Here is a 40,810-nt window from a genome sequence, read left to right on the forward strand (position 1 = left end):
CCGCAACGCCAAGCGCTGTCCGGCCAATAGGAGGGTCGCCGCAACGCCAAGCGCTGTCCGGCCAATAGGAGGGTCGGCCGCTAAATGCGTGCAGGATCACGAGCCGCGCCCCAGCGYGGCATATCAATACTTGTTAGGAATTGAGCCGAGAAGCTGGATTACCGCCGGTACTGCTGCGCTTCCAGGTATGCGTCACGGGATGGGAGAAGGTGGCCAGCACAAAGAGTGACGAGCGTGTCGATATCGCCCTCCTTAAGCGCTTCTATCATCAGCCAGTGTTCTTTGCGGGCCCGTTCTCTGTACTCAGCCGAAACAAGCGAGGCAAAGCGGATGGGGTGTGTCTGCCGCGCGAACTCAGAGATCGCCTTCTGCAGTGTGTTGTTGCTGCACAGGGCAAAGAGTTCGCGGTGGAAGGCAAGGTTCACTCGGAAGACGGTGCGCGCGTCGCCAGCTGCGACAGCCGCGTCGTGTTGCCGCTGAATGGCAATGAGGTGGTCGATGCGTGACGGAACGATTTCCAGATCAATTCGCCTGGCTGCCTCAGTCTCGAGCATGGTTCGGACTTCGTACAGTTCCTTCACTTCCTGAACTGAGAACGACCGAACCAGGGCGCCAATATTCTTGCGGCGTTCAATCAAGCCCATGCGGTCCAAGGCAGCGAGGGCGTCCCGGACAACGTGACGCTTGACGGCAAATCTCTCCATCAGCTCGTCTTCGACCAATCTCTCTCGAGGATGCAGCCGGCCGAAGACGATGTCTTCTTCAAGCGTCGCGACCATGTCGCTCAAAGAATCTGGCTGGGCGAAATCGGATTTGGCGCTATCGTCAAAAGCGGCGGAGAGCATCTCGGAGCTGGGCATCGGGCTAGCCGCACCGGCGGGCGAGCCCGGTGCGGTTGTACGATTCGGAATGAAAGCTGTCATTGTGAACTATTTTCCCGAGCCCTTGGCTCCTGAGCCCTATTCGCCCTTGCCAGGCACCTTGCCGCGATTCTCCACAGCGCGCAGGAAGTCGAAGTCGACCCYCTGGTCTGCCTGGTTGACCGTCGTGAGGAAGAGCTTGCGGTAACCGCGGTCCGCCGTCGGTACGACCACAGGCTTTTCCTCGGCCCGACGCTTCAGTTCCTCATCACTGACATGAAGCTTCAGTTCACGGCGCGAGACTGACAGGCTGATGCGGTCGCCATTCCGAACATGCGCTAGCGGCCCGCCGACTGCAGCCTCCGGCGTTACGTGCAGAACAATGGTGCCGAAGGCTGTTCCACTCATGCGGCCGTCCGAGATGCGGACGATGTCCTTTACACCTGCGCGAGCAAGCTTGCGCGGGATTGGAATGTAGCCGGCCTCAGGCATGCCGGGCGCGCCCTTCGGGCCGATGTTCTTCAGCACCAGGATGTCGTCGGCCGTGACATCGAGGTCGTCACTGTCGATACGGTTAACCAGATCTTCGGCGTTCTCAAACACCACAGCGCGCCCTTCGTGCTCCATAAGCTTCGGATGGGCCGCGGACTGCTTAATAATGGAGCCACCCGGGGCAAGGTTGCCGTTCAGTACGGCGATACCGCCCTGCGGGTAGATGGGATTTTCGCGAGAGCGGACGACGTTCTGGGCGAAGCCGGGGCCGGAGCGCTCGATTTCCTCTCCCAGAGTACGGCCGGTGACCGTCATGGCGTCCAGGTTCAGAAGAGGCTTCAGTTCGCGCAGCAGGGTTGCCATACCGCCAGCGTGATGGAAGTCCTCCATGTAGTGGTMACCCGACGGCTTCAGGTCCAGCAGCACCGGGGTGTCACGGCCCATGCGATCCAGACCAGCGAGGTCGATGTCATAGCCCAGACGACCCGCAATTGCGGCCAAGTGAACGATACCGTTGGTCGAGCCGCCAATTGCCAGCAAGACGCGCATGGCATTTTCGAAGGCGGCGGGAGTGAGAATCTTGTCGATGGTGAGGCGTTCCTTCGCAATGCGAACAGCCTCGGCGCCGGTCTGCTCCGCCACGCGGATGCGGTCAGCAGTCACTGCGGGGGGTGAGGCACCGCCAGGCACCGTCATACCCAGCGCTTCGGCGATACAAGCCATTGTGCTGGCCGTACCCATCACCGAGCACGTGCCCACGCTGGCCACCAGTTGGTTGTTCACGTCCGCGATTTCTTCCGAATCGATTTCTTCTGCGCGGAACTTGCCCCAATAGCGGCGGCAGTCCGTGCAGGCACCGACGCGCTCGCTACGGTGCGAGCCGGTCAGCATGGAGCCAGTAATCAGCTGGATAGCCGGAATTCCCGCGGACGCGGCGCCCATAAGCTGGGCCGGAACCGTCTTGTCGCAACCTCCGATGAGCACCACGGCGTCCATCGGCTGCGCGCGAATMATCTCCTCAGTGTCCATCGACATGAGGTTGCGCAGATACATGCTTGTCGGCGCCGAAAAGCTCTCGTGGATCGAGATCGTCGGGAAATCCATGGGCAGACCGCCCGCCAGCATGATGCCGCGCTTCACGGCCTCGATGAGCTGGGGTGCATTGCCGTGGCACGGGTTGTAAGCGCTCCCGGTGTTGACGATGCCAATGACCGGGCGATCCAGCGCCGAATCCGTGTAACCCGCCCCCTTGATAAACGCCTTGCGCAGGAACAGCGAAAACCCGCGGTCCCCGTAGTTGGTAAGGCCCTTTGAGATGCCCGTGGCCGCGGCTTCGGGTGCGATGTCATGGCGCGGAGTAGCGCCTTTGGGGGTTTGGTCTTCGTTGGACATGAGTTTCCTGCTGAGTACTGGGACAGAAACGTCGCACCTTGCTGCTACGTAGGTCGTAAGGATAGCCCAGCCCCTCGAAAATTGTTGCTAGTGATATCACCTATATTATTAATAATCTGATTGTCTAGAGTTCGGACCTAGTTCCTGGCGGGCGGCCAGGCACAACTAATCACACGACCCACATGGAAGGAGACACTCCGTGAATCTGTCATTCGGTTACCTTGGCGCGCGGCGCCGACGCCTACTCATAGCAGCCGTTGTCATTGGTGGAAATATGCTGTTTCCTGCTCTTGCAAGAGCGGATTACCCGGACAAGCCTATCAAGCTCGTCGTGCCGTACACGCCTGGCGGCGCGACCGACGTGATTGCGCGGGTCATAGGTCAAAAGCTCTCGATGTCCTTAGGCCGGCCAGTCGTCGTCGAAAATCGGGTTGGCGCGGCGGGCAACCTTGGTGCGGCTTACGTCGCCAAGGAAAGGCCGGACGGCTACACGCTGCTGCTCGGCGCCCTGACGAGTCACTCCATCAACAGCGTCTTGCTGCCATCTACAGCAGGGTTCACGATGGATAAGAGCTTTGCGCCTATCGCAGTGCTTGGACGCGTGCCACTCGTGGTCACTGTGGGGCCGGCATTCAAGGGGAAGACTCTTGCCGAGTTCATCGCCGCGGCGAAAGCCAAGCCTGGCGGCATGAACTATGGATCTTCGGGTAACGGGTCGCCGCAGCATCTTGCAGCCGAGCTATTCAAGCGCCAGGCTGGTGTCGATCTCACTCATGTTCCGTACAAGGGAAGCAGCCCGGCACTGAACGATTTGATGGGCGGCCAGGTGGACGTCGTCTTCGACACATTGCCCGCCACCCAGTCGTTTATCAAGGGCGGCCGTCTGCGTGCCTTGGCTTCGGCTACGCCTCAACGGGTCTTGCCGGACGTGCCCACGGCAAGTGAAGCTGGCCTGTCAGGGTTTGAAGTCAGCTCCATGTTTGGCCTGCTGGCGCCAGCAGGCCTGCCTGCCCCGATTGCCAACAAACTGAGCGCGGCGCTAAAGGACATCCTGGCGCAGGCAGAGGTGAAGAACGCGCTCACCGAGCAGGGAGTCATTCCCGTCTACACCACTCCGGATGAAGCCCGCTCGCAGATCACCGCGGAAGTAGCGCGATGGTCCAAGGTTATCAAGGAGGCGAACATCAAGGCCGACTGAACAATCGATTTCCGCAATCAATGTCGTTCGGATTGCTACTTCGCTTTGGTTGCGGTCCGCGTTATCTTCGTGCCGACAGAGTCGATCTTTGATGGGTGCAGCCCGGACCGCTTCCAAGGATCGCTCGAATTCTAGACGTCTTCGCACAGCGTGCGATGTCCGAAGAGAGGCGAAATGCCCCGTCGTCATGCGGTGGCATGAACCGACGTAGACCGATGGCTTCGCGCTGCCTGTGCTGCTCGAACCGAGTGCACGACTACGTCAGCGCGCATGCTTCTGGTAGGTCCCGATGAGTTCGGCATGGGCCAGTATGTGCCCCCGCATCGCCTGTTCCAGCGCCGCCTTGTCCGGCTTGCCGAGATCTGGCAGCACGACGTCCAGGGCGTATAGCTTGTGGAAATACCGGTGCCGGCCAGTTGGAGGACACGGCCCGCCGTAATCGGCACGGTGCCAGTCGTTGACACCTTCGCGAGCGCCGGGCGGCAAGCTATGCCGGCTCATACCTTGTGCAAGCGAGCCGGGCCGCGGAGGTAGGTTGTACACGAGCCAATGGACCMATGTCATTTGCGGTGACGCCGGGTCTGGCGCATCCGGATCATCGACAATCAAGGCCAGGCTGGCAGTGGAGGGCGGCAACCCTGACCACGCCAGGGGCGGTGACACATCGGCGCCTTCGCACGTGTGCACATTGGGAATCTCCCCGCCTTGGGCAAACGCGGGGGATGTCAGTATGAGCGGCATCGATGGCCTCTGCTGGGCAAGCAGCGCTGGTCCGAACAGCATGGCCGCAAAGGCCAGCAACCTCGGTAGAAGTGCAAATCGCACCATATCTGCCCCCGCCGGCGCATGACGGCTGTTCCAACCTAGCCCGGATTCAACCCCTGTGCAAGGGACCGTGCAGTTTTCCGAAGCCGACCCACTGCGGCCCTTCGACGCGCGTTGAGCKAACGGGCACTTCCGAGGTCGAGCGGTCCGTGGATGGCCGGATACCGCCGTTGCGTATCCCGTCCACTCGAATAAGCACGGGGTCCCTTAGCGAGCGGCGCTCGGATAATCGTAACGCAGCAACGCAGGAGGAGGCGGTAAGGCACGATAGCCGTTGCCTTATTGGCGGAGTGGGTGCTGCCAGGAATCCAGCCCCGCGCGACTTGGGAAGCCTTGTCGCAGGTGCTTTAAATTACACTTCTTGCTTTGTAATTTGATAACTATTATGCAGACCAAAATCTCTCGATGGCGGAATTGGTCGGTCGCTGCTGCGATGAAGTTCGCATCAGAACCTCTAAGGCTCACTTGTCGCCATAGTGAAGCCGACAAGCGATAATGGTCAGTTCATCGTCGTTGGCGAAATACACTAGGCGGTTGCTGTCGTCGATGCGCCGCGACCAGTAGCCCGACAGGTTGCCTTTCAGCGGCTCGGGCTTGCCGAGCCCGTCGAACGGTTCGCGTTGGGCGTCTTGGATTAGGGCGTTGATGCGCTTGAGCCTTTTCTTGTCTTGGCCCTGCCAATAGACATAGTCTTCCCAAGCGTCGGGCATAAAGGTCAGCTGGCGCGTCATTCACTGGCCGGGTCGATCAGGTCGTGCTTCTCGGCCATGCCAGCGCGGTGCTGCTGAATCGAACGCAGCAGGCGCGCGGCGTTAGCCGGCGAGCTGAGCAAGTGCATCGTTTCCATCCAGCTGTCGTACTGCTCTTGCGACATGATGACCACGTTCGGCGCGTCCCGGCGCGTGATGAGGACAGCGTCGTGGTCGTMGATGGCCTGGTCCATGACTGCCTTCAGGTTGCTGCGGGCGTCGGAGAAATGGATGGTGCGCATACCGCCCTCCTTGGATAACTCGTACTGGAACTTGTACAAGTATAGCAAGTCTGCGTGAAGGAGGGTAGTTTGCGGACGCCAGTGAGTGTGCCGCCGCGCTTGGTCAGCGGTTCGTCTTAACGCACGGCGTGGCGTAATGCGCCGGCTTAGCCGCAAAATATGCAGACCGAAGTCAAGCCGGCATGAAGATGACCATGKATCACATATCTGTTACATAGCCGCGCCGCTCGATTGGAACGCTCGGATCAATCCCCAGCATCCCGAATTCAGGTCTCAGCGCCTGTGCCTGTGGGATGCCAGGCTCTTCCCGAGCCAAGAGGGATGGCCCTTTGGGCAGAGATAGTCTCCGCTGCGGACAATCCAGCCGAGCTGTTTGCTTGTCGTTTTCATGTTTGCCTAGACGTGGAGCATTGAAAGGACAGCGAGCACACCGCCAACCGCGCCTATCCCGTACGATGCCACCTGCAACCACCGGCGCCGCGTGAGCAGCGTGATCGCCGCCAAGGCAATAGAAACCTGAATGGCAACCACGGCCTGGGCCCAGCGGTGATGATGATGCACGGCTGTCTCACTGGCCTCGTCCGCGTCCTTGGCGGCCCGCTCTTGCGCCTCTGCTTTCTGCCGGACTTGCTCTTTCTCCGACGCGTAGCGCAGCGCTTCCCGTTTGGCGGCGGCTTGATCCACGCCGGGCAGCTGTGCGGTCAGTTCAGCAATGGCCTGCTTCTGTCCTTTCGCCTGGTAGTAGGCCCATTGATTGGCGGCTTCGGTCTTGTGAATGGCGGCTTCGTTCTTCAGAAGAAGCGCTTCGTTCTGGGTCGCTCCGCCCTGATAGCCGAAAACTGCCCCGGCCGTCGACAAGATCGCTGTCATCACAGCGATACGACCTGAAAAACCGTCGGTGTGACCGACTTCCGCCGCGTGCTCAAGCACGTGGTCGTGGGCACCGTGTACATGGAATCCGTCTGACATTGCTCTTCCGTTCTTTTATCTTCTGTCCGTTGCGGTCTGCGATTTTGCCGCTCCGCCAACGGCGTTCAGTTTTGCTTCGACTACGGCGAACTCACGCCTCCGGGCGTCCCGCAACGCGAGACTGACGGCGGTCGGACTGCCAACCAGCTTTCTGTMGATGTTCGCGATCTCGGAATGAAGGCTTAGCTCTTCGTGCCTCAGATCCGGGATGCGCCGCTCATGGTCGCTGGCATCTACCCACTGTTGCATCCCTCCCTCTTGTTCTACTTAACCCGTTAGCTGTCCAACAGTGTTCTATCGGCCGGATCACCCGTTTTCTTGACCACCGGCATCTCATGGACCAGGCGAAAGGGCGCGTCGTATGTATTTCGTTCAAAAGGTTGGATCGAGGCTAKAGGCTCCKGAAAAATCCACCCGTGATCATAACGGTTGTACCCGGGCGCCAAGCAGAAATTGCGACCGTTGGTCTCCAGCCCGCCCGGCATTGGCGACAGATCCACCACGCGCTGTGCCACCAGGTGCGCACCTTGCCCTCACACTGCCATTGCCCATGCCAACGGTAACGATAGTCATGGACTTCCCCGTCTCTGGTTGTGTTGCAGCCATCATGGCACTTCGGTGCCAACTGGTGGCTTCCGCCGCGACCTCGGGACGGGGAAGTCCCTTCCATTCGATTCCGCGGCCTGCAAAGGTAGTACGCGCCCGCGCGTGCTCAACGAAGCAAACCGGATATGCGTAGACGATAAAGTTCGTTGGGCGCGCGCGGTGACCGCCTTAGTCTGTCAGATTTGCATTCCTCCCCAGACAGCCCCTCATGAGCCTCTCCTGCCTCCCCGTGGAAACCGCGGGTAACGATATTGCCGGCGCTCAAATGCGCGCCATCGACGCTTTTCTCCGCGTTGTCGCCCTAACCACGGTTGCCCCGCACCCGTCTTTGGTCACAGGCGCCCAAGATGCGCTGACCTGCGATGACGACCACTGCCGCAGCCTACGCGCGAACACCGACCTGACCAGGCGCGATGCCGGCTACCAGCAATACCTGGACTGGGGCATCGGCCTGGTGGCACAAGTCGAACGCAAAGGCGAAGGCGACTTGGGCATCCGCCTTGTCAGGCCGACCGAGGCGGCGGCGTCATGAACCTGCGCAATGCGGGTCGCACGCTGGTGCGCACGGCATGGCAGGCCGTGCCGACCGTCATCGGTGTGATCCTTGTCAATTTCATCCTGATGCAATGGATTCCTGGTGACGCCGCCGATGTTGTGGCGGCAGAGTCGGGCTCGGCCACGGCGGAGAGCATGGCGCAGCTGCGCGCGCACTTCGGGCTCGACCTGCCCGTGGCCMAGCAACTGGTCGCCTATCTGAACAACCTGGCGCACCTCAGCCTCGGCGTTTCGCCACGCTACAACATGCCGGTGTTGTCGCTGATCGGCGCGCGGCTTGGCAACACGCTGCTGCTGATGGTCTCGGCGCTGGGGTTTGCCCTGGCCATCGGTATTACCGCGGGCACGGTGATGTCCACGCGCGTGGGCCGCTGGCAGGACCGCACGCTTTCCGTGCTGGCGCTGCTGCTGTATTCCACGCCGGGCTTCTGGCTGGGCCTGATGGCCATCGTGCTGTTCTCGGTGCACCTGGGCTGGCTGCCGACAGGCGGCAGCGAGAGCATCGGCGCGGGCTACACGGGCTGGACCCATGTGGTCGACGTGGCGCGGCACCTGGTGCTGCCGGCGCTGGCCATKGCGGGCTTCTATATCGCAATCTTCTCCCGGCTCACGCGCGCCGCGATGCTCGAGGTAGCGCGTCAGGACTTCGTGCGCACYGCACAGGCCAAGGGGCTGCACCCGTGGACCGTCAACCTGCGCCACATCCTGCGCAACGCGCTGATTCCGGTCACCACGGTGGCCGGGATGCACTTCGGCACGCTGCTGGGCGGCGCGGTGGTGGTCGAGACCGTGTTCAGCTGGCCCGGACTGGGGCGGCTGGCCTTCCACTCGGTGGCGGGGCGCGACTACACGGTGCTGCTTGGCGTGTTGCTGATGTCGTCGCTGCTGGTCATCGTGTCCAACATGCTGGTCGACCTGTTGCAGGCATGGCTGGACCCGCGCATTCAGGTGCGCTGAGAGGTCCCGTCAGCCCCTTCTTTCTTTCCGAAATTCCAGGCTTTCAAAGCTCTCGATGTCCACACCTTTCCCATCCGATTCCGCGATCGCCCATCCGCCGGCACTTCCGCCGGCACTTCCGCCGGTGCCCGTGGCGGCCCGTGGTCCTGAACCCGCTGCCGCCCCAGTCGCCAGGGCCGCGGCCGATGCCAGACCTGTCTCCAGCCGCCATGCCGCGCTGCGCGCTTTTCTGCGCAACCCCGCCGCCGTGGCGGGCGTGGTGCTGCTCCTGTTCATGCTCGTACTGGCGCTGGTCGCGCCGCTGCTCTACCCGGGCGACCCGCTCGACATGGTCGCGCCACCGCTGCTGTGGCCGGGCCGGGACGCGGCATATCCGCTCGGCAGCGATTCGCTGGGCCGCGACGTCATCGCGGGCATTGCGCACGGTGCGCGCGTGTCGCTCGCGGTGGGCGTGGTGGCCGCGGTGCTGAGCGTKGTGATCGGCGTGCTCCTGGGCGCCACCGCCGGCTATTTCGGTGGCCGCATCGACGACGTGCTGGTGCGCATCACGGAGCTGTTCCAGACCATGCCGTCGTTCCTGTTCGTGATCGTGGTGGTGGCTATCGGCCAGCCCTCGGTCCCGATGATCGTGTTCGCCATCGGCCTGGCTTCGTGGCCGGTGATCGCGAGGCTGGTGCGTGCCGAGTTCMGTGCGTTGCGCGAAACAGAGTTCGTGCTCGCCGCCCGCAGCCAGGGTTTCAGCCATGCCCGCATCATTTTCCAGGAGATGCTGCCCAATGCGTTGCCACCGGTGATCGTGACGACGTCGGTGCTGGTGGCGAGCGCCATCCTCATCGAGTCGGCGCTGTCCTTCCTCGGCATGGGCGACCCGAATGCGGTGTCGTGGGGCAGCATGATCGGGCAGGGCCGGCAGCTGCTGCGCACGGCGTGGTATCTCACGGCGTTGCCGGGTGCGGCCATCGTGTTGACGGTGCTGGCGCTCAACCTCGTGGGCGACGGGCTCAACGATGCGTTCAATCCTCGGTTGAGGGGGCGCCACTGAAATGGTACTAGATCAAGCCACCGCCAAGCCGCCGCTGCTCGACGTGCGCGGCCTCGATGTTTTCTTCCACGGATCGGACGGTCCCATCCGGGCCGTTCGTGGTCTCGACCTGACGTTGCAGCGTGGCGAGAGGCTTGCGCTGGTGGGCGAGTCCGGTTGCGGAAAGTCAACCACCGCGCTCGCGCTACTTCGCCTGCTCGCGCCCGGTACGGTGCTCCGCGGCAACATCCACTTCGACGGGCGCGACATCCTTGCGCTGTCTGCGGCCCAGTTGCGCGAAGTGCGCGGCCGGGAGATCGCGATGATCTTCCAGGAGCCGATGACATCGCTGAATCCGGTGCACACCATCGGCGCGCAGATCGAGGAGACCTTGCGCAGGCATGAAAAGCTCTCGGCCCTGGCCGCCCGCAAGCGCGCGATCGAACTGCTCGACCTCGTGCGCATTCCCGAGCCGCACCAGCGCATCGACGACCATCCGCACAACCTGTCGGGCGGACAGCGACAGCGCGTCATGATCGCCATGGCCGTGGCCTGCAAGCCGCGCCTGCTGGTGGCCGACGAGCCGACMACCGCGCTGGACGTGACCATCCAGGCACAGATCCTCGAACTGCTCGCCGGCCTGCGCCGCGAACTCGACATGGCGCTGCTACTCATCACGCACGACCTGGGCCTGGTCGCGCAATGGGCCGATCGCGTGGCTGTGATGTACGGCGGCGAGAAGGTCGAGGACGCGCCGACCTCCACATTGTTCGACGCACCGTCGCACGCCTACACCAGGGGCCTGCTTGGCGCCTCGCTGCACGCGGGCAGTGCGTTGCATTACGCCGATGCGCGCCTGCCGGAGATCCACACACGCCTCGACCCGGTCACTGGCGTGCGCGACTTCGCGCTGCACGTACCTGCTCCCAGGGCCTCAGAGCCTGCACGTACAGCAGCCGCGGCCGGCGAGCCCCTGCTGTCCGTGCGGGAGTTGCGCACCGATTACCCGAAGCGCGGCGGCGGCGTGCTACATGCGGTGGACGGCGTGTCCTTCGACATCCGTGCGGGCGAGACCGTGGGGCTCGTGGGTGAGTCGGGCTGCGGCAAGTCGACACTCTCGCGCACGCTGCTGCGCCTCGTGAACCCGACGTCGGGCCGCATCGTGTTCGACGGCACCGACATCGCGTCGCTGTCGGAGAAGGCGCTCAAACCCTGGCGTCGCCGGGTGCAGATGGTGTTCCAGGATCCGTATGCCTCGCTGAATCCGCGGCGCAGCGTGTTCGATATCCTCGAAGCGGTGCTCAAGGTGCACGGCGTGGCCGACCGCGCCGAGCGCCGCAACCKCATCGCGGCCATCCTGGAGCGCGTGGGCCTGCCGGCCGACGCGGGGCGCCGCTTCCCCAACGAGTTCTCGGGCGGGCAGCGCCAGCGCATCGGCATCGCGCGCGCCCTGGTGCTGCGGCCATCGCTGGTGGTGCTCGACGAGCCCGTGTCGGCACTCGACGTGTCGGTGCAGGCGCAGATCCTGAACCTGCTGGTGGAGCTGAAGGAAGACTTCGGGCTCTCGTACCTGTTCATCTCGCACGACCTCTMGGTGGTACGCTACATCGCCGATCGCGTGATGGTGATGAACAAGGGCCAGATCGTGGAGACCGGCAGCCACCGCGACATCTGGGACCAGCCGCGGCACCCGTACACGCGCAGCCTGATCGCGGCCGTGCCGGGGGCGGAGCAGCGCAAGGCCGCCTGAGCTTCTCGGTGCGGCGGGCGATGCACCCCGATCCCGGACGGATGCCGGGTGCCCTGGCTTAGCCGGCCAGCGCACCCACGGCGCTCCCGCCTACTTCTTCGGCTCGTCCACCCACACATCCGCCAGGTTCGACTCCACGCCATCCGCCGTCAGCGAATGGTCATGCACGCGCTGGTTGGCGATGGTGATGAACAGCGGCTGGTAGAGGTTCAGGTCGGGCACGTCGCGCGCCACGGTGTCCTGGAACGCCTTGAAGAGCTTCACGCGCTTGGCCGGGTCGTTTTCCACGGCCGCATTCTCCAGCAGCTTGTCCACCACCGGGTTCTGGTAGTGCGTGCCGTTGGAGAAGGGCACGCCCTTGATGAAGTTCTTCGACCAGTACAGCCGCTGCACGCCCACGGTCGGATCGAACAGGTTGCTCGCGCCATTGGTGGTGAAGACGAAGTCGCGGTCCGTGTAGATGCGCTTGATGAAAGCGCTCGGGTCTTGCGCGCGCACCGTCACCGCGATGCCCACGCGCKCCAGCGCCGCGCGCAGGTAGTCCGCCAGGCGCTGGCCATMGGCGCTGATGGGGTTGAAGTCCAGCGGCACGCTGAACCGCACGCCCGCCTTCTTCGGGTAGCCCGCTTCGTCAAGCAATGCATTGGCCTTGTTCACGTCGAGGGGGTAGGGCGAGCGCGCCGGGTCGTGGAAGGCCTTGAGGCCGGGCGCGATCGGCGAGTAGCTCACCTGGCCGTAGCCGTAGTTGACGACCTTCACGATCACGTTGCGGTCCACCGCGTGGGCGACGGCCTGGCGCACCTTCTCGTTCTTGAAGTATTCGTTGTCGAGGTTGAACTCCAGCCGCGTCACGTTCGACGAGTAGCTGTTGCCCTTGGTCTCGAAGCGCAGCGAGGGCACCTTCTTCAGGCGATCCAGGTCGGCCAGCGGCACGGGCGTGCGGTAGCCCAGGTCGACCGTGCCCGTCTCGAAGGCCACGGCAGCGGCGGCAGGGTCGGTGATGAAACGCACGATCAGCTGGTCGACGAAGGGCTTTGGCTTGTCCCAGTAGTCCGGGTTGCGCTCGTACACGATATGGCTGCCGCGCACCCATTCCTTGAACTTGAACGGGCCCGTGCCGATGGGCGCGTTGTTGTTCCGGTTGCTGGCCGGGTCGGATCCCTCGTAGATGTGCTTGGGCACGATGGGCGTCTCGGTCGCGACGAGCGCACGGATCAGGTACGGCGCGGGCTTCGACAGCCGCAGGATGGCGGTGTACTTGTCGGGCGTGTCGATGGCCGTGAGGTTGGCGAAGGTGTTGCGCCCGCGCGGGTGGATCTTCTTCAGCAGTTCGATGGAATAGGCGACGTCGGCCGAGGTGAAGTCCTTGCCGTCATGCCATTTCACGCCGTGGCGCAGCGTGAACGTGTAGTTCAGGCCGTCGGGGCTGATCGCCCACTTCGTGGCCAGCTGCGGCTGCGGGTTGACGTCGTAGTCGTACTTCAGCAGGCCTTCGGTGACCTTGGCGCTCACGCTCAGGATKGGCGTGGCGACATTGCCGATGGTGACGAGCGCGGTCGGCTCGCTGGTCGATAGCAGCGTGAGGGTGCCGCTGTGGTTGGGCGGAGCGGCGTGGGCGGCAACGCCCACGGCAAGCAGCGCGGCGAGGAGGGTGCCGCGAAGAGGGAATGATGGGTTCGAGAGGAACATGGTGTGGAAAACAGGGTCAGGGAAAGGGTAAGGTCACGGGTTGACGGGGTCGGCCGGCGCGCCATCGGCATGCGCCGCCGAGACATCGGGCGATACCAACCGTTCACGAAGGTCGCGTGCCACCAGCGCGGGGTCGCGCTTTGCAGGATCACCAAGGCCGCCGCCGCCGGGCGTCTCGACGATCAGGCGGTCGCCCGCCGGCACAATCTGCCGGCCCTTGGCGCGCAGCGTGGCGCCCGAGGCCAGGCGCAGCCGGCCCGGTGCGCCGTCGCCACCGCCGAGCGCGCCACGCGCGGGGTTGGCCACGCGGTCGAAGGCTGCCGCGATCAGCATGGCGGCGTCTTCCTGCGCATGCCGCACCTCGATCACCTGGCCCAGGCCGCCGCGCGCAGCGCCGGTACCGCCGGAGTCGGCGCGGAATTCCTTGCGCTCGAAGACGATCGGAGCCTGCGTCTCCAGGATCTCAAGCGAGACGTTGCGCACGCCGCTTGGGTAGGCGGTGACGGATAGCCCGTCCTTKCCGGGCCGTGCGCCGGTGCCGCCGGTGGAAAAGCTGATGACGTTGAAGCGCGCGCCGCGGCGCACGGCCTCGGCGTCGGCCTGGCTGGTGCCCGCCAGCACTTCACCGCCGACCAGTTGCAGGTTCCATAGCGACGAGGCGCCTTCGGCCGGCACGCGGTCGGGCCGGGCCTGGCGCAGCGCGCCGAACACGGCGTCGGGCAGCAACTGCCCGACCACATGGCGCGCCGTCACGGCGGCGGGATGCAGCGCGTTCAGGATGCAGCCCGCGGGCGCTTCCACGCGAATGGGTGCGAGGGAGCCGGCATTGTTCGGCACGTCCGCACCCACCAGGCAGCGGATCCCGAAGGAGGTATAGGCGTCGGTGTAGGCCTTGGGCACGTTGATGCCGGGCGCCACGCTGCCCGAGGTGCCGGCGTAGTCGACCGTGATGCCGTCGTCGGCAATGGTCACCGACACCTGCAGCGTGATTGGCGCGTCGTAGCCGTCGGCCACCAGGGTGTGGTGCCAGGTGCCGCGCGGCCAGTCGCGCAGTGCTTCGCGCATGGCGTGGGCCGAGCGCGCGATGACGAAGTCGCCCAGCGTCTCGAGATCGGCCAGCTTGAACTCGCGCAGCAGCGTGCGCAGCCGCCGGCCGCCGACCTCGTTGCATGCGACCAGCGCGAACAGGTCGCCTTCGACCTGCTCCGGGTCGCGCACGTTTGCGCGGATGATGGCGCGTACGGCCGGGTCCACCGTGCCCTGGCGCACGAAGCGCAGGATGGGCAGGAACAGGCCCTCGTGGTAGATTTCCAACCCGTCGGGGCTGGATCCGATGCCGCCGATGTCGACCACGTGCAACGTGGAGGCGAACAGCGCMACGGGACGCTTCCTGTCGCCCTCGCCATGGAAGATGGGCGTGACCATCGTCATGTCGAACAGGTGACCGGTGCCTTTCCAGGGATCGTTGGTGAGGAACACGTCGCCATCTGCCATCGTGTCGATGGGAAAGCGCTGCAGGAAGTGCTTGACCGATTCGGCCATCGAGTTGACGTGGCCCGGCGTGCCGGTMACGGCCTGCGCGATCATCCGGCCGTCGGGCAGGAATACACCCGCCGACAGGTCGCCGGCCTCGCGCGTGGAGGTGCCGAAGGCGGTGTGGATCAGCACCTGCGCCTGTTCCTYGACCACGGAGAGCAGCCGGTTCCAGGCAAGCTGGTTGCGGATGAGCTGGTTACCGGCCAGCGCCTTGGGAGTGGGAGTCTTGCTCATGCAACGGTTCCTGCTGGATCTTTGGTAGGAGTGGCCACGGTCTTCGTGACAAGACCGGCCGTCAGGTCTCGTGCGACCAGTGCCGGGTCGCGCGCTTCAGGGTCGCCCAGCCCCGCGCCGCCGGGGGTCTCGACCACCAGCACTTCGCCGGCGGGAATGACCTGCCGGCCCTTGCCGCGCAGCGCAGTCCCCGAAAGCTTGAGCCGCGCGGCGCCGGGCGCACCGTCGCCGCCGCCGAGCGCGCCGCGCGCGGGAAAGCGCACGCGGTCCCAGGTGGCGGACAACACCATCGGGTCGCCGTCGGCGTTCTCGATCTCGATGACCTGGCCTAGGCCGCCGCGCGACGCGCCGACGCCGCCCGAGTCGGGCCGGTACTCCTTGCGGCGGAACAGCAGCGGCGCCTGCGTCTCGAGGATTTCCAGCGACACGTTGCGCACGCCGCTCGGGTAGGCCGTGGCCGAAAGACCGTCCTTGCCCGGCCGTGCCCCGGTGCCGCCGGTGGAAAAGCTCACGATGTTGAAACGCTGTGCGCGCCGCAACGCCTCGTTCGGCCCGCCCTCGATTGGCTGCCCGCCGAACAGGCGGATGTTCCAGAGCKACGATGCGCCTTCGGCCGGCACGCGGTCGGGTCGCGCCTGTCGCAGCGCGCCGAATACCAGGTCGGGCAGCATCTGGCCGATGGCCGCCCGCGCGGCGACAGCGGCGGGCGGCAGCGCATTCACGATGGAGCCTTCTGGCGCCACCACGCGAATGGGCGCGAGCGAGCCCGAGTTGTTGGGCACGTCGGCGCCCACCAGGCAGCGGATGCCAAAGGAGGTATACGCATCGGTATAAGCCTTGGGCACGTTGATGCCGCGGGCAATGCTGGCCGAGGTGCCTGCGAAGTCGACCAGGATGCCGTCGTCCGATATGGTGACGGCCGCATGCAGCTCCAGCGGCATGTCGTAGCCGTCTACCGTCATGTGGTTGCGCMACGTGCCCCTGGGCCATTCGCGCAATGCCTCGCGCATGGCCAGCCGCGAGCGCTCGATGATGTAGTCGCCCTGCACCTGGAGGTCGGCCAGCCCGAACTCTTGCAGCATTTGCCGCAGCCGTACCGCGCCCACCGCATTGCAGGCCACCAGCGCATGGAAGTCGCCCTCTACCTGGCCGGGCTCGCGCACGTTGGCGCGCACGATGTCCAGCACCGCTTCCTCGACCACACCCTGGCTCACGAAGCGCAGCGGCGGCAGGAACAGGCCCTCGTGGAAGATCTCCAGCGCATCCGGCCCGGCGTTGACGCCGCCGATGTCGACCACGTGCACGGTGGAGGCGAAGAGCGCCACGGGGCGCTTCGTGTCGCCTTCGCCATGGAACACCGGCGTCACCATGACCACGTCGAAGAGGTGGCCCGTTCCTTTCCACGGGTCGTTGGTGACGAAGACATCGCCTTCGCGCATGGTGTCGACCGGAAAGGCGCGCAAAAAGTGCAGCACCGAGTCGGCCATGGAGTTGACGTGGCCCGGCGTGCCGGTCACGGCCTGCGCGATCATGCGTCCGTCGGGCAGGAACACGCCCGCCGACAGATCGCCGGCCTCGCGCGTCGGCGTGCCGAAGGCGGTGCGGATCAGTGCTTGCGCCTGTTCCTCGACCACGGCGAGCAGGCGGCTCCAGACCAGTTGGTGGCGCAATGCCTGACGGCCTGCAGTGGTGGTCATACGACCTCCGCTTCGGCGGGCTGCGCGTGGTGCCGCTGCGCGACGGTGATGTCGTCTAGCACCAGCGCGCCCAGTTTGCTGACGCGGGCCTCGAAACCGGCAATGACGTGCGTCGTCGTCTCGTCTTCCACCACCAGCGCTGGGCCTTCGATCCACTTGCCCGGGCCGAGCGCGGCGCGGTCGTAGACGGGCACGTCGGTCCACTGGCCCGCGTCGGCGTCGTACAGGCGGCGCGAGCCTGAAGGTTCGGCGCGGCGCGTGTCGGCGACCACCTCGTCGGCCTCCGGCGCCGCGCGGTCACCGGCCTCCACGGCGACCGACCAGCTCACCACCTCGGCCGCAATATGTGGCAGGCTCCGGCCGTAGAGCGCGGCATAGCGTGCTTCGAAGCGCCGGTGCAGCGCCTTGCTGCTGGCCGCATCGAACGGGCCATCGGGCAGCTCGACGGGAATCTCGTGGCCTTGGCCCGCATAACGCATGAACGCCTGCCGATGGCGCACCAGCGCGGCACCGGGCGCGGCGCGCAGCACCACGTCGTCGGCGGTGGCCGTGAGTTCGCCGAGCAGCTTTTCCACGGCCCCTTGGTCGATACGATCGAGCCGCTGTGCGAGGCTGCGCACGGTCTGGTAGGCCACCGGCGCCCACAGGAAGCCGAGTGCCGATCCCACGCCGGCCGACCTGGGAATAATCAGCCGCGCCACGCCCAGCTTGCGCGCCAGCAACGCGGCATGCAGCGGCGCGGCACCGCCGAAGGCGATGAGCGTGCTGTCTTCCGCCACCTTGCCGAGCTCGCTCGCATGCACGCGCGCGGCGTTGGCCATGTTCTCGGTGACGATGTCGACCACGGCCTGCGCGGCGGACTCGACGCTGAGGCCGGTCTGCGCGGTCAGGCCCTCCAGCAGCGCGTCGCGCGCACGCTGCGGGTCGAGTTCCACCTTGCCCACGGGGAAGCGTGCCGGGTCGATGGTGCCGAGTACGGCGTGCGCGTCAGTCACGGTGGGCAACTGGCCGCCCAGGCCATAGGCGGCCGGGCCGGGCGAGGAGCCCGCGCTGTCGGGGCCGACCTGGACCACGCCGAGGTGGTTGACGCGGGCAATGGAGCCGCCGCCCGCGCCGATCTCCACCATCTCGATCACCGGAATGCGAATGGGCAGGCCCGAGCCTTTCAGGTGCCGGTGCACGCGGCCGAACTCGAAGCTGCGGCTGATCTGCGGCTGGTAGTCGTCGATAAAGCAGATCTTGGCCGTGGTGCCGCCCATATCGAACGAGAGCGCGCGCGAGGCACCGATCTGCTCGGCCACCTGGCGTGCGAGCACCGCGCCGCCCGCGGGGCCGGATTCGACCAGCCGCACCGGCTCGTCGATACCCGCCTGCAGCGTGGTGATGGCACCGCCCGAGGTCATCAGGAAAGGCTCGGCACGCAGGCCGCGCGCGGTGGCCCCTTGCTGGAGGCGGCGCAGGTAGCCAGCCACCTGCGGCTGCACGTAGGCGTTGGCGCTGATGGTCGACAGGCGTTCGTACTCGCGGATTTCGGGGCACACGTCGGAGGCCAGCGACACCCACAGGCCCGGCGCATGTTCGMGCAGCAGTTCGCGCACGCGGCGCTCGTGCGCGGGATTKGCATAGCCGTGCAGGAAGCACACGGCCACGCTCTCGATGCCGTCGGCCAGGAGCTGCCTGGCCAGTTCGACGACCTGCGCTTCATCGAGCGGCGTGATCACKCGACCGGCCGCATCCGTGCGCTCGACCACGCCATGGCGCCAGTGGCGCGGCACCAGCGGCGCGGGCTTGTCCAGAAACACGTCGTACTGCGCGAAGCGGTCTTCGAGACCGATTTCCACCAGGTCGCGGAAACCGTGGGTGGTGAGCAGCGCGGTGGGCGCACCCTTGCGCTCGATCAGCGCGTTGGTGGCCAGCGTGGTGCCGAKGATCAGCAGGTCGACGTCGGCCCAGCCAGCGTTCGCCAGTTGCAGTACTTCTTCGACGCCGCCGAGCACGGCTTGCTCAGGGGCCGTCGGCGTGGTGAGCACCTTGAGCGTGTGCTTCTCGGCACCGCGTAGCAGCACCACGTCGGTGAAGGTGCCGCCGACGTCGACAGCGACACGCAGGCGCGGGTCGTGCGCCACGGAAGAGGAATTGGAGTTCGAAGACATGAAGGAGGGAGGTGTCTCTCTTGTTGAAAGAAGTCAATGCCGGTGTCAATGCCGGAGTCAATGCGGCAGTCAGCGCGATGCGGCTCTGGGATACAGGGGGATGCCGCGCCGGAGGCGTCCGCTGAAGTCGGACAAAGCGTGGCGAGAGCGCGAGATCATCGAATGGGAAGGCCGGAAAGGCGTAGCAAGGCAGTCGGCAATCTTCCGAGGTCGCGCCTGCCCGAGCAACGAACGGCTTCAACTATCGTTATGCGTTACGCCGCGCGAATCGGGGGAAGGGGGGCGCACCCGCTGGAACGCATGGGCTGGCCGGCCCGTGATTGCGTTCGGCGCCGGGCCATGGGTCGATGACGACCACCCGGAAACCACGCAGTCGCGCGTGGCGCGCGGGCGGCAGGTGGCCTCCCATGCGTTGGCGGCCAGAAGCTCGAGTTTGGGCGGCAGGACCCGCGCACTGGTGCCGAGCGCACGCCTGAATGCCGATCCGTCCCGCCATCACCGACAAGGGCGCGCGCGGCCAGGTGGCGGTGGCGTAAACGGCTGCAGGGGCCGGCCGGCCCGCCCGGTCTGCCGCTAGACTGCCGACGCCGCTGGCTGGGGTGCGTCTCGCCCAGGTGCGGCGATGCGGAACACACCAAGCTCATCCGGCGCGCACTGCGCGATCAACCCGGTTTCCCACGCCAGGTAGGCGCKGGCCGCGTCCCGGTTGCCTTCGTGGCGGTCGTGCACGAAGAACAGGTAATCGATGCGCGCCTGCGCCGGCAGCGGCTGCGGCGCAAGCGCTTCCGGGAGTCCGGCMGACTGCCAGGTGCGATAGCCATCGTCGGTGCGGTACACGTGGCGATAGCCGGCCTCCAGCAGGTCTTTTCCCGCAAGTGCCGCTACGCCTGGCTCGCTGGCGATCAGGACCACCGGTTCGGCATGCGCCACGCCAAGCTCCTGCAGTTGTTGCAGTAGCCTCGGCCGGATCGACCAGGCCGCGCCAGAGGCATGGCCTCGCTCGAATGCCGCGCTCTCGCGCAGGTCGATGACTGCCAGCCGCTGGGCTTCGATGCTCAGTGCTTTCAGCAGGTTGGCATCGAGCACGGGCAGGGCGGATGTTGTCTCCGCCTTCGGCCACGCGCGCACCTGCAGCGCGGCGTCCACGCCATCGGCAAGCACGGCCGTCTCAAAGCCCAGCTGGTGCAACCAGCTGGCGACCACCGGCGCGCGCACACCGTCATCGTCGAACACGATGACGCGGCTGCCGCGCACACCGATATAGTGATCCGTTGCCTGCACCAACTGCCCGCCGGGCGCATGCACCGCACCTTTGATCGTGCGCAGGGCAAATTCGTCCGCGGAACGGATGTCGAGCAGGTAGGCGGTGCGTTGCGCATCGTCCAGCCATTGCTGCGCTTGCGCAGTCGACAGCGAAGGCAGGCCAAGGCGCTGCAGCAGCTTGGCGGAGCGCTCGCGCGCCGCGGCGAGTACCGGGCCAGACGGAACCTCCACAGCGAAGCGATCGCTGCCATGTTCCAGCGCGTGGCCCGCCAGGTACCAACCTTGCGTGCCATTCTCCAGCGCTAGTACCGCATTGGGCAAGCCCAGGTTCAGCAGCGTCTGCGCGCCCACGATGCTGCGCGTGCGCCCAGCGCAATGCACCACCACCGGCATGTTCGGATTCGGCACAAGCGCGGGCAGCCGCAGCGCCAGCTCGCCGTTGGGGCAGCTCACAGCGCCGGKGATGGTCATCTTGCGGTGTTCTTCCTCGGTGCGGCCATCCACCAGCAAGAAGTTCTCGCCGGCAGCCCGGCGCGCGGCGAGGTCGTCGGCGCTCAGGCGGGGCGTGTGCTGGATCTGCTCGACCAGCTCGCCAAACGTCTTCGAGGGGACATTGACTCCCTTKAACAAGGTGTAACCGGCGGCAGCCCAGGCGGGCGCGCCGCCGTCGAGTACCGTCACGTTCAGGTAACCAAGACCGGCAAGGCGCCGCGCCGCGCGCGATGCCACGGCATTCGCCTCGTCACCGTCGTCGAACAGCACGATGCGTTCCGCACGGCGCGGTGCCAGCTGGCCGACCTCCAGCTCAAGGCGGCTATAGGGCAGGGGCACCGCGAAGAAGGGATGGCCTTCGCCGTATTGGCCATGCTCGCGTACATCGAACAGGGCGAACGGCTGGCCATCGTTCAGCCAGTTGCGAAGGGTGGGGGCGTCGATGGTTTGGGTCATGTCAGTCATTGTTTGGTTGTGCGGGTCAGCGCAAGGCGATGCCGGATGCGGCGATCACCGAGGCGTACCGGGGCAGGTCGCGCGACAGCGTTGCACGGGCTCCTGCGCCGACGAGGCGACCACGACATAGCCCGCATCTTCCAGCTGGCTGTGTCTCGCTGGTGCGTGCAGCACCGCGGGCACATCGCGGCTCATACGGTCGACCACGAGGGCCGGGCCGCTGCGGGCGCGAGCAGTCCTTGCCAGCTCTCCACGGCAAAGTCCGGCGCGCCGGATTCGTCCAGCGTGGGAACCAGCAGCGAGGGGAGCTTGCAGGGGGTCCTTTGCGCGAAAGCACCGGAGCCTGATCAGGCGACCAAGCATACGAAGCCGGCCGCCGTCTACCAACGAATGTTTGAGCGTATGCATATGCGGCCCGCGCCGGGCCACGGGCGGCCCCGATTGAAGCCGCCCTCATGTCGATACTCGAAAGCCTTCTTTCTCGCCGCGCGGTGGCGGCGTTACATTCGGCGCATGACCAGACAAGATCTCTCCTTATCAGCAGTGTCAGGCAACGACGTTGCCAGCCTGCGCCACGCGGCCGTGGCCGCTTTCATCGCCGAAGCACGACAGTTGCCGGAGCGTGTTGCACAGCACGAGCGGGAAGCCGACATCGGCGTCCGGTTGTTGGCGGACTGAGCGATGGGCGCTGACCGCCAACCCCCGATCGCCTCTCCGATCCATTGCGAAATCGACTTCGAGCGCCCCGGCAAGCAGGTCGGCTGCCTGCGCCTGCCGCACTCGGTGCATCGCTCGGCCTACGGCTGGCTGCCCATTCCGATTGCCTCGATCGGCAACGGCGACGGACCGGCCGTGCTGGTCATGGCCGGCAATCACGGCGACGAGTACGAGGGCCAGATCCTCGTCTCCCGCCTGGTCCGAGAAATTGCACCCGAGCAGGTGCGGGGCCGGCTGATCCTGCTGCCGATGGCGAACTACCCGGCCGCGCAAGCCGGCCTGCGGACCTCACCGCTGGATGGCGGCAACCTGAACCGCAGCTTTCCCGGCGATCCGCGCGGCACGCCGACGCAGGTGATTGCGGACTATATCGAGCGCAGCCTGTTGTCGCGTGTGGACGTGGTGGTCGACCTGCATTCCGGTGGCAGCTCGCTCCAGTACCATGGCGCGACGCTGTTTGMTCAGGCCGAGCCTGATCCGGCACGCCAGCAGCGCCTGCTGGCCGCGGTGTCCGCATTCGGCCTGCCGTACAGCCTGGTCAACGAGAGCGCCAATCCGGTCGGCCTGCTTGCCGCGGCACGTCGCAACGGCGTGCTGGGATTGTTGACCGAGCTGGGCGGTGCGGGCACTGTGGACGCCGCCGTGCTCGGCAGCGCCTGGCAAGGTCTGCTGCATCTGCTCGGGCACATCGGAGCGCTGGAAGGACCGCTGGTGCCGTCCGGGCCGCCGCATGACACGCGGCTGCTGCGGGTGGATCGCACGCGGCACTACGTTTACGCGTACGACGACGGCATCTTCGAGCCGCTCGTGCAACTCGGCGAGCGCGTCGAAGCGGGGCAACCTGCGGCACGGCTGCACACGCCCGAGCGGCCCGAGCGCGAGCCGGTGACCGTGTATTTTCCGGCGGCGGGGCTGGCCATCTGCAAGCGCGTACCGGCGCTGACCCAACGCGGCGACTGCCTGTACCAGCTCGCCGACGATCCCACGCCTCATCGTTCCTGAACCGGCTTCCTGATGAAACACACTCCCCGATTTGGGCGCCGCATGGCGCTTGCCGTGCTGCCGCTCGCACTCTGCGGTGCGATGCCGGCCGCCAAGGCAGACGCCACACTCGATCGGATCCGCGAGCGCGGCAAGATCACCATCGGCGTGATCATCAACGGCAACAGCGCCTTTGGCTCCATCGATCCGGGCACCGGCAAGCCCTTCGGCTTCAACCCGGAACTGGCACGCAAGATCGCCAGTGAACTGGCGGTACAGGCCGAGCTGGTGCCGGTGCTGCCCACCAACCGCGTGCAGTTCCTCCAGCAGGGCAAAGTGGACCTGCTCGTTGCCAGCATGCTGCTGACGCCGGAACGCGCCACGCTGCTGGACTATGCGCCGACCCCTTACTACCGCAACGGCGGCACCGCCATCTTCCTGAAGCGCAGCGGTATTCGCCGCTGGGAAGACCTGCGCGGCAAATCCGTGTGCCTGTCGCAGGGCAGCAGCTATGCCAAGCCGCTGGCGGCCACCTACGGCGCCGAGCTCAAGGGCTTCAAAGGCATGCCGGAATCGCTGCTGGCGCTGCGCGGCGGTGCGTCCTGCGTGGCCGCGGTCCATGAGAGCCTGACCCTGGGCCAGTTGGTGGCCAAGGATCCGGAGTGGCGCGACTACGCCGTGCTGCCCGACGAGGTCGATCCGGCGCCGCAGGTGGCATGGGTGCGCAAGGGCGACAAGGACACGGCAGCGGCGGTCGATCGTGTGCTGCAGCGCCTGCACGGCTCGGGCTGGYTGGTCGGGCTTGAAGCCCGGCTCGACCTGGTTCCGCGCTMGCCGCTGCTGGCGCAGCTGCAGAAACAGTATGGCGGCAAGCCGTAACGCTTAGCCGCCGGGCCGGGATATCGCGCCGCATGCTTGGCGCATCGCCCAGCGGCGTGCCGACGGTGGCATATCCCGCGGGGTTGTACACATGGTGGCGCGGCCAGGCTCGGGGCGCTGCCGGTGTCGCCCACCACGCATGCGTTCCTGCGTGAACGGGGCTTGACGGGCCGTCAACGCGGGCCGCCGGCGCTAGCTGCCCGCGGCGCAACTGCTGGCCGCAGTTGCCAAGGTGTACGCAGGCAGCGGATCGGTCGCGCGGCAACCGTTCGCGGTGATCTCTCGCGGCCCAGGCGCGCACCTCTTCCCGAAAATCCTGTTTTCTCTCGGCAAGAGTGGAAAATCCGGATATGTATATCCTCAATACTTAGTTCCTGTTGGCTCCGGTGGAACATAGGATTGGGGCCGTCACAATTCTAGGTTACGCCCATGTTGGACTCCCTCAAAGCTGTAATAGCCGCTAGCCTTGCCGCTGGCATGTTTGGCGCTCACGCGCAATCGGCAATTCCGCAGGAGGTGCGCGTCGCCTACAGCGGTGGGGCACAGTTGATCGTGAATGCCAAGGTTGACCATTCACTGGAAAAGGCGTTTGGGACAAAGGTGAAGTGGATCCAATTCGCGACGGGTGCTGACGTATTAAATCTGTTCGCCACAAAGAGCATCGATATCGCAAATTTCGGATCCAGCCCTACAGTTTCCGCCGTGATACGCAAGTTGCCCATCGAGATCGTGGGTGTTTCTGCAGAAATTGCGACCTACGAACGATTGGTGGGTCGAGACTMCATCAAGACGCTTAAGGATCTGGAAGGCAAGACGGTCGGATATCMGCCGAATTCCACGGCTCAATATGCGCTGGATACCGCCGTCAAAGTCCATGGGATCKATCGGACCAAAATCAAGTTTGTTCCGCTGCGTCCGGATGAACTCGTGGCGGCGTGGCGCCGTGGCGATATCGATGCAGGGTATGTATGGGCACCCTTCAATTCTGCGCTGGAAGATGCAGGTGGCCATGCGGTCTTTGCCACGAAGGACCTCAAGAAAGACGGCTACCTGATCTATAACAACTATGCGGTGAGCAAGGATTTTGCGTCGAAGTATCCGGAATTGGTGGCAAAGCTCTTGACTGTCCACGAGCAGCAGATTGCTATCTATCGGAAGACACCAGAAGTGGTTGCGGAGGCAATTTCGAAGGAGTTGGGTGCTTCGGTGCCAGCTGTTCGCAACTCTCTCGCAGGCAACCAGTATCCCTCCATCACGGAGCAGTTGACCCCGGCGTGGTTTGGCGACGGGTCAAATACAGACAGTGCCGGGCTTTCCCTTGCGGTGCGAAGGACGGCAGAATTTCTGGCCGATATCGAGCAAGTAAAGCGGCAGGATATCCCGTCATCGTTCGCTAGCAGCATCAAGCCAACCTATCTCAGGCTCGCCCAGCAGCAAGTTCGCTGAGTCTGGACGAATCATGAAATCAAATGTAAGCGCACTGATTAGTATCGCGGCGGTGCTTGGCGTCGCCACCGCCTGGCAGTGCGCAGGTACTTTCGGATGGGCTGACTCGCTCTTCTTGCCGGCGCCAAGCGAAATCATCGGCACGGCAAGGGGTCTCTGGGAGCACGGCTACGGACAGGTGCCGCTATGGCAGCACATAGCAATCAGCCTCGGGCGCGCACTAGTTGCCTTCGTAACTGCGGTGGCGCTGGGCGTACCAATTGGCCTCGCGATGGGACAAAGCCGGGTGCTGGCTGCAATGCTCGATCCCTTCGTTCAATTCCTCAGGCCACTGCCCAAGATTGCCCTGGTACCTCTTGCCATTGTCTGGCTAGGCATCGGCGAATCGTCGAAGTTCGCCTTGATCTTCGTTGCCACCGTCTTGAACGTCGTGGTGGGCTCGGCAGCCTCGGTGGCGAACATACCTGGGTCCCGCGTTCGGGTGGCTCGGTCGCTAGGGTTGAGCAAGCGAAAGGTATTCMTTCACGTCATCCTGCCAAACAGTCTGCCAGATATTTTCACMAGTATCCGAATCGCCGTGGGAATCGGTTGGACGTCGCTTATCGCAGCAGAGATGGTGGCTTCCACGACCGGTGTGGGCTGGATGATTGTCAACGCAAGTTCATACTTGCGAACCGATGTCGTGATACTTGGGATTCTGATCCTTGGCGGTCTGGGGTACGCCTTGGATTGGATGCTTGTGCGAGCACAGCAACGCTATGTTCCTTGGGCTGGGAAGGAGTAGTCTGCGATGAACGCGATTCAACTGCTGAATGTGAATTTTCACTACGCTGCGGGGAAGTCAGGTGACGCGCCCAACATACTGGATAACGTATCCCTAACGCTGAATCAAGGTGAGTTTGGCGTACTGCTTGGTCCTTCCGGTTGCGGGAAGTCAAGCATCCTGAACCTGGTTGCGGGTTTCGAATCTCCGATCACGGGCGAAGTGCTCTGCGATGGTGCTCGTGTGGTCGGACCTGGACCGGCGCGTGGCATGGTATTTCAGCAACCGTGTCTGTACCCTTGGCTATCGGTGATTGACAACGTGACCTTTGGCCCTCGCATGGCAGGCGTCCGAAGGGAGCAGTACCTGCCTGAGGCGAAGGAGTTCCTGCGGCTTGTTGGGCTTGGCGCGTATGAGAACGCCAAGCCCTGGGAGCTATCAGGCGGCATGCGCCAGCGGGCAGCCCTGGCGCGCGCGTGGATCATGAAGCCGCGGGTCTTGCTCATGGACGAGCCATTCGGTGCGCTCGATGCTCAGACGCGAACGGTGATGCAGGAGCTGCTGGTCGAGATCTGGTCGCGCACCGGGACAACAGTCTTGTTTGTCACGCACGATGTTGATGAAGCACTGATCCTGGGAAGTCGGGTGCTCCTGATGTCCGCTTGCCCAGGAACAATTCGTGAGGAAGTGCGCCTGTCTTTCKAGAGGCAAAGAGATATAGAGGATCTGCTTGCGGATGAGGAATACAACGCTATAAAACGCCATGTGTTGCACGTAGTGCGGGAGGAAGCCAACCGACACCTGCAACTAGGCTGAGTCCTCGCGACAGTCAGTTGTTCGAGCAAGCGATGACGATCGTTCGGGCCACTCGGGACCGAGCAGGTCCGGAATACATCGTTTTGAGAAGTACTATTTATATGTTAATGGAGAAGTAGGTGGCAGAAATAGAACCGCGACGAGTTGCACTCGTAACAGGTGCCTCGGCTGGATTCGGCGCCGCAATTTGCCGGGACCTTGTCCGCGCCGGGTACCACGTAATAGCGGCGGCCAGGCGTGCTGACCGTCTTGCCGCCCTCGGTGCGGAACTGGGGTCGCGACTGTTGCCCGTCGCAATGGATGTTTGCAAAATAGACGAGGTGGAATCCGCCGCTGCATCACTTCCGGAAGTGTTCTCGGAAATCGATCTTTTGGTCAATAACGCGGGTCTCGCCTTAGGGCTGGAGCTAGCCCCATCAGCAAGTCTCCCGGACTGGGGAAGGATGGTGGATACCAACATCAGCGGCCTGATGAATGTCACTCATCGGTTCCTGCCAGGAATGGTCGAACGAAAGCGCGGGCATATCGTCAACATCGGCTCGACGGCAGGAACCTATCCGTATCCCGGAGGCAATGTGTATGGCGCGACGAAGGCTTTTGTGCACCAGTTCAGTTTGAATCTACGCGCCGACCTTCTCGGTACGGGCGTCCGTGTCACCTGCGTCGAGCCCGGCCTTTGTGGCGGTACTGAATTTTCCCGTGTCAGATTCAGAGGGGACAATGATCGGGCGGAGTCAGTMTATCAAGGGCTCGACCCACTCAAGGCTGAGGACATTGCGCGTACTGTCACCTGGATCGCGAGCCAGCCGGAACACGTCAACGTTAACTTGATAGAAATGATGCCGGTCGCGCAGGCGTTTGGGCCGCTCAGTCTGGCTCGCCGATAGCCACGATCAACCACATGGTCGGACCAGTTCCATGGGGATGGCGGCTCGGCGCTATGCCGATGCCGACGCCGATGCCGACGCCGCGCAGGCGGCATCTCTTCGATAGTGTTCACGTGTCCACCAAGAATTTAGGTGGACACGATGCTCMTTGCTCTCTTGCGTTGCTTCAAGTCGGGGTCACTGGGCGCTTACGTCCGACCGTCGGACGTAGCCGCATATGGCCCGCCGCGTACCATAGCGTGGCCCGCCTTGACTCCCGTACCGAAGCCKGTGACSAGGATACGCTCGACTTTTCGTTCCAGCATGGGAAGAAATTTCAGTGCCGCTTCGTAATCGCCTTCGTCAATATGCAGTGCCGCCGTCAGTTGAATCTGCAGCAGGAGCGGATCGTGTTGACGGCTCGCTGCAATCAGCCCGGCGCGCGGGACGACAAGAGGCACCATTTTCGTCATCAATCGATGCTATGGTTTGTGCTCATGCCTAGCGGAGATTCCCATGCGTACGACTATTGCGCTTGATGACGACTTGATCGCCAAGGCTCAAGCCTATACGGGTCTGGAGGAGAAAACGGCACTCGTGCGCGAAGCGCTAAAGGCCTTGATCCAGCGTGAAGCCGCGAAACGACTCGCGAATCTTGGCGGTAGCCAACCGGGCATCAAGGGGGCGCCGCGTCCCAGAACAAGCGCTGCGGGCTGAAATCGAGCTCGCAATGACGCCGTTTGCGGTTGCTCGATGGCCCAAGAGAAATCCTCTATTAATCAACAGATTACGAGGAACCGTCCACGCTGCTGCTATCGCGACTGACATGGCTGTACCTCTAAAATGCGGTTGCCGCCTCGTTTTCAGATGCGCCGCCCTCGCGCGCTGAACGCTCCTCGTCGATCGCCTTGCGATATCGCCCTGGTGCTGTCCCAGTCACGCGCTTGAATGCGTGACTGAACGCGCTTTCCGACGTGTATCCGATTKCTTCGGCGAMTTCCGCGACGGATGCGCCTGCGCGCAGTTCTCGCTCCGCKAGATGCATGCGCCAGTTCGTCAGGTATGTGAGCGGGGGCACGCCCATCACTTCGCGAAAGTGCACGACGAAGGAGGTGCGTGACATGCCGGCTTCCTGTGCAAGATCTTCCAGACTCCAGGCGCGCCTGGGGTCCGCGTGCATCGCCGCGAGGGTGGGCGCCAGCCGTCTGTCACCCAAGGCCCTGAGCCAGCCGCCGTCGTTTTTCGGTGACTGCATGACATAGGCCCTGAGCGTCTGCACAAAAAGAAGCTGAGCCAGTTCTGCAAGCACGATGGGCCATCCGGGACGCGGCGGAGGCTTCATTTCACGGACGATCTGTTCGAGCAGCCAGCCAAGGCTTGCCGCTTCGCGGTGAGCGCCGCTGACGTGAATGAGTGGCGGGAGGCCGCCAAGTAGCAGAGGCTGATGCCGATCGTCGATCTCCACCATGCCGCCCAGCATCACGAAATCTTCACCTTGCCCCAGGCGGTAATCGCCATTGTCGTCCTGAGCAAGCGATGTCGTGACCGCGTCTGGAATGAGGTGCGGTGCGCTGGCCAGAACCAGCGCGCGGGAGCCATTCGTGACCAGAATGTCTCCGCGCTCGAACTGTGCAGGGGCCGCCATMCCGTCCATGAAAAACCAGCAAGCGCCSTCGACAGCCGCGCAGAATTTCACCGCATCGAGATTGGCAAAGCATCGCCCCCAGCTTCCACCGGCGACGAGCCGCCCGGAGAGACGGCATCGGGCGCGCACGAGATTGAGCAGTTCCGAGAGAAGGTCTGTGGTCATTTCTCGAACTATCGCGCATAAAACACGGCCTATCAAGCATTCTAAGTACGGGCTGGGCGGGCTAAAGTGCCTCCATCCTTCAAATGGAGAGATTCCATGCCCACTTTGCAAGCACCCATCGGTTMGGGATTCGGCCCAGCATCCACTGCTGCGGAAGTCATCACAGGCATCGACCTCACCGGCAGGAAAGTCGTCGTTACCGGCGGGTATTCCGGAATCGGCGTTGAAACCGTCCGGGCTTTCCGCTGGGCAGGTGCAACGGTTATCGTGCCCGTTCGCGACATGGCCAAGGCCCAGGAAGCGCTTCGCGACATTCCCGGCGTGGTCCTGGAGAATATGGACCTCCTCGATCCGGCGTCGATCGACAGGCTTGCAGAACGTGTGCTCGCAGCCACAGATTCGATCGACATCCTGGTCAACAATGCGGGCGTAATGGCTCCGCCGCTCGCGCGCGATGCGCGTGGTTACGAATCGCAATTCGCCGCCAACCATCTTGGCCATTTTCAGCTCACCTGCCGGCTTTGGCCTGCCTTGCGCCGTGCCAACGGGGCCCGCGTCATTGCACTCAGCTCCTACGGGCACCGGCGCGCGGGGATCGACTTCCATGATCCCAATTTCGAGGCTCGCGAGTACGACCCGTGGATTGCCTACGGCCAATCAAAGACCGCAAATGCCCTGTTCGCTGTCGCGCTGGATTCGATCGGGCAACGTCACGGCGTGCGAGCTTTCTCCGTGCACCCGGGAGGCATCGTGACGGCACTCGTCCGGCATATGTCGCAAGCGCAGATCGATGCAAGCGAGATMCTCGACAAGGAGGGCAGGCCGATCATTGATCCGGAGAACAACAAGAAGAYGGCGCAACAAGGTGCTGCTACGACCGTATGGTGCGCGACGAGCCCGAAGCTTGACGGCATGGGTGGCGTTTACTGCGCCGACTGCGAGATCGCCCGCGCACTGCCTTCTGACACCTCAACGGAGATGCACGGCGTACGGCCGCGAGCGACGGACCCGGTCGCCGCCGGGCGACTTTGGCAACTCAGCGAGCAACTGACAGGGGCACGCATCGATCAGGTCCGCGGCCTCGAGTGAGATTCTCGGCGGAGTACGAAGGCCCCAGATCGGGCTGTCACCCCTTACTTAAAAAGGCMGCTGTGCTGCTCCACTAAAAGCTTGCGGCGATTCCCAAGGAAATACCCGACACATTGTTGCCGAACACATAGCGCACCACGGCCCGAATCCTCGTGACAAAGACTTCATGCGCCGACGTGTCGAGTTCGAGGCCAGTGCCGAGCGTGGTAAGGTCGTTAAACCCCAGCGTGCTGGCATCACGCCCCAGGTAGCGCGAGTGCGATAACTCAAGTACGTAGCGTACCGGCCGATCCAGGGCCCACATGCCAGTGGGGGCGCGATAACGCGCATACAGGCTGGCGGTTTKGGCTGACCCCGTCCCCGTCACTGCGGAACTCGTGCCGCCAAAGCTCTGCAGGTGGATGTTCGTGTAGCGCAACTCGACGTCAGCGTCGTAAGTCGGCGCATGGCGCTCCCAATCGAGCATCACCGAGCCGCCTAACCCATAGGCGTTGAGGTGGCCATTTTCGATGAAGTTGATATCCTTGCCAGTCTTCTGACCTAGCAGGAACTGCGCCACCGACGCGTCCGTGGTGACACGGGCCAATGAGACGTTGAAGATGGGGCGGAACACCAACTCCTTATTTGCGGTGAGCGGGAAATCCCACCCCACGCCCATCGTTCCGGCTACGGTGTTCCACTTGGTTGGTATCAGGCGAGAGTCGACCCCGTTGGAAGCAACGTAGGTCGGATCGTAGCGGTTGTAGCCGATCGAACCTTCGAGATACAACGGCAGCGTCTTGCTCCAGGTGAACCCTCCGCCGAGTTGCCAGAGGGTGACATTCGGATTGCCCGTCGCCCCGTTATTGATCGCCAGGGAGCTGGATGCAAGGTCTGGAACCACCGCGAAGGACATCAGCGAGATCACCGCATTGGCACTCTTCTGAAGATTGGCTCCAGGCAGCTGAAATTCCGAGATGCCTTGAGCGACCGCCAGGACAGGCGTCAAGCAGAGCGGCCACAGGATGGCCAGCCATTTGAGACGTGGTTGAGTGACGCGATTCATTTCARCCCTTGGGTCTATGAAATCAATAAGCACACGCGAACACGAGAGATAGGCCGCCCTTTTCAATGGCGCAGTAGAACACATGCGTGATGTTCTCTCATCGAAATGGTATCCCGCAAGAGGCCCACAGAATTTCGGCGCGGAGCCTCMCGCCCATTCCCTCCCACCCATTCCCTCCCACCACCCGGAGCGCCTCATGCGGCACTAACCAAGCGATGGGGAGATCACGGGAGTTGCCGCCTGAAGCGAGGCTTCCGGGTGCCTTTGCGTGGCAGTCATGCTGCTGACACCTGGCATCGTGGCTCCTGGCAGGTCATGCAGATGTGGTTTGYCGTGGGCGCACAGTTCTCAAGGGCACGGACACCCAACGTGTCTGTTCGACAGCGTACGGACGCGGGGGCGACGCAGGCACAGATTGACGCTTCGTATAGCGTCCAGCGGGATCCTGATGCGCTCCTACCTTTTTCTCCCATTATTTCTCTTGCCATTCCTGTTGGTCGGCTGCAATACGGCGCCGATTCCCCCGGGCAAGCCAGTCGATATTCCCACGGCACTCGAACAAGTGGCCCAGGGCCTGTGCACTTTCAAAAAGAATCTGGAGGGAAGGAAGCAGGATTGGGGCATTGCTTTTGACTCCATTACCGTGGAGCTTGACCTGACCGTCGACGGCACAAAGAACCCTCCGCTGGCAGTCGCACCGGATATTCAGTTMATGCCGACGGTTAGTTATGGGCAGACCATCACGGCGGCGAAAGGAAGCAGGCTTACCCTTACACTGAAGAATGCCGGCGGCGGCACGTCCGCTGGCGTCKACTGCAACGTCACCAAGTCGGCAAATTAGGGGGGAGGGGGTGCCAGCGGACATTGCTCAGGTATCGGCCGCCTGGTCGCCGGCCGTCCGACGTTGCGCTTGCTCGCTTGACGGCGCACCTGGGCGGGACCCTTCGATTAACTGCGCCGACAGAGCAACCGCTTCGGCGTGCGCGGTGTCACGCTCGGCCTCGGCGTGATTGCCATGATAGTTTTCCAGGACCAAATAATCACATTCAGATTCCACCGGAAAGCCTCGCGGCGCGGGACGAGTGAAACATCCCGCGCCGCGACTAAAGGCGACTCGATAGTCTACGCAGGCAGTGCCAATTCAAGCGCCTGAGCAGACAAGGTCTCTGATGGCGTGAGAACTAGCGCCCACCTGTATTCTGCACTTCGTCCAGTAACGCGCGCGCAGCCAGCTTGCCAAGATTGTTGCCCGCGAAGGGACTGTCACCCGTGAGGAGCTTCCGGTCTCGAAACGTGCTTCCATCAATTTTAGTGTTTACGATCTCGACTCCCATAGCAGCAAGTTTTTCACCGAAGAACCAGCGCAATGGACCGGGCATATAGCCAATATCCGGCGTCTGCTTGTCCATAGCATCTGGGAATGCGCAGATGCGGTAGCCGCGGAAAAGATCTCCGCCGTTGGGTTCGTCGACGCTGGCCGAAAGTAAGGCGGCGGGCCCGTGACACAGCGTGATGATGTACCTATCGTTTTGCATAGCCCACTGCAGGGTGGCCTTCATGTCCGCGCTGAACGGTAGCCCCATCAGGGCACCATGTCCCCCAGGGACGAAAACGGCAATGTAGTTTGCATCCTTGTCCAAGGAATTTACTACGTCAGCAAGCTTGAGCGGCTGCTGGAATTTTTGCTMGTACTTCGCGTAGAGGGCCTTTATCTCGGCGTCTTCAGAAGGGAACGCCCACCATTCGAACTTGGTCGGATTGCCTGATAAGGTGGCAATGTCGAACTCGAAGCCTGCGCGGTCCAGGTGATACATGGGCAGGAGGGTCTCGACGGGATGGTTGCCAGTCGAAAAGAAGGTACCGTTTCCGGTCAGCAGATAGCGCTCATCYGCGGCGACTAGCAGTACTTTCCAGCGGCCGCCCTGATAAGCGTCCGGATAGTCGGCATCGGAGAGATCAGACTTTGGCGATGTGAATTGTGCGAGTGAGTAAGGGGAGGGAAAGAACGCCTTGCGCTCGGCTGGATCAGGCGTCGGCTGCTTGCTGTCGGTCTGGGACGTCATGATGGGCTTCCTTCTGAAAGAATAACGGGTTTTGGAGCTTGGTTTTTACCGGCTTTTGCACCGGCAGCCACCGTTCGGAGGCAGGTCGATCGCTTAATCGGCGGGCGGCAGCTTCGCGGAGAGTTCGGGGAAGTGGAGTTCGCCTTCGTAGGTCTCGGCGCCGGCTTTTAGTATCGCCTTCACGCGCGCCTGTATCGCTTCGTTGGCTACGCAAAGATCGGCCTCGTGCGCTTCTACCAACAACCCTTCGGAGAAGGAGGTGTCCGACCCCATGTCCACGGCCTTTTTCAGGTGGGCGATCGTGGTCGGGKGGAAGGTCGCAATGCGGCGTGCGAGCTTGTCCACGAATGGCCCCAGTTCCCCGGCCGGCAGTGCACGATTGATATAGCCGTAGTGGTCGGCCAGTTCCGCCGAGAAGTCTCCGCCGACCAGCAGCACCTCGAGGGCGCGTGCGCGCCCCATGCGCCGCGGCAGGCGCTGTGTATTGCCGCCGCCAGGGACKAGTCCGCAGACGACTTCCGGTTGGCCGAACACAGCCTTGCCGGTCGCGGCGAAACACATGTCCGCGGCTAGCGCGATCTCGCAGCCGCCGCCACGGGCGATGCCTTCGACCTTGGCGATCACAGCCTTGGGCATGTTGCGCAGGCGCTCGCCAAGCATCTGGGTCAGGCGGAAGGTGCGTGTATTCGAAGTCGTCTTCGGCGCCGAGCCGACACGGTGCAGGCCTGAGTGCGCGATAAAGAACTTCGGCACGGCGCTCTGCAGGATGACGACGCGTACGCTCGCATCCTGTTCCAGTTGTCGGGTCAGCCCGTCGAACTCCTCCGACAGGACCTCGTCGAGCAGGTTGAACGGCGGGTAGTTCAACGTAACGGTGGCGACGCCGCGGTCCTGGGTGACCTGGATATGCTTGTAATCGGCGTAGTTCGCACCGCCCCCCTGGGGCGGTGCGGCGCTTTCGGCCGCAGCCTCAGCCTCGGACGAGGCGAGCAATACGCCCGGCGCGAGTGTTGCTGCACCGATGGACTGGACGAAGGAACGTCTTGAGATTGTCGACATGGCAGGCTCCTTGGTTGAATTCATCTCGCGCCTGCCGGGCCAGTCTCGGCCCGCAGTTCGCGGCGGAGTCGAGTAACGCGATTGCCCTCCACCTGCGCGCCGCGGTTTCCCCAGGCGCTCCGGATGAAGGTGGCTAGGTCAGCGATTTCGGCATCACTGAGACGGAAATCGAGGGCAGGCACGAATGCTTGGAACTACACGTGTCACTCTCAGGCCTGCGATTCCCTTCGCGAGTCGTTGCTTGTGGGAAGGCGAGATTCGTCGTCAGCTTGAAGAAACAAGCATCGCCAACGCAATGATCCGCGTATCGTTGCGGCGTTGGCAAGGATCCTCCCTAAGTGGGGGGGGTAGTCCAGTCCAGGTCTTCGGCAATGTAGGCGCAAGAAGCTGGCGCCGCCGCGAACGCGAGCCATGCCCTTCCTGCAGGGTGTCCAAGCGGAGTTGCGTGCGGCGGGTATGCAGTACCTGTCCGTCCAGATTCCAGTGATGCTGGCGCTCGCCCTGCATAGCGCGGGGCAGCATGCGGAGGCCGTGCAGGCCATGCGCGCCGCGCTCGCGTATGGCCAGAAGGGGCTGGGTAACCAGAATATGACCGGCGTGGTGTAGTTGTTCACGGGGCCCTGAGTGGCGCTACGCGCCAGCTCGTGCATGACCCCGAGTATCGGCGCTGGTCTCGAACAGCAGGTCTCGCAGCCAACGATGCGCAGCGTCGCGATGCGTGCGTTCGTGCCAGGCGGCGGTTCTGGGTAAAGCCGGGGATTTCGATCGGCGGTTCGAACACAGTCAATCCCGCCATGCCTGCAACTCGTAGCCCAGCTCCAACCCCGTCAGCTATGCCCGGAATGATCTCGAGAACTGATCCAGGTGCCGTTCCGAATCCCCGCCCTCGGTGTCGCGGAAACAAGGGGCGCGCCTTKACTTGGAACTTCTGCTTGATTCCCTCTCCTAATGTACAATTGAAATGTACACATCAAGCAAGGAGCACCTTTCCATGCAGACTATCCCGTTCTCTGAGGCAAGAGCGCATCTCGCCGATGCGCTCCGCGGAGTGGAAGTGGCACAAGAGCCCCTGGTGATCTCCCGGCGCGGGCAGGCTGCCGGCGTCTTGATGTCGTGGTCACAATATCGGCAGCTGGTTGGGTCTTCCTCTGGCTTTTCTGCGCGTTTGACCGAGTGGCGCCAAAGACATGTGACAGGGGAGGATGAGACCGATCCCTTCGCGCAATTACGTCAACCCGATGGGGGAAGAGAATTCTCATGGTGAGCGCCGTGAGCTGGTTGCTGGACATCAACATTGTTTCAGAGGCCATGCGGCCGAGACCAGACGTCGCGGTAATGGAAAATTTGGCCCGCTACGAGGGGGAGCTAGCCATTTCAGCCCCGGTCTGGCACGAGCTCCGTTTTGGTTGGTTGCGCATGCCGGATGACCAACGGAAGGACGCTATTGGCCGTTTTGTGCAAGATGTCGTGGGCACTTTGCCAGTCTTGCCTTATGACGCTGCCGCAGCGCGGATCCACGCAGAGCTGCGCCAGTCGCGCGAGCGGGCTGGATTCACATTGCCATTCGTGGATGGGCAGATTGCATCGGTTGCGATAGCGCACGGGCTAACCCTGGTGACGCGTAATACGAAGGATTTTGCGGAGTTGGCTGGTTTGCGGCTGGCGAACTGGTTCGGCCTCTGAATGCCGCTACGCGTCGATTTGCATCCCGTCGGCTAACGGGAGCGTCACCGATCGGCCTGTTTACTCCAAGCTGCCTTACAGAACACAGATCGCACGCGCCACTTAAAGTGTTCCCTTCGGTCTGTACAAATTTGCTCCCGCTGGTCGCCCGCCGGCTATGCGATGCAGGGCGACGGTAACAATTTTCCTTAAAGAGCAGCGCTCCTTTAAAAGCGCCATGCAAGGCACTTCCGCGCAAGCTAACGTATCTTCTACGGCGCAAACGAAGATGTCGTGCAGGAACTGCTGACGGCGAATCCGGATATCGAGGTGCGGCATCTGTCCAGCATGGGGGCGAGCGTTCATTCAGTTCAAGGTTGGTGATCGCTGCTTCCTCTGCCATGGCGAACGTTGCCCACACGAAACAATTGTAATTGTTTGTCAGTTCCGCGTGCCGCACCCCGCTTTGACKACAGAAGCGTCCTTGCGCTTTGGTACGATCCCGCTCTTTCCGCCAGCGCCCCCCCACCGTGAATCGCCGATATGCATCGTTGTTTCGTGAGCATTGCGCACGGTGGCTCGCCCGCGTCCAACCGCTGGCAGCCGCCGGCAGCACGAGAACCAGACKCGTTTTCAACAGCGCGCTGCGCCGCCTTCGCCACCCCACGCGACGCGGCATCGCGCTGATGCTCGCCGCATTGCCGGCGCTCTTCGTGCTGTATGGGCTTGCGCTCGTGCCGTTTACGCCCAGCATCAAMGACATCCGCAAAGCCCGGGTCGATCGGCCAGCGTTGATCGTGTCGGCCGACGGCAAACTGCTCGACGAGTTCAAGCCGGTCAACCGCAAGTGGGTGCCGCTCAAGCAGATCTCGCCGTACATGGTAGACGCGTTGATCGCGACCGAAGACCGCCGCTTCTACGAKCATCCTGGCATCGACTGGAAGCGCACCGCGTCGGCCGCGCTGCATACGTTCTCCGGCGACCGGCAAGGTGGCTCGACGATTACGCAGCAGCTGGCGCGCAACCTGTATCCCGACGAGATCGGCCGCGCACCAACCCTCACGCGCAAGCTCAGGGAAGCCATCACGGCCTTCAAGATCGAAGCCGTGTACAGCAAGGATCAGATCCTCGAGACGTACCTGAACACGGTGCCGTTCCTGTACAACGCCTACGGCGTGGAAATGGCCGCACGCACCTACTTCGGCAAATCGGCCAGCCAGCTCAACGTTCTTGAAAGCGCAACGCTCGTCGGCATGCTCAAGGCCAACAGCACTTACAACCCTGTGCTCAATCCCGAGCGTGCATTGCAGCGGCGGAACACGGTGCTCGGGCAGATGAACAAGTACGGGAAGCTCAAGCCCGATGCCTACACTTGGTTGAAGCGACAACCGCTCAACGTCAATTTCGAGTTGCAGACTGCGCCGCCGGGCGCCGCGCCGCATTTTTCGGCGCAATTGCGCAAGTGGCTGAGCGCCTGGGCCGATCGCAACGGCTACAACATCTATGCCGACGGGCTGGTCGTGCGCACGACGATCGATTCGCGTCTGCAGACCATGGCAGCGCAGGCGATGGACTGGCAGACGAACCAGTTGCAATGGATCGCGAACGGCGCATGGAACGAACGCACGGGCTGCCGGCCGGGCAGCGACCTGTTCCGGGCATTCATCCGGCAGACGCCCGACTACCGCGCCGCGCGCGATGCTGGTCAATCGGATCAGACCGCGCTCGCGAAGCTTGKAACGAACCCCACGTTCGTCCGTGCGCTCTGCCGGAGCAAGACGCAGATCCAGGCGGGTTTTGTCGCGATCGATCCGCGCAACGGCGATATCAAGGCATGGGTCGGCAGCCGCGACTTCAGTGACGAACTGTTCGATCACGTGCAGCAGGCCCGGCGTCAGCCGGGTTCCACGTTCAAGCCGTTCGTCTACGGCGCGGCCTTCGCGGACGGCGCGCGGCCGAGCGATACGATCGTAGACCGGGACGTCGCCATTGCGCTGACCGGCGATGCGATCTGGCGGCCTACCGACGCGGAACCGCCCACCGGCCGGCCGATGACGCTGCGCGACGCGCTTGTGTATTCGCGCAACCGCGTCACCGCTCAGCTCATGCAAAAGGAACGGCCCGAGAAGGTCGCACGGCTAGCGCACGCGATGGGTGTGCGCACAAGTCCGCTCGAAGCGGTGCCGTCGCTCGCGCTCGGCACGAGCCCGGTCACGCTCAAGGAAATGGTGTCGGCGTACAGCACGATCGCGAACCGCGGTGCCTATATCGAACCGCGCATGGTCACGCGCATCGAGGATCACGACCACAAAGTGCTCGCCACATTCGCGAGCACATCGCCGGAACAGGCGCTGCCAGCCGGTTCAGCGCAAACGCTAGTCGACGTGATGCGCGATGTCGTTAGCCGGGGCACCGGCGCGGACATCCGGACGCGCTTCAGGATTCGCGCCGACGTKGCCGGCAAGACGGGCACGACGCAGGACAACGCKGATAGCTGGTTCATCCTGATGCATCCGCAACTGGTCGCGGGCGCGTGGGTGGGTTTCGACGATGGACGTGTGACGCTCGGAAACTATTGGGGCGAKGGCGCGCACAGCGCCCTGCCGATGGTGGGCGCGTTCTACGACATGGCGCTGCGCGCGCGAGTGATCGATCCGGATGCGCAGCTCGGCCCCGAGACCCGGCCTCCTCGCACGGTTCATAAGCCACGGCATCGACAGTTCCTCTTCTGGAGGTTCTGATGCTATCGCCGGCGGACGAGACATTCGCATTCGCCAGATCCGCCGACGTCGCATCGCAATCGAGCCGGCCGACAGTAGAGCACTGACAACTGCCAAACCTTACTCTGGCTTCGGTCTCGGCATGCTGGAGAACCCGACGCGCTTGTGCGAACCGTCGCAAAACGGTTTGTTCTCGGAATGCCCGCAGCGGCACAGCCAAACCTGCTCGCCCTCGAAGACGAATGGCTCGCCTGTCGGAGTCACGATCTTGACAGGGCCCTTGATACGCAAGGGCCCATTATCCTGCACGGTAACGGTAACGACTGTGTCCTCACTCATGACGCACTCCACTTTTGGCAACCTTGGCACCTGAAGTTCATGGTAGGAAGCCGCCGGCCCCTTGCGCAAGGCGTGGCATGAGCCTGACGGTGCAAAATTCGAGGAATTCCCTGTGGCGTTGTCCGTTGTCTATGTGGGGTAGCMGTACTATTGGAGCGAAATCAGGCGGTAGCCGGCCGGAGAGTCACTTGCAGCGAGGCTTCGTGGCCTGTCTTCCACGGCAGAGCGGGTGTGCCTCGACTATCGGCGAGGGTGGCGACGTGCTGGCGGTAGATCGTTTCGGTGCGTCGACGCCCGGTGAGGTGATGCTGCGCGAATACGGCTTTACCGCCGAGAACGTCTGCCGGCACGCTCTCACGCTACTTCATCGATAGGAAGCGCGTCGGGCGTCGCAATCGGGAGGGCGGCGTTTGCCAGGCCGGAAAGTGCCAAGCGCGCTCCGCTTGGCCTTCGGCACAAGCTGACGGACGCATTACCGAATGCGGCGCACGGCTTCAAGCATGTAATGCCCCTGACTTGTCAGGCGGGGGTAGGCATCGCCGCTATCATGACCACGCTCCAACGTGACCAGCTTGTGAGCCAATAAGGTGTCCAATTGCTCGGGCTCGAGGTCGTCGATCTCCTGCGTGTCGCCAAGCAGCAGCAGCGCGGCGATTTCATGCGGGCTTAGCATATCGGCCTCCTTTGTMGTGGCTGGAAAAACGAACTACGACTGCTGCCCCGAGCTCGATTCCACAGTGGATGGTGGCGACGGCAGTGGGTGCGTATCGGTGCGAGGAGCGTTCGGTGCGCTGGGAGCGCGCGCCGAACGGACACAATAAACGTCTTCGTCGCCGGCATCAAGTCAGATATATGCGGCACTGCCGCAGAGTGAAGCAGCGCCAAAGTATCGAAAGGTGGTTGATGCGAGCACGCGGTTTGACATCCCCCCCCTCCCTCAGCCTAGAACGTGACCCATTTGCCGTCGCTCACACAGCGGGCCCCAGGGAAGACCCCATCATGTCCATTCGGACCGTCTAGTGGAAAGGGTGCGCGGGGCGTGGCCCAGAAATGGCCGCTCGTTAGAGGCTCAATCGCCTTTGGGGACATTTTCACAAGTTGCCGGGCGAAATGACGGCGAGATGCCGGCCATCATCGGAATCGCCCCTTTCGGGAAAGAACGCCTCGATACCGGAGTGTGGGGCCTGCATCTTACCGAAGCGAAATATCCGGTGGACGAACGATCGTGCCAATCCATTGTTTCAGAGGCCGCGATTCGAGGGCGACGTAAAAGCTAGGGCTGCAGAACAATTCATGCCGCCGATGGGACCTAGTACAACATCCCGTAAATAGCTTGAATAAATAATCGCCTCGGATATCATGGCGGGATGAGTCGAGGCCGCCATGCAACGCCAGTGAAGTTGGCGAAGAAAGAAAGAC

36 protein-coding genes and 1 pseudogene are annotated in these 40,810 nt (G+C 63.4%); 19 read left to right on the forward strand and 18 right to left on the reverse strand.

The annotated features are described in order from the left end of the window. Positions 1-158 precede the first annotated feature (158 nt). On the reverse strand, positions 159-845 hold the full coding sequence (locus AC1DKV_RS30695; RefSeq protein WP_441622790.1) for a GntR family transcriptional regulator: 687 nt from the start codon (positions 843-845) through the stop codon (positions 159-161). Between the two features lie 114 nt (positions 846-959). Then, positions 960-2,744 carry an IlvD/Edd family dehydratase gene (locus AC1DKV_RS30700; RefSeq protein WP_477138729.1) on the reverse strand — a complete coding sequence of 595 codons (1,785 nt, stop codon included), beginning with the start codon at positions 2,742-2,744 and terminating at the stop codon, positions 960-962. Positions 2,745-2,949: 205 nt separating this feature from the next. On the opposite strand from AC1DKV_RS30700, the gene AC1DKV_RS30705 reads away from it, so the two are divergent. Then, positions 2,950-3,942: a Bug family tripartite tricarboxylate transporter substrate binding protein gene (locus AC1DKV_RS30705; RefSeq protein WP_441622792.1), complete on the forward strand. Its 993-nt coding sequence runs from the start codon at positions 2,950-2,952 to the stop codon at positions 3,940-3,942. A 261-nt stretch (positions 3,943-4,203) separates the two neighbouring features. Here the strand turns inward: AC1DKV_RS30705 and AC1DKV_RS30710 are convergent, their stop codons facing one another. From AC1DKV_RS30710 to AC1DKV_RS30725, 4 genes are all read right to left on the reverse strand, one after another. Beyond that, positions 4,204-4,683: a YbhB/YbcL family Raf kinase inhibitor-like protein gene (locus AC1DKV_RS30710; RefSeq protein ID WP_477138730.1), complete on the reverse strand. Its 480-nt coding sequence runs from the start codon at positions 4,681-4,683 to the stop codon at positions 4,204-4,206. Positions 4,684-5,228: 545 nt separating this feature from the next. Then, a complete protein-coding gene (locus tag AC1DKV_RS30715; RefSeq protein WP_441622734.1) occupies positions 5,229-5,498 on the reverse strand; it encodes a Txe/YoeB family addiction module toxin in 270 nt (89 codons plus the stop codon). Beyond that, on the reverse strand, positions 5,495-5,758 hold the full coding sequence (locus AC1DKV_RS30720) for a type II toxin-antitoxin system Phd/YefM family antitoxin (protein WP_477138731.1): 264 nt from the start codon (positions 5,756-5,758) through the stop codon (positions 5,495-5,497). Before AC1DKV_RS30720 ends, AC1DKV_RS30715 begins: the two co-directional genes overlap by 4 nt. Before the next feature lie 396 nt (positions 5,759-6,154). Then, on the reverse strand, positions 6,155-6,727 hold the full coding sequence (locus AC1DKV_RS30725; protein WP_441622738.1) for a DUF4337 domain-containing protein: 573 nt from the start codon (positions 6,725-6,727) through the stop codon (positions 6,155-6,157). Between the two features lie 814 nt (positions 6,728-7,541). On the opposite strand from AC1DKV_RS30725, the gene AC1DKV_RS30730 reads away from it, so the two are divergent. The 4 genes from AC1DKV_RS30730 (at position 7,542) to AC1DKV_RS30745 (ending at position 11,616) form a co-directional block, all read left to right on the forward strand. Continuing rightward, positions 7,542-7,865, forward strand: coding sequence for a hypothetical protein (locus AC1DKV_RS30730; protein WP_441622740.1), 324 nt, complete (start codon positions 7,542-7,544; stop codon positions 7,863-7,865). Beyond that, positions 7,862-8,845, forward strand: coding sequence for an ABC transporter permease (locus AC1DKV_RS30735; protein ID WP_477138732.1), 984 nt, complete (start codon positions 7,862-7,864; stop codon positions 8,843-8,845). Before AC1DKV_RS30730 ends, AC1DKV_RS30735 begins: the two co-directional genes overlap by 4 nt. Before the next feature lie 130 nt (positions 8,846-8,975). Further along, the gene (locus tag AC1DKV_RS30740; protein ID WP_477138733.1) at positions 8,976-9,887 is read left to right on the forward strand and encodes an ABC transporter permease; all 912 of its coding nucleotides are present in this window, start codon (positions 8,976-8,978) and stop codon (positions 9,885-9,887) included. 1 nt (position 9,888) lies between these two features. Next, positions 9,889-11,616 carry an ABC transporter ATP-binding protein gene (locus AC1DKV_RS30745; protein WP_477138734.1) on the forward strand — a complete coding sequence of 576 codons (1,728 nt, stop codon included), beginning with the start codon at positions 9,889-9,891 and terminating at the stop codon, positions 11,614-11,616. Positions 11,617-11,706: 90 nt separating this feature from the next. Here AC1DKV_RS30745 and AC1DKV_RS30750 read toward each other — a convergent pair whose 3' ends face one another. The 5 genes from AC1DKV_RS30750 to AC1DKV_RS30770 all read right to left on the reverse strand — a co-directional run bounded on the left by AC1DKV_RS30750 (position 11,707) and on the right by AC1DKV_RS30770 (position 21,145). After that, entirely contained in the window at positions 11,707-13,305 is a 1,599-nt protein-coding gene (locus tag AC1DKV_RS30750; RefSeq protein WP_477138735.1) for an ABC transporter substrate-binding protein, read from the reverse strand. Between the two features lie 33 nt (positions 13,306-13,338). Continuing rightward, positions 13,339-15,075: a hydantoinase B/oxoprolinase family protein gene (locus AC1DKV_RS30755; RefSeq protein ID WP_477138736.1), complete on the reverse strand. Its 1,737-nt coding sequence runs from the start codon at positions 15,073-15,075 to the stop codon at positions 13,339-13,341. After that, entirely contained in the window at positions 15,072-16,772 is a 1,701-nt protein-coding gene (locus AC1DKV_RS30760; RefSeq protein WP_477138737.1) for a hydantoinase B/oxoprolinase family protein, read from the reverse strand. Before AC1DKV_RS30760 ends, AC1DKV_RS30755 begins: the two co-directional genes overlap by 4 nt. Continuing rightward, complete coding sequence (locus tag AC1DKV_RS30765) at positions 16,769-18,925, reverse strand: hydantoinase/oxoprolinase family protein (protein ID WP_477138738.1); 2,157 nt, start codon at positions 18,923-18,925, stop codon at positions 16,769-16,771. The genes AC1DKV_RS30760 and AC1DKV_RS30765 overlap by 4 nt, the downstream gene beginning before the upstream one ends. Positions 18,926-19,498: 573 nt before the next feature. Continuing rightward, a complete protein-coding gene (locus AC1DKV_RS30770; protein ID WP_477138739.1) occupies positions 19,499-21,145 on the reverse strand; it encodes a rhodanese-like domain-containing protein in 1,647 nt (548 codons plus the stop codon). A gap of 504 nt (positions 21,146-21,649) precedes the next feature. On the opposite strand from AC1DKV_RS30770, the gene AC1DKV_RS30775 reads away from it, so the two are divergent. The 7 genes from AC1DKV_RS30775 (at position 21,650) to AC1DKV_RS30805 (ending at position 27,625) form a co-directional block, all read left to right on the forward strand. Beyond that, complete coding sequence (locus tag AC1DKV_RS30775; protein ID WP_441622755.1) at positions 21,650-21,814, forward strand: hypothetical protein; 165 nt, start codon at positions 21,650-21,652, stop codon at positions 21,812-21,814. Positions 21,815-21,817: 3 nt separating this feature from the next. Then, a complete protein-coding gene (locus AC1DKV_RS30780) occupies positions 21,818-22,855 on the forward strand; it encodes a succinylglutamate desuccinylase/aspartoacylase family protein (protein ID WP_477138740.1) in 1,038 nt (345 codons plus the stop codon). Between the two features lie 12 nt (positions 22,856-22,867). After that, entirely contained in the window at positions 22,868-23,713 is an 846-nt protein-coding gene (locus AC1DKV_RS30785; RefSeq protein WP_477138741.1) for a transporter substrate-binding domain-containing protein, read from the forward strand. 429 nt (positions 23,714-24,142) lie between these two features. After that, positions 24,143-25,159: a taurine ABC transporter substrate-binding protein gene (locus AC1DKV_RS30790; protein ID WP_477138742.1), complete on the forward strand. Its 1,017-nt coding sequence runs from the start codon at positions 24,143-24,145 to the stop codon at positions 25,157-25,159. A gap of 13 nt (positions 25,160-25,172) precedes the next feature. After that, positions 25,173-25,943, forward strand: a complete 771-nt coding sequence (locus tag AC1DKV_RS30795) for an ABC transporter permease (protein WP_477138743.1) — start codon at positions 25,173-25,175, stop codon at positions 25,941-25,943. A gap of 6 nt (positions 25,944-25,949) precedes the next feature. Beyond that, positions 25,950-26,738, forward strand: a complete 789-nt coding sequence (locus AC1DKV_RS30800; protein WP_477138744.1) for an ABC transporter ATP-binding protein — start codon at positions 25,950-25,952, stop codon at positions 26,736-26,738. Between the two features lie 128 nt (positions 26,739-26,866). Further along, the gene (locus AC1DKV_RS30805; RefSeq protein ID WP_441622794.1) at positions 26,867-27,625 is read left to right on the forward strand and encodes an SDR family NAD(P)-dependent oxidoreductase; all 759 of its coding nucleotides are present in this window, start codon (positions 26,867-26,869) and stop codon (positions 27,623-27,625) included. A 191-nt stretch (positions 27,626-27,816) separates the two neighbouring features. Here the strand turns inward: AC1DKV_RS30805 and AC1DKV_RS30810 are convergent. Continuing rightward, positions 27,817-28,002 (reverse strand): annotated as a pseudogene (locus tag AC1DKV_RS30810) (aldehyde dehydrogenase (NADP(+))); the annotation flags it as partial. A 118-nt stretch (positions 28,003-28,120) separates the two neighbouring features. Here AC1DKV_RS30810 and AC1DKV_RS30815 point away from each other — a divergent pair. Beyond that, the gene (locus tag AC1DKV_RS30815) at positions 28,121-28,321 is read left to right on the forward strand and encodes a type II toxin-antitoxin system VapB family antitoxin (RefSeq protein ID WP_441622766.1); all 201 of its coding nucleotides are present in this window, start codon (positions 28,121-28,123) and stop codon (positions 28,319-28,321) included. A 121-nt stretch (positions 28,322-28,442) separates the two neighbouring features. On the opposite strand, the gene AC1DKV_RS30820 is transcribed toward AC1DKV_RS30815, so the two are convergent. Continuing rightward, complete coding sequence (locus AC1DKV_RS30820) at positions 28,443-29,414, reverse strand: AraC family transcriptional regulator (protein WP_477138745.1); 972 nt, start codon at positions 29,412-29,414, stop codon at positions 28,443-28,445. Positions 29,415-29,510: 96 nt separating this feature from the next. Between AC1DKV_RS30820 and AC1DKV_RS30825 the strand changes: the two genes are divergently transcribed. Further along, complete coding sequence (locus AC1DKV_RS30825) at positions 29,511-30,503, forward strand: oxidoreductase (RefSeq protein WP_477138746.1); 993 nt, start codon at positions 29,511-29,513, stop codon at positions 30,501-30,503. A gap of 73 nt (positions 30,504-30,576) precedes the next feature. Here AC1DKV_RS30825 and AC1DKV_RS30830 read toward each other — a convergent pair whose 3' ends face one another. After that, the gene (locus AC1DKV_RS30830; protein WP_477138747.1) at positions 30,577-31,548 is read right to left on the reverse strand and encodes a hypothetical protein; all 972 of its coding nucleotides are present in this window, start codon (positions 31,546-31,548) and stop codon (positions 30,577-30,579) included. Between the two features lie 448 nt (positions 31,549-31,996). Here AC1DKV_RS30830 and AC1DKV_RS30835 point away from each other — a divergent pair, with 448 nt between their 5' ends. Then, the gene (locus AC1DKV_RS30835; RefSeq protein WP_477138748.1) at positions 31,997-32,389 is read left to right on the forward strand and encodes a hypothetical protein; all 393 of its coding nucleotides are present in this window, start codon (positions 31,997-31,999) and stop codon (positions 32,387-32,389) included. Between the two features lie 340 nt (positions 32,390-32,729). Here AC1DKV_RS30835 and hchA read toward each other — a convergent pair whose 3' ends face one another. Together hchA and AC1DKV_RS30845 are read right to left on the reverse strand one after the other, a co-directional pair. Then, positions 32,730-33,611, reverse strand: a complete 882-nt coding sequence (gene hchA, locus AC1DKV_RS30840) for a glyoxalase III HchA (RefSeq protein WP_477138749.1) — start codon at positions 33,609-33,611, stop codon at positions 32,730-32,732. A 93-nt stretch (positions 33,612-33,704) separates the two neighbouring features. Beyond that, complete coding sequence (locus AC1DKV_RS30845; RefSeq protein ID WP_477138750.1) at positions 33,705-34,694, reverse strand: enoyl-CoA hydratase/isomerase family protein; 990 nt, start codon at positions 34,692-34,694, stop codon at positions 33,705-33,707. Positions 34,695-35,081: 387 nt separating this feature from the next. Between AC1DKV_RS30845 and AC1DKV_RS30850 the strand changes: the two genes are divergently transcribed. From AC1DKV_RS30850 to AC1DKV_RS30865, 4 genes are all read left to right on the forward strand, one after another. After that, positions 35,082-35,276, forward strand: a complete 195-nt coding sequence (locus AC1DKV_RS30850; protein ID WP_441622778.1) for a hypothetical protein — start codon at positions 35,082-35,084, stop codon at positions 35,274-35,276. 385 nt (positions 35,277-35,661) lie between these two features. Next, positions 35,662-35,934 carry a type II toxin-antitoxin system Phd/YefM family antitoxin gene (locus tag AC1DKV_RS30855; protein WP_441622780.1) on the forward strand — a complete coding sequence of 91 codons (273 nt, stop codon included), beginning with the start codon at positions 35,662-35,664 and terminating at the stop codon, positions 35,932-35,934. Beyond that, positions 35,928-36,353 carry a type II toxin-antitoxin system VapC family toxin gene (locus AC1DKV_RS30860; protein WP_441622782.1) on the forward strand — a complete coding sequence of 142 codons (426 nt, stop codon included), beginning with the start codon at positions 35,928-35,930 and terminating at the stop codon, positions 36,351-36,353. Before AC1DKV_RS30855 ends, AC1DKV_RS30860 begins: the two co-directional genes overlap by 7 nt. A 530-nt stretch (positions 36,354-36,883) precedes the next feature. Further along, the gene (locus AC1DKV_RS30865) at positions 36,884-39,073 is read left to right on the forward strand and encodes a penicillin-binding protein 1A (RefSeq protein ID WP_477138751.1); all 2,190 of its coding nucleotides are present in this window, start codon (positions 36,884-36,886) and stop codon (positions 39,071-39,073) included. 99 nt (positions 39,074-39,172) lie between these two features. On the opposite strand, the gene AC1DKV_RS30870 is transcribed toward AC1DKV_RS30865, so the two are convergent. Both AC1DKV_RS30870 and AC1DKV_RS30875 read right to left on the reverse strand, forming a co-directional pair. Beyond that, positions 39,173-39,391: a CDGSH iron-sulfur domain-containing protein gene (locus AC1DKV_RS30870; RefSeq protein ID WP_441622786.1), complete on the reverse strand. Its 219-nt coding sequence runs from the start codon at positions 39,389-39,391 to the stop codon at positions 39,173-39,175. Between the two features lie 472 nt (positions 39,392-39,863). Then, entirely contained in the window at positions 39,864-40,064 is a 201-nt protein-coding gene (locus AC1DKV_RS30875) for a hypothetical protein (protein ID WP_441622788.1), read from the reverse strand. Between the last annotated feature and the right edge of the window lie 746 nt (positions 40,065-40,810).

The organism is Cupriavidus sp. 05T41 (assembly GCF_056396525.1).

Excerpts from the sequence above, each read along its gene's own strand:
- AC1DKV_RS30875 (WP_441622788.1), bottom strand. The coding sequence starts at position 40,064 with ATGCTAAGCCCGCATGAAATCGCCGCGCTGCTGCTGCTTGGCGACACG.
- AC1DKV_RS30855 (WP_441622780.1), top strand. The coding sequence starts at position 35,662 with ATGCAGACTATCCCGTTCTCTGAGGCAAGAGCGCATCTCGCCGATGCG.
- AC1DKV_RS30815 (WP_441622766.1), top strand. The coding sequence starts at position 28,121 with ATGCGTACGACTATTGCGCTTGATGACGACTTGATCGCCAAGGCTCAA.
- AC1DKV_RS30850 (WP_441622778.1), top strand. The coding sequence starts at position 35,082 with ATGCCCTTCCTGCAGGGTGTCCAAGCGGAGTTGCGTGCGGCGGGTATG.
- AC1DKV_RS30860 (WP_441622782.1), top strand. The coding sequence starts at position 35,928 with ATGGTGAGCGCCGTGAGCTGGTTGCTGGACATCAACATTGTTTCAGAG.
- AC1DKV_RS30695 (WP_441622790.1), bottom strand. The coding sequence starts at position 845 with ATGCTCTCCGCCGCTTTTGACGATAGCGCCAAATCCGATTTCGCCCAG.
- AC1DKV_RS30725 (WP_441622738.1), bottom strand. The coding sequence starts at position 6,727 with ATGTCAGACGGATTCCATGTACACGGTGCCCACGACCACGTGCTTGAG.
- AC1DKV_RS30870 (WP_441622786.1), bottom strand. The coding sequence starts at position 39,391 with ATGAGTGAGGACACAGTCGTTACCGTTACCGTGCAGGATAATGGGCCC.
- AC1DKV_RS30730 (WP_441622740.1), top strand. The coding sequence starts at position 7,542 with ATGAGCCTCTCCTGCCTCCCCGTGGAAACCGCGGGTAACGATATTGCC.
- AC1DKV_RS30715 (WP_441622734.1), bottom strand. The coding sequence starts at position 5,498 with ATGACGCGCCAGCTGACCTTTATGCCCGACGCTTGGGAAGACTATGTC.
- AC1DKV_RS30775 (WP_441622755.1), top strand. The coding sequence starts at position 21,650 with ATGACCAGACAAGATCTCTCCTTATCAGCAGTGTCAGGCAACGACGTT.